This is a genomic window from Streptomyces sp. 3N207 (assembly GCF_052246355.1).
Taxonomy (GTDB): domain Bacteria; phylum Actinomycetota; class Actinomycetes; order Streptomycetales; family Streptomycetaceae; genus Streptomyces.
In genome coordinates, this window is the sequence record NZ_JBQQBV010000034.1 from 1 (window position 1) to 57671 (window position 57671).

Annotated in this window: 42 protein-coding genes and 1 pseudogene (1 of these 43 running past the window's edge); 13 read left to right on the plus strand and 30 right to left on the minus strand. The window is 68.2% G+C overall.

What is annotated here, in order from left to right:
* Positions 1 to 785: 785 nt before the first annotated feature.
* From ACTWP9_RS33665 to ACTWP9_RS33720, 12 genes and pseudogenes are all read right to left on the minus strand, one after another.
* The gene (locus ACTWP9_RS33665; protein WP_443250126.1) at positions 786 to 2039 is read right to left on the minus strand and encodes a glycosyltransferase; all 1254 of its coding nucleotides are present in this window, start codon (positions 2037 to 2039) and stop codon (positions 786 to 788) included.
* A gap of 25 nt (positions 2040 to 2064) precedes the next feature.
* Positions 2065 to 3123 (minus strand): class I SAM-dependent methyltransferase, encoded by a 1059-nt coding sequence (locus ACTWP9_RS33670; protein ID WP_443250127.1) that lies wholly within the window; start codon positions 3121 to 3123, stop codon positions 2065 to 2067.
* A 22-nt stretch (positions 3124 to 3145) separates the two neighbouring features.
* On the minus strand, positions 3146 to 4438 hold the full coding sequence (locus ACTWP9_RS33675) for an acyltransferase family protein (RefSeq protein WP_443250128.1): 1293 nt from the start codon (positions 4436 to 4438) through the stop codon (positions 3146 to 3148).
* Between the two features lie 633 nt (positions 4439 to 5071).
* Complete coding sequence (locus tag ACTWP9_RS33680) at positions 5072 to 5251, minus strand: hypothetical protein (protein WP_443250129.1); 180 nt, start codon at positions 5249 to 5251, stop codon at positions 5072 to 5074.
* Between the two features lie 499 nt (positions 5252 to 5750).
* Positions 5751 to 6176, minus strand: a complete 426-nt coding sequence (locus ACTWP9_RS33685; RefSeq protein ID WP_443250130.1) for a hypothetical protein — start codon at positions 6174 to 6176, stop codon at positions 5751 to 5753.
* A 290-nt stretch (positions 6177 to 6466) separates the two neighbouring features.
* The gene (locus ACTWP9_RS33690; RefSeq protein WP_443250131.1) at positions 6467 to 6910 is read right to left on the minus strand and encodes a hypothetical protein; all 444 of its coding nucleotides are present in this window, start codon (positions 6908 to 6910) and stop codon (positions 6467 to 6469) included.
* Positions 6911 to 7296: 386 nt separating this feature from the next.
* Entirely contained in the window at positions 7297 to 7827 is a 531-nt protein-coding gene (locus tag ACTWP9_RS33695; protein ID WP_443250132.1) for an ATP-binding protein, read from the minus strand.
* A gap of 372 nt (positions 7828 to 8199) precedes the next feature.
* Positions 8200 to 14538, minus strand: coding sequence for an SDR family NAD(P)-dependent oxidoreductase (locus ACTWP9_RS33700; protein WP_443250133.1), 6339 nt, complete (start codon positions 14536 to 14538; stop codon positions 8200 to 8202).
* A gap of 187 nt (positions 14539 to 14725) precedes the next feature.
* The gene (locus ACTWP9_RS33705) at positions 14726 to 16057 is read right to left on the minus strand and encodes a beta-ketoacyl synthase N-terminal-like domain-containing protein (protein ID WP_443250134.1); all 1332 of its coding nucleotides are present in this window, start codon (positions 16055 to 16057) and stop codon (positions 14726 to 14728) included.
* Positions 16058 to 16148: 91 nt separating this feature from the next.
* The gene (locus ACTWP9_RS33710) at positions 16149 to 16358 is read right to left on the minus strand and encodes a DUF5988 family protein (protein WP_443250135.1); all 210 of its coding nucleotides are present in this window, start codon (positions 16356 to 16358) and stop codon (positions 16149 to 16151) included.
* Positions 16359 to 18006: 1648 nt separating this feature from the next.
* Positions 18007 to 18120: pseudogene (locus ACTWP9_RS33715) on the minus strand (IS701 family transposase); the annotation flags it as partial.
* Positions 18120 to 18428 (minus strand): cold-shock protein, encoded by a 309-nt coding sequence (locus ACTWP9_RS33720; protein ID WP_443250136.1) that lies wholly within the window; start codon positions 18426 to 18428, stop codon positions 18120 to 18122. The gene ACTWP9_RS33720 and the pseudogene ACTWP9_RS33715, both read right to left, overlap by 1 nt.
* Positions 18429 to 19306: 878 nt before the next feature.
* Between ACTWP9_RS33720 and ACTWP9_RS33725 the strand changes: the two genes are divergently transcribed.
* The 6 genes from ACTWP9_RS33725 to ACTWP9_RS33750 all read left to right on the plus strand — a co-directional run bounded on the left by ACTWP9_RS33725 (position 19307) and on the right by ACTWP9_RS33750 (position 27323).
* A complete protein-coding gene (locus ACTWP9_RS33725; RefSeq protein WP_443250137.1) occupies positions 19307 to 19987 on the plus strand; it encodes a GntR family transcriptional regulator in 681 nt (226 codons plus the stop codon).
* A gap of 1059 nt (positions 19988 to 21046) precedes the next feature.
* Positions 21047 to 22327 (plus strand): hypothetical protein, encoded by a 1281-nt coding sequence (locus tag ACTWP9_RS33730; protein ID WP_443250138.1) that lies wholly within the window; start codon positions 21047 to 21049, stop codon positions 22325 to 22327.
* A gap of 552 nt (positions 22328 to 22879) precedes the next feature.
* Positions 22880 to 23734 carry an IPT/TIG domain-containing protein gene (locus tag ACTWP9_RS33735; RefSeq protein ID WP_443250170.1) on the plus strand — a complete coding sequence of 285 codons (855 nt, stop codon included), beginning with the start codon at positions 22880 to 22882 and terminating at the stop codon, positions 23732 to 23734.
* A gap of 810 nt (positions 23735 to 24544) precedes the next feature.
* Complete coding sequence (locus ACTWP9_RS33740; RefSeq protein ID WP_443250139.1) at positions 24545 to 25291, plus strand: IPT/TIG domain-containing protein; 747 nt, start codon at positions 24545 to 24547, stop codon at positions 25289 to 25291.
* A 167-nt stretch (positions 25292 to 25458) separates the two neighbouring features.
* Complete coding sequence (locus tag ACTWP9_RS33745) at positions 25459 to 26958, plus strand: IPT/TIG domain-containing protein (RefSeq protein ID WP_443250140.1); 1500 nt, start codon at positions 25459 to 25461, stop codon at positions 26956 to 26958.
* A gap of 143 nt (positions 26959 to 27101) precedes the next feature.
* Complete coding sequence (locus ACTWP9_RS33750) at positions 27102 to 27323, plus strand: hypothetical protein (protein WP_443250141.1); 222 nt, start codon at positions 27102 to 27104, stop codon at positions 27321 to 27323.
* A gap of 421 nt (positions 27324 to 27744) precedes the next feature.
* Here the strand turns inward: ACTWP9_RS33750 and ACTWP9_RS33755 are convergent, their stop codons facing one another.
* The 15 genes from ACTWP9_RS33755 to ACTWP9_RS33825 all read right to left on the minus strand — a co-directional run bounded on the left by ACTWP9_RS33755 (position 27745) and on the right by ACTWP9_RS33825 (position 47976).
* Complete coding sequence (locus ACTWP9_RS33755; RefSeq protein WP_443250142.1) at positions 27745 to 28140, minus strand: hypothetical protein; 396 nt, start codon at positions 28138 to 28140, stop codon at positions 27745 to 27747.
* Positions 28141 to 28441: 301 nt separating this feature from the next.
* Positions 28442 to 28858, minus strand: a complete 417-nt coding sequence (locus ACTWP9_RS33760) for a helicase associated domain-containing protein (RefSeq protein ID WP_443250143.1) — start codon at positions 28856 to 28858, stop codon at positions 28442 to 28444.
* Positions 28859 to 29193: 335 nt separating this feature from the next.
* A complete protein-coding gene (locus tag ACTWP9_RS33765) occupies positions 29194 to 29997 on the minus strand; it encodes a hypothetical protein (protein WP_443250144.1) in 804 nt (267 codons plus the stop codon).
* Positions 29998 to 30237: 240 nt separating this feature from the next.
* Positions 30238 to 30642 carry a DUF6009 family protein gene (locus ACTWP9_RS33770; protein WP_443250145.1) on the minus strand — a complete coding sequence of 135 codons (405 nt, stop codon included), beginning with the start codon at positions 30640 to 30642 and terminating at the stop codon, positions 30238 to 30240.
* Complete coding sequence (locus tag ACTWP9_RS33775) at positions 30639 to 32165, minus strand: DNA primase family protein (RefSeq protein ID WP_443250171.1); 1527 nt, start codon at positions 32163 to 32165, stop codon at positions 30639 to 30641. Before ACTWP9_RS33775 ends, ACTWP9_RS33770 begins: the two co-directional genes overlap by 4 nt.
* Positions 32159 to 33253, minus strand: coding sequence for a bifunctional DNA primase/polymerase (locus ACTWP9_RS33780; RefSeq protein ID WP_443250146.1), 1095 nt, complete (start codon positions 33251 to 33253; stop codon positions 32159 to 32161). The genes ACTWP9_RS33775 and ACTWP9_RS33780 overlap by 7 nt, the downstream gene beginning before the upstream one ends.
* A 1396-nt stretch (positions 33254 to 34649) precedes the next feature.
* Entirely contained in the window at positions 34650 to 35309 is a 660-nt protein-coding gene (locus ACTWP9_RS33785) for a hypothetical protein (protein WP_443250147.1), read from the minus strand.
* A gap of 79 nt (positions 35310 to 35388) precedes the next feature.
* Positions 35389 to 37980 carry a Helicase associated domain protein gene (locus ACTWP9_RS33790; protein WP_443250148.1) on the minus strand — a complete coding sequence of 864 codons (2592 nt, stop codon included), beginning with the start codon at positions 37978 to 37980 and terminating at the stop codon, positions 35389 to 35391.
* A gap of 34 nt (positions 37981 to 38014) precedes the next feature.
* Complete coding sequence (locus tag ACTWP9_RS33795) at positions 38015 to 38605, minus strand: transcriptional regulator (protein WP_443250149.1); 591 nt, start codon at positions 38603 to 38605, stop codon at positions 38015 to 38017.
* Between the two features lies 1 nt (position 38606).
* Positions 38607 to 40883 (minus strand): DnaB-like helicase C-terminal domain-containing protein, encoded by a 2277-nt coding sequence (locus tag ACTWP9_RS33800; RefSeq protein ID WP_443250150.1) that lies wholly within the window; start codon positions 40881 to 40883, stop codon positions 38607 to 38609.
* A 181-nt stretch (positions 40884 to 41064) separates the two neighbouring features.
* Entirely contained in the window at positions 41065 to 42639 is a 1575-nt protein-coding gene (locus tag ACTWP9_RS33805) for a hypothetical protein (protein WP_443250151.1), read from the minus strand.
* Positions 42640 to 43102: 463 nt separating this feature from the next.
* Positions 43103 to 43423 (minus strand): helix-turn-helix transcriptional regulator, encoded by a 321-nt coding sequence (locus ACTWP9_RS33810; protein WP_443250152.1) that lies wholly within the window; start codon positions 43421 to 43423, stop codon positions 43103 to 43105.
* 456 nt (positions 43424 to 43879) lie between these two features.
* Positions 43880 to 45433 (minus strand): DUF2637 domain-containing protein, encoded by a 1554-nt coding sequence (locus ACTWP9_RS33815; protein ID WP_443250153.1) that lies wholly within the window; start codon positions 45431 to 45433, stop codon positions 43880 to 43882.
* 213 nt (positions 45434 to 45646) lie between these two features.
* Positions 45647 to 46738: a ParB/RepB/Spo0J family partition protein gene (locus ACTWP9_RS33820; RefSeq protein ID WP_443250154.1), complete on the minus strand. Its 1092-nt coding sequence runs from the start codon at positions 46736 to 46738 to the stop codon at positions 45647 to 45649.
* Positions 46735 to 47976 carry a ParA family protein gene (locus ACTWP9_RS33825; protein ID WP_443250155.1) on the minus strand — a complete coding sequence of 414 codons (1242 nt, stop codon included), beginning with the start codon at positions 47974 to 47976 and terminating at the stop codon, positions 46735 to 46737. The genes ACTWP9_RS33820 and ACTWP9_RS33825 overlap by 4 nt, the downstream gene beginning before the upstream one ends.
* A gap of 553 nt (positions 47977 to 48529) precedes the next feature.
* On the opposite strand from ACTWP9_RS33825, the gene ACTWP9_RS33830 reads away from it, so the two are divergent.
* Positions 48530 to 49006, plus strand: a complete 477-nt coding sequence (locus ACTWP9_RS33830) for a hypothetical protein (protein ID WP_443250156.1) — start codon at positions 48530 to 48532, stop codon at positions 49004 to 49006.
* 214 nt (positions 49007 to 49220) lie between these two features.
* On the opposite strand, the gene ACTWP9_RS33835 is transcribed toward ACTWP9_RS33830, so the two are convergent.
* From ACTWP9_RS33835 to ACTWP9_RS33845, 3 genes are all read right to left on the minus strand, one after another.
* On the minus strand, positions 49221 to 49607 hold the full coding sequence (locus ACTWP9_RS33835; protein ID WP_443250157.1) for a winged helix-turn-helix domain-containing protein: 387 nt from the start codon (positions 49605 to 49607) through the stop codon (positions 49221 to 49223).
* Positions 49604 to 50149 (minus strand): helix-turn-helix domain-containing protein, encoded by a 546-nt coding sequence (locus ACTWP9_RS33840; protein WP_443250158.1) that lies wholly within the window; start codon positions 50147 to 50149, stop codon positions 49604 to 49606. Before ACTWP9_RS33840 ends, ACTWP9_RS33835 begins: the two co-directional genes overlap by 4 nt.
* 710 nt (positions 50150 to 50859) lie before the next feature.
* Entirely contained in the window at positions 50860 to 52026 is a 1167-nt protein-coding gene (locus tag ACTWP9_RS33845) for a hypothetical protein (protein WP_443250159.1), read from the minus strand.
* A 433-nt stretch (positions 52027 to 52459) separates the two neighbouring features.
* Here ACTWP9_RS33845 and ACTWP9_RS33850 point away from each other — a divergent pair, with 433 nt between their 5' ends.
* From ACTWP9_RS33850 to ACTWP9_RS33875, 6 genes are all read left to right on the plus strand, one after another.
* Positions 52460 to 52843 (plus strand): hypothetical protein, encoded by a 384-nt coding sequence (locus tag ACTWP9_RS33850; RefSeq protein ID WP_443250160.1) that lies wholly within the window; start codon positions 52460 to 52462, stop codon positions 52841 to 52843.
* Positions 52840 to 53655, plus strand: coding sequence for a relaxase/mobilization nuclease domain-containing protein (locus ACTWP9_RS33855; protein ID WP_443250161.1), 816 nt, complete (start codon positions 52840 to 52842; stop codon positions 53653 to 53655). The genes ACTWP9_RS33850 and ACTWP9_RS33855 overlap by 4 nt, the downstream gene beginning before the upstream one ends.
* A gap of 120 nt (positions 53656 to 53775) precedes the next feature.
* Entirely contained in the window at positions 53776 to 54591 is an 816-nt protein-coding gene (locus ACTWP9_RS33860) for a hypothetical protein (RefSeq protein ID WP_443250162.1), read from the plus strand.
* Positions 54592 to 55638: 1047 nt separating this feature from the next.
* Positions 55639 to 55824, plus strand: a complete 186-nt coding sequence (locus tag ACTWP9_RS33865; RefSeq protein ID WP_443250163.1) for a hypothetical protein — start codon at positions 55639 to 55641, stop codon at positions 55822 to 55824.
* 93 nt (positions 55825 to 55917) lie between these two features.
* Positions 55918 to 57114, plus strand: a complete 1197-nt coding sequence (locus ACTWP9_RS33870; protein WP_443250164.1) for a JmjC domain-containing protein — start codon at positions 55918 to 55920, stop codon at positions 57112 to 57114.
* A protein-coding gene (locus ACTWP9_RS33875; RefSeq protein WP_443250165.1) for an aldo/keto reductase crosses the window boundary here: on the plus strand, positions 57048 to 57671 show its 5' portion. The gene runs 240 nt beyond the window's last position; only the first 624 of its 864 coding nucleotides appear in the window; its start codon is at positions 57048 to 57050; its stop codon lies off the right edge, out of view. The genes ACTWP9_RS33870 and ACTWP9_RS33875 overlap by 67 nt, the downstream gene beginning before the upstream one ends.

The window sequence follows — 57671 nt, forward strand, 5'->3', positions numbered from 1 at the left end:
TCAGCGTCAACTCGGCATCTGATCTTCAGTGCGCGCAGCCGCCCATCAGCAACCCCCCAGGCCGCGCGGCCACAAGCCGCACTGAACCCCTCACGCCGAACCACTGAAAACCAAACGCCAAACATCAGCTGCATTTGAGCTGAGTGCTCGAAAATATTCAACACGCTCTCAGGAACAGTCACCTTCCCAGTCCCGCAACGGGATTCGAGAGCCGGGGCCCATACAGTGCCCGGCTACCGGACCCCAACTGGCCCACCTCCATCAGGGGCCGCGCCTTCCGCCGGCTCTTGTGCACTCCAGCCGGTGACATCGGGCAGTGGGCCGTCCAGGGAGCACCGACCAGCTCCGGGCAGACGTGGCCGGACCGAGGGCCGGAAGGCACTGCTGCCGGCCTGCCGGAGCTGCTCACTCGTGGCGCCGTCGACGGCCTACACACGCTCAGCACCTGGTCTTCAGCGCACGCAGCCGCCAAACAGCAACCCCCCAAGGGACACGCAGCCACAAGCCCCACTGAAAACCAAACACCAAACCACTGAAAACCAAACACCAAACATCAACCACCGCACCCCGTGACAGCCGATCTACTGCGCCGCAGCCACCCGGCGCCGTCCCCGCGGCCGGGGCCGGCTCGGAGGCGATCAGGCGGCTGTACTCGCGCAGGGCCTTCGCGCCTAGCAGGCCGCTCTGGTAGAGGCCCGTGAGCCCGGGTGGGCGCCCCGTGACCCTGGCGGTTGCCGAGGTCATCAGCCAGTACTCACTCCTGAATCCCCTGGGGGTTGTGTCACTCAGCCACTGTGGCCCACGAGCCGCTCCACCGCCGCCACGACGTGGCCGGCGCCGTCCTCGCGGCGGACCGCCGCCGACACCTGGCGGGCACGCCGGGCATAGCGTTCCTCCTGCACGGCCCTGCATACGGCCTCGGCGAGTGCCGGGGCCGTCAGCCGCCGGAAGGGCACCACTTCCGGACTGACTGAGAGAGCGGCCAGGCGCGACGCCCAGAACGGCTGGTCCAGCATGACTGGAATCGGCACTGCCGGGACCCCCGCGCGGAGTCCGGCCGCCGTCGTTCCGGCCCCCGCATGGTGGACCACGGCCGCCATGCGGGGAAACAGCCAGGTGTGCGGCACCTCAGTGACCGTCAGCACGTCGTCACCGTCGATGCGGAGCCCGGCCCACCCGCTGTGGACGACACCGCGAACGCCGGCCAGCTTCAGGGCGCGTGCCACGAGGTGTCCGAGTCGGTCCGGATCGCTGGGCGACATGCTGCCGAAGCCCACGTAGACGGGCGGGGGTCCGGAGGCCAGGAAGTCCCGCAGCCGCGGGGGAGGTTCCCAGCTGGGCGGTTCGGCGGGCCACCAGTACCCCACGACGTCCATGCCCCGGCGCCAGTCGGCGGGGCGGGGTACGACCGCTGGGGAGAAGCCGTGGCAGACGGGCCAGACTGATCCGCGCCGCTTGACGGCATCGCCACGTACGTCCAGCTTCCGCCGCAGGTGCCGCACTCCCGGCGCGAAGGCCGCTGCCAGCGCCCCCTGAGCGCACTGTCCGGCGATCTGGTTGCCGACCGGCCCGAACGACGGTATGCGGGCGATGACCGGTGGGAATTCCCGGGTTGGTGCCAGGGGCTGCAGGAAGACCCCGAGGCAGGGCAGTCCCAGCCCTTCTGCTGCCACGAGTCCCAAGGGGGCCAGGCTGCCGGACACCAGGACAGCCTCCGCTCCTGAGGCGCAGGCCCCGGCGACGGCGTCGGCCATCTGGGGCGCGAACTCGCGTGCCAGCCTTATTTGCTCGACGGGCGACAGGCCGGTTCGCCTGGCGCTGCCGGAGTTTTCGCCGGACCGGGTGGTGTCCGTCTTCGCTGCGGCGCAGGGGTCCAGGGGGAGCGGGTGGAAGTGCAGGTCGCTGCGGTGTACCAGGTCGGCCGAGCGTGGGTCCGCGGCGAGGGTGACGTCGTGCCCTGCGGAGCGCAGACGGGCCCCGAGGCCGGTGTAGGGGGCGACGTCCCCTCGTGAGCCCGCTGTGGCGATCAGTACGCGCATCCGTGCAGTGCTCCTCTTTGTGGTGTCAGTTCCGGCGTGCGATCACCCGGTAGGCGTTGGAGAGGCTGGTGCGTCGTGCGAACGGTGCCAGCAGGCTGTCGAGTCCGAACAGCACGAGCAGCACGGGTGCGGCGGCCGCCAGGGCCAGCGCGCGGACCGATCGGGTGAGCGGTCCTGGCCGCTGCGGTAGCCATGGGACGTCGCCGCTGGGCAGGAGGGCTGTGAGGGCGTTAGCCGCGGCCGATGTCAGATCGGTGGGTACGTGCGGCCCTCGCCGGTCGGTGGCGATCACCGTGAAGCCTTCCCGGTCCAGCGCTCGGCAGAGGTTGTCCCGGGGGATGAGGTGCAGGTGCTGCGGCTGGAGCCAGGGCCCCCACCATCTGCCGAGCATTCGGGCGGCGGACGACCGTGGATCGGGGACCTCGACCACGAGGTGACCGCCGGGCTCCAGCACAGTGTGCGCGGCCCGCAGTTCCTCCCGCGGCGCCGTGGTGTGTTCCAGGTAGTGGAACATGCTCACCACGTCGTACCGTCCGGCCAACCGTGCGGCCAGGCCGGTGAAGGAATCCTGGTGGGCTACGGTAACGCGTCCGTTGCCGAGGGCGAGTTCTACGCCCTCGCCCCGGTCGAGCCCGTGGAAGACGGTGTCGGGGTGGATCCTGCGGGCTTCGGCGCAGAAGTGGCCGTGGCCGGTGCCCACGTCCAGCCACTGGGAGGGTCGGGTGAACGGGACAAGGGCGCGGGCCCTGGAGCGGTAGAGCCGTTTGGCGGGCGGCGAGGAACCGAGTCGGGCCATGGTGGCCTCGCCGAGGCCCTCGTAGCAGTCGCGGTAGTAGAAACGCAGGCCGTCCTCGCTCAGGCGCGGGTTCTGGAAGAGGTGTCCACAGTCGAGGCACTCCTCGACGACGAACGTCCCCGGCTTGCCCTGCAGATGGTCGCGGGTGCGCAGACGTACGCTCAGATGGGGCGAAGCACACCAGGGGCAAGTGGTGCGCCTCGGCATGAAGAATGCCTCCAGCCCGCGTTCCAGCTCCTTCGCGTAGAGGGGGCGGCGCGCGGCGACCCGCTCGGCGTGAGCACGCATCGAATCGTCCCTTCCGTGCCGCCTACTCGGCCGCTGTGGTGCTCGGTGAGTCCGACGGTTGCCGGGGCGGCATGCTGTCGAGGGGCGCGTTCCCTTCGGCGGCACCGTCCCGGAAGCCCTCTGGCCGCACGGGCCCCGGGTCGGCCTCGGAGTCGGCTGGCGCCCGGCGCAGGGACCAGCGGCGTACGCACGGCTTCTCGACCCCGGCGTACAGCGCCCAGGAGGCGGCGAGCACGAGGGGCAGTGCGCACAGGATGGACACCGGCCCGCTCCAGCCCCGGTGGGTCAGGGCCGCGAACGTCGGTGCCAGCACCAGGAAGTGCACGAGGTAGGTGCCGTAGGAGATCTCGCCGAGAAAGACGATCGGGCGGGCCCGCAGCAGGGAGGGTCTCTCCCGCAGATCCAGCTGGGCAACGGCGTGAATGAGCAGGACGAGTGGCAGCACGGTGGCGGCCGCGTACATGAACCGGTGCGGCAGGGCGAAGCTGTGCATGATGAGGGTGCTCACCACGCCCAGTGCGGCAGGGAGCACACCGATGCGCGGTAGTCGGACCCCCTCCTGCGATATCCGGGCCGCCAGCATGCCGAGGACGAACTCCGGGAGGCGGCTGAGCGGCAGCATGTGCAGGAACCAGTAGCCCTGGAAGAACGAGCCGGACGGGTTGACGACGGCCCCGCAGAGCGCCGGGAGCGCCCACACGGCCGCGACGGCGGCGACGGCCCCGGCCAGCAGCCCTCGCCGCGACAACCGTTCGACGTAAGGGCGCAGTACGGGGAAGAGGAGATAGAAGAAGCCCCCGGCGGCCAGGGACCAGGAGACCGGGTTGCCGGCCGACACGAATGTGTGGCTGGGCACCCACGTGTTCACCAGGAAGAGACTCGACAGGTGGGCAGTGATCCCCGTGACGGTCCGGGTGGACGCCGCGCCGGCGCACGCGAGCGCGGCTACGACCACGGTCCAGGTGACGATGTGGTTCGGGAGGATCTTCGCGGCCCGGCGCCGCCAGAAGGCGCGTGCTGTATCGGAGGGTTGGGAGGAGTGGGTGAGCACATAGCCGCTGAGGATGAAGAAGAGCGACACCGAACACCCGCCCACCCACACCTCAGGGCCTGGGGACAGCACGAGGTAAGGGTCGAGCAACAGCATGCTGTGCGTGTAGATGACGCCACCCGCGGCGGCGAATCGGAGGCCCGTCAGGGACGGTAACCGGGCCGGACGGTCATGGTGTACCGGCGGCTCCGGTTCCAGGAGTCTGGCGAAGGCTCGGCCGAGCAGCGTGGCGGCCTTGGGCGGCAGCCCGAGGAAGGAGCCCATCTGTGGCCTCCTGGGAGAGAACTGCCCAGCCGAGGCCGCTTCCCGTGGCACACGGCCTACAGGATCGCGGGAGGTCGCCTGGAACGGATGACAGAGCTGACAGGTCTCCGTGCACAGGAATGGGCGATCTCTTGCGCGGACAGGACCATTGACTCACCGGAGTCCACCACGCGCCTAGGGCGTCGGCGCATTTTTCACCCGTTGGGCCCAGTGTCTTGAGTCGCTGATTCGGTCGGATGTCCGGTGAGGCGTTCGAGGAGCTCGCCTGCCTCTTCATCCGGGCCCAGGGCGCGGGGTCTTCCTTCCTTGGTCTTGATCCGGATGCGAATGTCTCCCCACTCCAGACCCTGGATGTGCCCTGCGGATGCCTCGCCGTATCTGTTGGTCGCCAGCGTTGTGAATCACCGCTCGATCTGGTTGAGCGGTGGAGGTGCTGATGGGGGGAGTGCACGTGGGCGCGTGGCCGGGTGGCCAACCACCGTTGAATGGCAGGGGGTCTTGTGGGTGGAGGCGTTGCCACCGATGAGATGGACATCCAGCACCGGGCACCTGATTCAGCAAGCGTCCCGTCCGGTTCATTCCAGGCGGCGGACGGGAAGCCGTGCGTGGACGAGTGACAGGCCACGGCTGTCCTTACTGCGGATCGCGTAAGACGCTGTGGAGCGGTCGCGCTCCCGGGTGTTTCTTCTGCTGGTGCAGGTGCAGCACGTTGGCGAGTACGGCTGCCAGCTCGGTCTCGTCCCGGTTCTTGGCGAGACTGATCATGTTGCGGAGCTGCTGGCAGAGTGTGCAGGGCTGTTGCTGCCGGTCCACGCGCTCGGTTCTCCTTCGGCGGAAAGGTGCAGGCGCAGGGCGCCCTGCCTTCTGGTGAGGGGTGGGTAGTCGCCGTTGGGTGTCGGCTCGGTGCTGACCGTGATGGCGGTGAACGCCGCAGAGGGCAGGGAACGCGTTCGGCCTCGGCCACTGTGCGCAGGGCGGCGGCAGCTTCGCGGTGGTGGATGGTGTGTTCTTTCATCCGGGAGCGGCCGAGGTTACGGGAGATGCGCATCGTCATGGTGTTCACAGCCACGCCCTCCGTACGACACGGAAGCGTTTGGGCACTGCAGCGTCGTAGTCGGCTCGCTCCGCGGCGGTGGCCGGCCGCAGGTTCGCCAGGCGGGCGGTCCACTCGGCACCGTGCGGTCTCACGAGCCGTACCTGATCGCTATCGAGGACCATCTCTGCACGCGGCCTACCCACGCGGGCTCAGGCGGCGTCGTCTGGACGGTCGCCTCGTCGGCCACGTAGTCACCGCGCTCGACCGTCTCCGGCTTCATGCGCAGACCTGGGCTGAGGCGGGCTTGTGGGTGATGGAGACGAATGCGTGGTGATCCGCGAGCCAGTCCTGCGCCTGCTGCCTCTCGTCAGCCAAGGACAGCCGCGTGACCCGGGTGCGGGTGACGACGCCCTGCACCATCCCTGCCGAGAGATGCCCGGCCGGCTCGGGCCAACGCCCACCCTTGCGCAGCGGCACATCGAGCAACCCTCGGTCTAAGACCGCAAGGGCCACTCTGCAGTCGCATGCCACGGCGTAGTGCCGCGGCTCGGGCAACAGCAACTCGGGCTCGGCCTCAGCAGACAGGCGCAGGTACAGGGCAACGCCGGGCGGCCACAGCGCGCACTCGCAATGGTGCGGTGTCGAAGGGGGGAACTTGGTGACCGGGCCATACAGCACTACTGCCGCTACACGACGTGACATTGAAGGACTGTAGGCGACATTTTCGTGACCCAGCGCAGCGCACGCCGGGCCGTTGAGGGGCGCAGCGGGGTTCGACGGGTCGGCGCAGAGCCAGGCAGCCGTCGGCTGGGCTGCGCTGGAGGTGGAGCGGCAGGGCCTTCCCGTGCCGCTGGTGCCCATGTGGCGCTGGCAGCCCCGCCCGTGCGCAACTCTTGGCAACTCGCGGTTTGCTGCTTCGTCAGTCCATCCGAGTGGCTGTCCCGTGCCTTGTAAGGAGGTTCTCCGGCGGATGCGTCGCAGCCCGCCTGGTGTCACTCCGGCACACCCGCTGCGTAGGCGGCGCGGAACTCCTGCGTTGCTGCGTAGACACAATTCGGTACTGGCTGCTGCTTCCCGCCCTGGAGTTCCTGCGATACCACCTCGGCCGAAGCCAGCATTCGCGCCATCCGGTATTCGTCGATGACGGCAGCGAACTCTTCCGGAATCCTTCGCTGATCCACCACACCGGCGACAACCAGTTGGGGGTAAGTGCCCCCGAACGTCTGCAGCCTTGACCAGCCCAGAGACCGGGCAGCCTGGCGCATTGCGGAGCGGATCAGGCCCACTCCTCCCAGGTCCTCGGCTTCATCGACATCCAGCCGCAGCTCGTACCATCCGCCGAATCCGCCCCCGCCTGGCGGACAGGACTTTTTCAATAACGGCACAAGGACAGCAGCAAGGTGCTGATGACGAGGATCCCGAGTAAACAACGGCATGTGCTGACCCTAGGCAGATACTTCGGTGGAACGCCGTACTTTTCGGGGCCTGCCACCCGCATAAGTGACATTCCTCAATGTGCCGCTGCGGCAGCGGAATTCACGAGTCGCTAACGACACTTGCATCACTGAAACACCATGGCTGTGCAGGCATCAGCAGTGGCCCCCTGATGCCCGTAAAGGGCATGCTCAGTCAGGATCACGAGTTTGCCTACTTCAGGAAATATCACGGTGGCAGGGGCTGGTTGTGAGCTTCTCGTGCGGGCGGATGTGGGGCGGTTGCCGGCTGGTTCCCCAGGAGGAGTGGGGAACCAGCTCCCGCGGAGTACCGGTTGCCGGCAAGCCTCATGGCCCCGGTGCGAACTGGTCTGTCGCCTCTGCCTGCGTTATGCGGCCTGGGTATCCTCTGCTTGTGTGTCCGAGTACGGGATGACCGCCCAGACTGTGCAGCTGTTCTCGGTGGAGTCCAGACGGAAGCCCCATCCGCGGACGATTTCGGCAACGAGCGCGAGCCCCCGGCCGTGGTCGAGAACGGCATCAGGGGGTTTCAGCCGGGGCACGGAAGGTGTCCCTCCCTGGTCCTGTACCTCCACCAGCACGTTGGTGCCGTCTTTATGGAGGCGGCTGGTGATGACCATGCTGTTTGTGTGTTCGACGGCGTTTGTTGTGAGTTCTGAAAGCGCCAGTTGCACCCCATATCGTGCGCCCTCATCCGGGATGTTCTGGGAGTCCATCCACAATCGGGCCAGGTGCCGGATGACGGGGACCGAGCGTTTGATTCCTGGTACGGCGAACGCAGCGGTTGGGCCGCTGAGCTGCAGGCTCTTGGCTACGTCGGGGCTGGGGATGCCACGCCATTCGTTGACCTCCCGTAGGGTGAAAGAAATGGTGGGTTCCTGGGAGACGGTCGGGTTCACGGGAGTTGCTCACTTTCTCCGGCGATAGCCGGCGCGGATTTGATCTCGCCCTATGGCTTAGGGATGCACGGCATTGACAACGGCTGAACGGGCCGAAGCAGCACGGGCGGGTCGGTTCTGAGGCGTGCGCCCGCGCCCGGAGTGCTCAAGGTGCGACGGGAGTGGGCACAGACGGGACCCAGGTCAGCTGGCGCCCCTCTGGGCTCACGGCCACCCATGCGCCTTTTCCTGCGGGCCAACACCGAGGGCCCGGGGAGCAGTCCAATGTGAAGGTTTGCGGCCGGTTCAACGGACAGTGGGCAGCTGCTGGGCACCGCTGCCCGAGGGGCGATCCGGCTTATGGGACCGGTGATCGCGGTCGGACCCGGTCGGTTACAAATCCAGGCCCATGCGCTCGGCCAGACCATCGGCCAGTGCCGAGAGCGTTGGGTGCTGCCATACGAAATTGTTTGCCAGTTTCACTCCTAGTTCGGTTTCCAGGCGCACCCGCAGCTCCATGGAGAGCAGGGAGTCGAAGCCGAGGACCTTGAAGGGGGTCTGCGGGTCAAGGGCACTGCTTCCCAGGCGCAGGACAGCGCGGACGTGGTCGGCCAGGTAGGTCTCCAGAATCGTGCGCCGTGGAAGGCCTGGTTCGGCGCTCTGGAGGCGACTGGTGATGTCGGAGTCGGCCAAGGGTGCTTGCTGTGCTGTTTCCTCCCGCGGTGCGAGGAGACTGAAGAAGGAGGACTGGCGTACGGCGGGCAGCACCCAGCTGTCCGGCTCACCGGGGATGACGCCGGTGTGCACACGGCCGTGGGTCAAAAGGGTGCCGAGGGCCTTGAGTCCTTTGTCGGTGGGGATCGTCTGGTAGCCACGGTCGGCGAAGTCGGTGGCGACGCCGGTTTCTCCCCACGGTCCCCAGTTGACCGAGAGGGTGGGCAAGCCGTGGCTGGACCGCCAGGCCGCGAAGGTATCGAGCCAGGAGTTGGCCGCCGCATACGCCCCCTGCCCGGGGTTGCCCAGTAGTGAGGCCATGGAGGAGAAGACCACGAACCAGTCCGGGGGCGAATCGGCTGTGGCGTGGTGCAGGTTCCAGGCGCCGTCTGTCTTGGGCGCCCAGACGCGGTGCAGCTGCTCTTCCTGGATGTTGAGGACCGTCGCGTCGTCGAGGACCATCGCGCAGTGCACGATTCCGCGCAGGCGGGTGTTGCTCTCTGCCACGGCGTCGACCAGGCGTTCGGCGGTCTCGAGGTCGGAGATATCACCCAGAACGACTCGGACCTCAACTCCCTGACTGGCCATCTCGTCGATCGCCTGCGTTGCTTCGGGGCTGGGCGGTGTGCGTCCGTTGAGGATGAGGTGGCCCGCTCCCTGTTCAGCGAGCCAGCGGGCAGTGGCCAGGCCGAGTCCCCGCAGCCCGCCGGTGATGACGTACGCCCCGTCCGGATGCACTGTGCGCTGCTCGGTGGGCAGCACGGCTGTGGTCTCGCCGTGGTCGGGGACGGTCAGGACGAGTTTCCCGATGTGGTCGGCACCCGCCATCGTGCGGAAGGTGTCGGTGGCCTCGTCCAGGGGGGAGGTGGTGCAGTGGAACGGTTTCAGGTGGCCCGCGGCGAACTCCTCCAGAACCTCGCCGAAGACCGCCGTGAAGACGTCCGGGCGCTGCTGCTGGAGTTCGATGAGGTCGACAGTGCTCATCGTGATGTTGTGCCGGAAGGGGGCCAGCCCGACCGGGGCGTCGGAGAGGATGTCCCGCATGCCCAGCTCGACGAAGCGGCCGAATGGGCGAAGGGCTTCCAATCCTGCCCGGATCGCTGCTCCGGACAGCGAGTTGAGGACCACGTCGACGCCCTGGCCATCGGTGGCTGCGAGGGTCTGCTCGGTGAAATCCAGTGTGCGGGAATCCATCACTGTCTCGATGCCCATGCCATGCAGGTAGCGGCGTTTTTCCTCGCTGCCTGCGGTGGCGAGTACCTGCGCTCCCAGCTGCCGTGCCACCGCGATGGCCGCGAGTCCGGTGCCGCCGCTGGCCGAATGGATCAGAACGCGTTCGCCCTTCGCCAGCCGGGCCACGTGGCGCAGGGCGTACCAGGCGGTGAGGAAGGCTACGGGCAGCCCGGCGGCCTGATGCGGCTCCAGGTCTGCCGGTACGGGCGCCACCACGGTTGCGGGGACGGTGACGTAGGAGGCGAAGGCGCCGCCGTTCAGCGTGGCGGCAAGGACGTGGTCACCGGCGTGCAGGTGGTCGACCCCTGGGCCGACCGCGGTTACCTTGCCGGCGCACTCGTAGCCGATGCGGTAGTGCACGTCATCACCGCCCGGCAGCAGGCCCATGGCGGTGAGGACGTCGCGGAAGTTGACGCCGGCCGCCTGCACCTGCACCTGCACCTCACCGGGTCCTGGTTCACGGCGGTCGGTCACGGCAAGCTCCAGGCTCGACAGGTCGCCGGGGCGTGCGATCCGGAGGCGGAATCCGTCCCGGCCGTAGCTGACGGCGCGGGTGAGGGCCGGGGAGCGTTCTGCCTGGCCGGGCGGAGCGTAATCGAGGCGGGCGACCAGTCGCTCGGGCCCGCGCAGCGCGACTTCGTCCTCCGGCGCGTCCGACAGCAGCTCGCGAGCGGTCCGGGACGCATCCGGTGCTCCTGGCCCGGCGTGGGCGTCCAGCAGGACGGTCCGGATCTCCGGGTGCTCCATCGCCAGGACACGTACGAGTCCCCGCAGGGAGCCTTGCCCGAGGTTCACGGTGTCGGTGGGTGTGGCTTTGCAGGAGTGGTGCGTGATGACGTACAGGCGGGGCGGCTCGGCCCGGTTCGCGAGCGTCTGGGCGATGTGCAGCAGCCGTTGGGTGCGTTTGAGTGCTTCGCTCGGAGGCTCGGCCGTGGTGGGTGAGGGGCTGCAGAGCATCGCCACGGCTTGGCGCGGAGCGGGGTCCGCAGCCAGGCGTTCGTCCAACGACGCACCGAGCAGCTCCAGCCGGTCGTCCCCCAAAGGCACGTCCCATACTTCCGTTCGGGCACCGGCCGTTCGCAATGCGGTTGCGAGGCCCTCGGCGGTGTCGTCTCCCTCTCCGATGATCAGCCAGTCCCCTGGCGGGGTCGACGGGGCGTTCGGGGAGCTCGGGGTACGGTGCCAGGTGGGTTCCAGCAGCCACCGGTCGGACTCGTCCTGTTGTCGTGCGGTGCGGCGGGAGAATTGGACACCGTCCAGGGCCAGCACGGGTACCCCGGACTCGTCCAGCAGGCGGGCGTGGCCGACGGTGCGGTCGGGGGTGGTTTCGGAGATCCGGGTGTGGCAGTACACCGCGGTCGCCGGGTCGCCCAGGATCCGGGCCGCGCGGATCTGCACCGGCAGGACCAGTCCGCCATCGGTGTCCTCCATCAGTCCGGCCACCACCATCTGCAGGCACAGGTCGACCGTGACCGGGTCGATGCGCAGGTCCTCGGCCCCGGTGCGGGTGGATGACGGCGCCGCGATGCGGGCCCAGAAGCTTGTGCGGTCCTGGGTGGTGTGCAACTCGGTGATGCCGTTGAAGGCCGGCCCGTGTTCGAGTCCTCGGCCGCGCAGTCCGGCATACAGGGATTCCGGGGCGAGTTTGACGGGGTGCCGGAGCGCCAGTGAGGTGATGGAAGCGGGCCTTGGCCGGGCGGGCAGCATGAGCGGGCGCAGTACGGCGCTGGCGTGCGGGATCCACTGTTCATCCGGGCTGCGTCCGAAGACGTCGCATGCGGCGCGGTCGGGAGCAACCATGGTGACGGTCGCGGTCAAGCCGGTGTGTTCGCCGAGGCGAAGCAGGTCGTGAAAGGCCATGTCGGTGACCTCGACCTCGTCGGCCGCCGTACCGAAGGTTTCGCAGGCGGCGTTCAGCGCGATGGCGTATGACAGGGCGCCGGGCATGACCGGGGTGCCGAACACCCGGTGGTCGCTCAGCCATGGGAGCACCGCAGTGCCGCAGTCCCCCTGCCAGGAATGGCGCACCGGGTCACCGGGCAGTTCTCGGTGCTGGCCGAGCAGGGCACGGCCGGCGGCGGCTTCGTCGTCCGGTTCTGCCGGCGGGCCCTGGGCTGCCTGGACCCAGTGGTGTTGGCGGTCGAAGGTCATCATGGGGACGTCGGCCAGGTCGGCGCCGGTGTGCATTGAGCTCCAGTCCACGCTCACGCCTGCGCAGTGCAGCGCCACCAGCTGGGTCCGGAAGGTCAGATCCTCCTCCTCGTCCCGCCGCAGGGTCGGCAGCACGACCGGGTCGTTGACGAGGGGGGCGAGGTTCTGGCTGAGGGCGTAGGTGACGACGGGATGCGGAGAGATCTCCGTGTACACCAGGTTGCGGTCGGCGGCGGCTGCCGTCACTGCGGAGCTGAACCGGACTGGCCGGCGCAGGTTGGCGCACCAGTAGTCGGCGTCGAAAGTGGGCTCCTCGCGTGGATCTTCCAGCACGGTGGAGTAGAACGGGATCTGCGGCTGACGTGGTGTCAGTTCGGTGAGGAGATCGCGGAGCTCCGGCAGGAGCGGGTCGACGTGCGAGCAGTGGGAGGCAACGTCCACCGCAACCGGCATCGTCGGCACCCCCCGCTGTTCCCAGGTGGCCATCAGCCCCGACACCTGTGCGGCGTCGCCGGCCACCACGGTGGAGCCGGGTGCGGCCAGGACCGCCACTGACACCGCTTCACCGCTGTGGGCGGTGATGTCGGCCTGTACCTGTGCGGGGTCCAGGCCCACGGTGGCCATTGCGCCTTGGCCGGCGATACGGCTCAGCAGGCGGGAGCGGCGGCAGATGACACGCACGCCGTCCTCGATCGTCAGCGCGCCGGCGACGACGGCGGCGGCGACCTCTCCCATGGAGTGGCCGATGACTCCGGCTGGTTCGATTCCATAGGAGCGCCAGGCTGCGGCCAAAGCGACCTGGAGGGCGAACAGGGTGGGCTGTACGTGGCCGCAGCCGCTTACCGGCTCCTTGTCGCGTACCAGTTGGAGGACGGAGAAGCCGGCTTCGTCGGCGATCAGAGGGTCGACCTCGGCCAGCGCGGCGGCGAAGACCGGTTCGCGCTCCAGAAGGGTGCTGCCCATGCCGGGCCATTGGGAGCCCTGGCCGGAGAAGACCCACACCGGCTGGCGGGACACCGATGCGCCGACCTCGCCGGAGACGGCGGCCGGATGTGCCTGGCCGGCTGCGAAGGCCGTGAGTGCCTCGGTTACGTCTGCCCGCGTTCGGCCGACGACTCCCAGCCGTCCGCGGCCGGCGTTGCGGCGCAGGGCCAGGGTGTGGCAGACGTCCTGAAGCGGCACGGTGGCACCTTCGCCGTCCAGCCAGTCCGCGAGGCGCCGGGCGGCGGCGGGCAGCACATTCCGAGAGCCCGCGGGGACGAGGACCACGGAAGGCGCGGTGGTGTCACCTTGTCTCAGCCGGGCGACGGGGTCCCGGCGTCGGCTGGGCGGGGCCTGCTGCAGGATCACGTGGGCGTTGGTTCCGGAGAAACCGAAGGAGGACACAGCCGCCAGCCGGACGTTGGTGTCAACCGGCCAGCGGGTCATCTCGGTGGGCACGAACAGCCGGGTGTCCGCCGCGTCGATGGCCGGGTTCCATCGGTCGAAGTGCAGGTTGGGCGGGATTTGTCCGTAGCGGAGGCACAGCACGGCTTTGATCAGGCCGGTTACTCCGGCGGCGGGCTCGAGGTGTCCCAGGTTCGTCTTGACCGATCCGAGGGCGCAACGGCCCTTGCCGGCTCCGTAGACCTCGGCGAGGCTGGCGAACTCAATGGGGTCGCCGACCGGTGTGCCCGTGCCGTGGGTTTCGACGAGGCCGACGTCGCCGGGGTCGGTACCGGAGCGGTCAAGGGCCAGGCGGAGCAGGTCGCGCTGGGCAGCGGGTGAGGGTGCGGCGAGCCCATCGGACCGGCCGTCCTGGTTGAGCGCGGAGCCACGGACGATGGCCAGCACCCGGTCGTTGTCCCGTACAGCGTCGCTCAGGCGTTTGAGGACCACGGCGCCGCAGCCCTCGCCCCGCACAAAACCGTCCGCCGCGGCGTCGAAGGTGTGGCAGCGGCCGGTGGGAGAGAGCATGCCCATCCGGACGAACGACTGGCTGATCCTGGGCTGGAGCATCAACGTGACCCCGCCGGCGAGGGCCAGGTCGCACTCGCCTTGCTGGAGTGACTGGCAAGCCAGATGCACGGCGACCAGCGAGGAGGAGCATGCCGTGTCCAGGGCCACACAGGGGCCACGCAGTCCGAGGAGGTAGGAGATCCGGCCGGCTGCCACGCAGTGGCCGTTGGTGAGGATGGAACCCTCGAGCTCCTGGGGGTGGCCCGCGAGGCCGTCCATGTAGTCGTTGTAGCTGAGCCCGGCAAAGACACCGGTTGCGGATTCAGCGAGCCGGTCGTGCGGCATTCCGGCATGTTCCAGAGCCTCCCAGGCCACCTCGAGGAGCAGCCGGTGCTGGGGGTCCAGCACGTCGGCCTCACGGCCCGATACGCCGAAGAAGTCCGCGTCGAAGCCGGATACGTCCTTGAGGTAGCCACCGACCAGGGGCGTGCCGTTTGCTCCGTGACCGCTGGCGAAGGCGCTCGGGTCCAGCAGGGCCTTGCGTTCTGCTGGGGGTTCGCTGATTGCGTCCCGCCCCTCGGTGAGCAGTTGCCACAGGGCTGCGGGGGAGTCGACGTCGCCCGGCAGGCGGCAGCCCATGCCGATCACAGCGATGGGCCCTGTTTCGTTACTGGGTGTGTGCGCGTCGCGAGCCATCGGATTCCTCTCGTCTGCAAGCGGGAGTCACCCACAAGGGCGGCGGTCCCTGCCTGCTGCAGGAGGGCGAACACGGACGTGCCTGGCGCGGGCGGGCCCGCTGCAGGCAGCAGGGCAAGGCCCGGGGCGGGTGGAGGCAGGGCGCGGTAGGCGGCCGGTCATCTCGTCCGTGCTACGCCGGAGATGTTCAGGAAGCTTCAGGGCTGCCCAGGAGGATCGCGCTCTTCACGCCGCCGACCTGGTAGTTGAAGCTCAAGGCGTAGTCGAAGTCCAGTGGGCGGGTCTGCGTTCCGGGGACGGGATCGAACGGCACGTTCTCGGCCGGCTGCTCACAGTTGGTCGTGGGGCACACTTCCCCTGTCTGCAGCATCAGCAGGGTCAGGGCTACCCCGAGGCACCCGGCCGGGGCCCCGTTGTGGCCGAAGCAGCCTTCCTGCGAGGTCATCAGGAGATCTTGGACAGCGGCCGGCCCGTACAACTCCGTGACGGCGTTCACCTCGAACGCGGTGACTACGACATTGCCGTCGCTGCCGCCGTGCACATATGGCACCTGTTCGATCTGCCAACGGTCATCGAGACAGCTCCGGACGGCGGTCACCAACTGGCTTCCCGTGTCGTCGCATGCGAGAGGATTCGCCAGTCCGTCGCGGGTCGTTGCCTGGGCGAGTACCTGACCGTAGGGATGGCCGCCTCGCCTGTCGGCGTGCTCGCGGCTCTCCAAGATGACGGTCGCGGAGCCTTCACCGTGGTTGATGCAGTCGGCGCGCTGGTCGTAGGGACGCATGAGGGCGTCGAAGGACGGAAGGAGTGTCGGCATTCCATCTGAGCGAATGGCGTCGTAGGTGCTTTGTGCGCCGCGCAGCAGGCGTTGGATGTTCCGGATCAGATGAACGTTGAAGATGTCGACCCCGGTCACTACGGCGATGTCAACTTGTCCTTCGGCGATCATCCGCCGGGCGATGCCAAGCTGCACTGCAGATGATGCACATCCGCAAGAAACCGTGAAACACGGTCCGCTGGAACGAGTCAGAGCGCCCTGGACCAGGGCCACGTCGGAGGGGGATACGGCTTGTTCCGCAGCGACGAACATTTCCATGGCGTCCATCGGGGACGTCGACTGCGCGTCGGCGCGGAGGATCGACAGGTAGCTGTCGATATTGGCGTCCACCCCTCCGCGGCCAACAAGCAATGCCGCCTTGGTGAGATCTCCGGCCCGGAAGTCCAGATCGGCGTCATTGCATGCCTCCACCATCGACAGCAGCCCGAATTTGTGCGCATTCGTATAGTGGGCGGAGAAGAACGGCGGGACGTCTGGAACACGCTCATTGAACATCTGGTCGGTCAGCTGTACCGATCCGTAGTAGACGTCGTCCTGCGCGAGGCAAGTGACGCCCTGGGACGCGACGCGCCACAGATCTTCAGCGGTGAAGACCGGGCGGACAGGTCCCGGCAGGCAGAAGCCCATGCCGGTTACTACGGCATCCTGCGAGTGGGGACCGCGGTTGGCCGTGCCGTTCATGAGGTACCTGCGTATGCCGTCACGTTCGTGATCGTCTTTGCCATAAGAGATTTCTCTTCCTTGTCGTTCGTCGTTGGATCCGGGCGGTCTGCTACTCGGCGATGAAGGTCCGGTAACACCATTGGTATACGGGCAAAAGTTGCCCGTCGTACTCTTCGTAGCCCTGGGTGAGTTGATAGTGCTCGTAGCCGTTTCCACGCAGTACTTTTACTTGTGGGATGTCATTTCCACGTGGGACTTCCCTGATCCTGGGAATGTCGTCCGGCCCGCCCTCGAGAATGACCTGTACGTACGTTTCCATGAATATTCCGCCTATCCTGGAAAGTCTCGGAGTGGAGAGCGGATCGCTCCGGTCCCTTCATGTGTCCCGGCCGCGGCGGGCTGGCAGCCCCAGGAGGGCACAACAGGGCGGTGAGCCAGGGGAGGTGCCGACTTCTGCGCCGGGGGCCAGAACCTACGGAGTGGAGATCTCGTTGCCCTGTGAAGAGGGGCGGGCGCATCGGGGCCCTGACGGGACGTCCACCGGTCGGCGAAGCGGGGGCTCCGAGGAAGCGTCTTCGTCAGGGACTCCGGGGCCCAGGCCTGGGGCGGTAGCTTTTCGAGAAGTGGTGACTGTGCCAGCGATGGCGGACGTCGGCTGGGCTGCCGAAGAGGCATGCTGGGCCTGCGAGGGGCTGGGCCGGCCTGCAGCGCGCACAAGAGATGCCGTCAGGCGTGATCGGGGACCGAACCGCCGGCGCCATGAGCGTGAGAGCGCTCGTGCAATGTGGACGGACTGCACCGGTAGCCGTGGCGTGGGGCCATCGCTGGGCGCTGGGCGCGGAGGGGGGGAGGGGCCGGGCGGGGGCTGGACCGACGGGATCGGACTTAGAGCCCTGGCGGTTCTCTCCAGCTTCGGAGGAGGGTGCGGCCAAGGGGCTCGCCCGGCATTCGATGACGGCCGAGGTAGGGCCAGGTCTCGGCTACCGCACCGCCCACACGATCGACTTCGAAGGTTGGACATGCGATGCGCTGACTCGGCGATGTTCGCCCTTGGCGGGAGAACTCGGGCATACGTCCCGACCGGAACAATCCCAGTGCGCGCGCGGTGTCGATCGTCAGCTACGCCGAACACTGGCCCCGGCATGTCGCTTACCTGCCAAGCACCCGCAAAGATGGTAAGAGCACTCACTGGCGCCCCCCAAAGCTGGAGAGGAGAGGGGGTCGCCGCCCCGGCCGATGCTGGTAAGCAACACCGGCCGGGGGGATCCAAGTCCTCGCCCGGGGGCGCCCATTATGGCAACCTCTCACCGTCGACCGGCAATTCGGCATCGAGGCCGACATGAGATGAGGTGCCACTCCCCCGGAGAGGATGGGCAACCCACCGGTTGGACGTGCACAACTATCGAGGGGCTCGCATGTCCTAACAACCCGTCTCAGTGATATTCACTCAAATGGCCCAAACGCCGAGATTATGATCGTTGCTCTGGCTCCACAACGGTTTTCCGAGTGCAGAATCGCTTGAGATCGCAGGCGGGCATGGTTTCTGCATCCTGCATGCTCAGCCCTCATTTCTTCAATCCCAATGAGTCTGTCCTGAGCGTGGGTACGCCGTCGGTCAACACGGGCGGCAGATCCAAGTAGGCTGCGTCACCAAGTGCTTTCTCGGCACCTTCGGTTCTCCCGCTGACCTGTGGATCCGGCACCCAATCCGGGGTGGCAGGGGCACCTGCCAAAGGCTCCACATCGATCGGGTTCCACTGAGTGGTGTAGCAGCGATCTACGCGCAGCCCCCGAGCTGGACGCGGTGGCAGAGAAGAGACGGCCCTGTCGGCCGCTGCAGAGGAAGTGTCGCTTCCGTATATGGGCGGCGAAGCCGCCACGGCATTGTCATCAACACTCCCATCCGCTACGCATGTGGCCATTGATGTTGGAGACGTTGCCGCGTGGGCGGGGGTCGACAGCCGGAGTTGCGGCAAGTACAGGTCCCGGTCTACCAAGGTCCTGCCCCGGCTGGATGTATAAGCAGCGAACACCACGACCTGGCAATTCTCGATGTGTCCTGCGGCCCCGGAGTACTGCCTCAACGACATGCCCCGACCCGCCGGACGTTATCGGCACGGGTCCCCCGTGAGTCCTCGGTGACGTCGAAGATCACCTTGTCACCGGCCCGTAGGCCACGTATGCAACAGCACCCCAGGATGGCCGATGAATGCACGATGACGTCCGGTTCTCCCTCCCCATTCTGTGCAATGACACCCCACCTTCTCCGCCGGCTGAACCACTTCACAGCGCCACTGGACACTCCCCGGCACCTCCTTTCCAGAGCAGAGTCTGGAGCACGACTCGTATCGGAGTCCCGCGGTTCTCGCAGTGCTCGTCGTTCACCCATTCGAGTGGCCCAATCCGGAGCAAGCTGGCGGCTTGGCCCCCAGCGATACCGTCACGGCGCGCCTGCGGTAGCCCGGCCTCCTCCCTGGGCGAAAGGGGCCGGGGAACCTGTTCGCTTGCATGTCCACATGCCGCGTCGCGTGAGGAAAGCATGGTGGGACCGGCACAACAGGGAGCTTCACCGCCGGTTGTTGGGGTCAGCCTCCGGCTGTCCTGCTGGCAGTGGCGTATCCGCGCAGGAAGACGACCCCTGTGAACTGGTCGCTACGCGTGCATATTTCACGCACCACCCCGCGGATTGGGATCGGGGAATCGGCGCTTGTGTAGATGCGGTGGCCGGTCATTCCCTTGCAGCAGCAGAACGTACCGGCGGTTGGAACCGGTCACGCCGACCGAACCGATCCGTCAGCGTCTGAACTGGGTGGGCGTGGTGCACCGATGAGGGCCCAAGGTCATGTATGCGACGCCGAGAAGCCTGGTGACCAGGCGGGGTCGGACATTAGTTGGTTTCGCGACGGGAAGATGGGCAGGGACCACGTCTGCGGCAGGACGTCCTGAATTCCGCGTCCTCGGACGATTCAAGATGTGACAGTCAGTCGCCATAGCAGCACGGCGCGCTTATTGTACGTTCCTGCCTCCCGTTTGGTGGCAGGAACGGCTGCATGGCCGCGATTCCCTCTGGACGAGGAGTACGCGTGCCATCATTTGAGGTCAAGGCGGTCGGAATCACCGCCCGAAGAGCAGACAGTTTCAGAGGTGCTGCACGTGTGCCGCCGGTCTCTGGGCGTCCGCGCACTCGTGTCCGTAGCGGCACCGACGCTCCAGGGACACGCCATACCCGTACGTTGATCAAGAGCGAGGAAAGCTGTGCCTAGGGCTATGACGGCATACCGGCGTGTCGCCGACACATTGAGGGAACAGATCCATGCCGGCACGCTCAAGCCCGGGGACCGTATCCCCAGCCTGTCGGAGCTGCAGGAGCACTTCGGCGTCTCCGACACAGTGATCCTGGAGGCGCGCAAGATCCTCGTAGCCGAAGGGCTGCTCCAGGCACGTGCAGGGGACGGTACCTACGTACGGGAGCGGACGGCGCCGAAGCGGCTGGTACGTGTCGAGGCTCGCCCCGGGGAGGCGCCTTTCCGGGTTGAGGAAGATGAGGCGGCGCTGTTATCGGAAGTTGTGGAGAAGACAGGAAAGAGGGCGGTGTCGGGCGAGGTTGCTCGACGGCTGGGCATCAAGCCCGGTCAGAAGGTGTTGAGGCTGCGGCAGGTGTTTTGCCATGGGGATTCCCCGACGCAGCTGGTGACCACCTATGCGGCCAAAGCTGCTGACGTCATGGCGGATGCACTGTTGTGGGAGGACGAGCTGTCGGTCCGTCCGGCCGCAGATGCCGAAGGGCGGTCCCTGCAGGGTGCCGCCGGGCACCCTGCCACTGTTGTGACACGGACCGACTTCGCTCAGAGCGGCCGGGCTCTACGAGTGGTGGAGACGGTGATGCTGGCTGAGCGGTTCACGGTTGTCTACCGCGCCGACCGCCTGCGCCGAATGTGTGTCGAATAGACACAGCGCTGGGTGACGGATCGTTTTCCCCAGTCCCTTTACCGGAGCTCTCGGTCCTACGACGCCGGTCTGCCGGTTCTCAAGCTTCCCCAAACTGACAGAGCGATTGTGCAAATGCAAGTGCAAGTGCAGAGCGCTTCCGCAGATGCAGGTGCAGACGGCGTTACCGATGCAATTGCAGACAGTGACACGACGGAGTGAAGATGGCCGCTGGATAACTTTCCCAGTCTCAGCGGAGGTAGGCTCACCTCTGGCCATATTTGAGATCACGAACGTCACGGCTACTCACAACCTAAATAGCCGGTGCTCCTTGTTCCTCAGGGGATCAAGCCTTCCGGGGAACAATGTCCGGACGCCGAGACCGTGGAAGAGGAGGGTCGAGGCATCGTGATCGGTAGTGCCTGCGTGACCGCTGAACGGCACAGGAGGATTCGCCTGGGTAGCGCGCGAGCATACCTGCCGCCGATGGTGGGTCGTTTCATGTCTTCAATTGTCCCAGCCTCTTGCTGGCCAATTTCAGATCGGCCTCGTCCGCCACCGCTTTGCAAGTGGATGAAAAGGGCTGACACCTCGTCGGAGGAGCGCTTAATGACGTGATTTTTTCGCGGACAGTGACTGCATAGCAGTCACGAGGTTGTCCGCAGGCCGCTGCACCCGAAACTGAGTGTTTCGCCGACACCTAGTTTCAAGTGCGCGGCCTCCTGCTACGGCTAGTCAGCCGGGTGAGTTCGCAGCTCAACCGGTCCTACTCGCCAGGGCCCTTCCGGTCCGGTCGCTACTCGAACCGGCCCATGGGACTTCATCACCTTGTCGGGTGTGGAGACGTCTTCTTCACCAACACGCCTTTCAAGTCAGGGGAGAAGGCTGTCAACTCTTTGGTAAGCCTCGCCCCATTTTTGCGTGAGAGGCCGACGAGCAGATTTTCGGCTTCCCATGTTGCTGTCTTCCGGAGAGGTCGACGATTCCATCATGCAGCATAGCGCTGTCCTTTGCCAGGTCAACGCGCATCGGAAGAGAAGTGATGTATCATCCAGCGCCCCGGCGGAGAGCATGCCCGTCATGCCGCGTACGGACCTCGGGTCCGGCATCTCGGCTTTGCATTTCGAGAAGGTCCGCAGGCGCGACCAGGAGGTTGTCCGCACCTGCTCCCGCCACGCTGAACCACGGGCCTGGCTACGCGCAATCACCTGGCTTGTCGACGCCGGACTGCATCCGAAACACCTGCACCCCCAGGCCCGGTCCTCCGCGATGCGCATTGCCCGGGAGTTGGCCCGGCGCATGGACTACAGCCGCGGCATTGTGCTTTACGACCTCAAGGGCACTGCCGCACGCCTGAACATGTCGGTGTCCAACGTCAAGCGCCACGTCTCCTACTTCAGGGAGCTCGGCGCGCTGGTCTGGCTCGAACACGGCAGCAGGCGAAACCTCCGCTTGCCAGGTCGGAAATACGCTGCCACGGCTACCATCTACGCGGCGACCATCCCGCCGGTCTATGACATGGCAAAAGGGCATCGGCTGCGCGGCCAGGGCTACGAATCGAGCGTCGTCGGTGTCACGGAGGCCGGCCGCGAACTGGCCGTGAACCAGGCTGCAAAGAACGCTGCCCAGAAGTCCGGAAGGAGACGTCTTGCGCCCCCTTCTCGTGGGACTTACCCCAACGCACCTGTCTTTGGGATGAGTGGGAAGAATAACCCTAGGCGCGGGGCGCGTGCCGAACGGAGTAAGCCGCCGAGGAAGAGCATCCTGGGCCGCCGGGTGACCTCATCCATCTACCAGGCCGCCGACAGGCTGGCCAGGCGGCTGCGTGCGGTGCATGGCTGGACCCGGCGAGCCCGGATCAGCGAGCTGTCATGGGTCCTGGTCGACAAGATCGCTGAGGGGTGCGGCGAGCAGCAGCTGCACCAGTGGCTGCTTGAGATTTCCCCCTCGGTCCTTGTGGATCTCGACTGGCGACCGCGGCGGCCCCACCTGTACATCGCCAGCCGACTACGCCGCGAGTTTGAGCAGCGGCAGTGGGAGGCCACGCTGCAGGCGGACTGGGAGCAGGCCACCGCGCCGAACGACGTCTTCGCCGATGCGCTGGCCCAGAGCCGGTCGGCGAACGCCGACGACGTGCTGCCGGCCTTCGACAGCCTCTCCGACATGGATACCAAGACGCGGGCGCTTCTGGTGTCCGAGGCGTGGTCGGCCTACAAGCAGGACGGTGACCCGTCCCTGGTGACTGCAGCCTATGAGATCCTCGGCTCGGCCATGGCCACGGAGCTGTACGGCGCCGAACTGGTCAGCAAGTGTCTTGCGCTCAGCTCGAATTCCGGGAATCCCCGGATGCGTCTGCACTGATCGTTCTCACAGGTAGCTTGTGCGATCGAGCAGCTCATGGGCGGGCCGGAGCGGCTGGCAGTCGGGGGATCTGCCGGGACGGGCTCACGTGGTGGTTCGCCACCCAATCCGCAGGTGTACGCCGATCGGGTGACGGTGCGTCACCGTTCTTGTCACCGTGTTGACCCTATGGGTTACTGAATGCGTCCGAACCGGTGGGTTGCCCATCCCTTTCCGGGGAGCTCGGCAGCGACCCGCCCGTTCTCGCTCTACGTGCAGAGCGGCCGCAGTCGCCCCCAGTTGGACCGCGGCGAGTTCTCCTTCTACGGCCAGGCCACCACATGAGGTCTGTCCCCGGTATCGGCAGATACACCCCGCGCCATCCCCGGGACGCTCACTGCTCGAGCCTCCCACCCAGGCCAACAGCCGGCGCCAAGGGCCTTGCCCTGAGCGTCAGGCTGCCGCGAGCACTCCATGGCCTTCGACAACGGACCGCGGCCGATGGCCCACGGCACGACTTGGGCCCGGCACTGGTGGAATCACTTCAACAGGAGGGCATTCATGTCCACACCCATGCTCCCGAACATCGGCTCCCATCCTGTACTCAACGCGGCTGGCCAGAACCCTTTTTGGCCGTTTCCCCCTCTTCCGCCCCAGCCGCCCGTGCTGCTCGCGGCTGTCCCGACCAGCGGACCCACGACCGGTGGCAACACTGTTCTCCTCATCGGCATGGGTCTGAACAACATCACCAGCGTCTCATTCGGCGGTAACCCGGCCATCGTGCTGTCGCAGGACTTCCTCGGCCTCCTGGCGGCGGTCTCGGCTCCGGCGCATGCTGCGGGCACGGTTCCTGTCACCGTCACCACCGCCGCCGGCACCAGCAACGTGGTGAACTACACCTACCAGGGCCCGGTCCTTCCGCCGACCGTCTCGGCGATCAGCCCGACGTCCGGTCCGGTCGCCGGGGGCACGCCCTTCACGATTACCGGCGCCAACCTGGCCGGCGCCACCGTCCTGTTCGGCGGTGTGCCGGCCGTCGGCGTGACCGTCGACCCGACCGGAAACTCCCTGACCGGCGTGACTCCCCCCGGACTCGGCGCGGGTAACGTCACGGTCACCGTCATCAGCCCCGCCGGCACCGCCAACGTCCCGGGTGGGTTCACATACGATGCCGTGGCCCCGACCGCGGCCACCATCACTCCCAACTCCGGCCCCGCCGCGGGGGGTACTCCGTTCGTGATTGCCGGCACCGGTCTGCAGGGCGGCAGCGTGACCATCGGCGGAAGCCCGGCCACCGGCGTGACCGTCGATCCGACGGGCACTCTGCTGTTCGGTACGACCCCCGCAGGCGCCGTCGGCAACCAGCCCGTCGTCGTCACCACCTCGGGCGGCAGTGCCACCGTCCCCGGCGGCTTCAACTACGCGTAAGCCGCCGGTCAGCCGCCGCAGCGACAGTGGTCATGCGCCGATCCCCGGCGAGCGCGCGGCGGTAGCGCCGGCCTCCGGATCCCACTTCCCGGAGGCCGGCGCCTTCTCCCTCACGGGCGTGGTCCACCCGGCTCCCCTGCCGGAGGGCCGTCATCACCCCCACAACTCAACGTGGTCCGACAGCGCCGTTGGGAGCGCCGGAGGCACATCGGCTCACAGCCGGCACCGGTGGCCTGTGGTGAGCTGCGTTTCCCCCGGCAGGGGAACGAGGCTCGCTCCAGAGGACTTGGAGGAGTACGAGGAGCATGGCCACGGGCCGGAACCTGGCTCCGCCCGCAGTGGCCATATGGCCCGGGTGCGCGCGGTCGTTGATTGAGCGGGGTTTTTACCAGCGTGGGCTCGGCTATTCGGGATCACAAACGTCTCTTCCCGCTCACCTGAGCGCTGTGTCGTATTCGCAGTCAGCACACCGGCGGGAGGCCAACCCTCTTGCCGGGAACTTGCAGTATGGAACTCCTGTACCGGTCCGTCTTGTGAGGCGAGGATCAACGGCTCTCGCCATCCTTCGCTGTCCGTGGGACAAGCGCCTGCCCATGCGCCCCGTGCCGGCGCGTGGCATGACGGCGCCCGGAGCAGGAGTCACCGAACGGGGACTGGCCTGGCCGTCCGTATACGTGGAGCCCACCTCGTGCACGGCCAACGCCGCTGATGAGCCTATGCCATGCCCGAGCGGATTCCGCCCGGCGCTGCGGGAGGCACCGCCCCACCCCATCCGCCATGCCCCTTTGGGGCGCACAAGGAGGTACTCGCATGCCTATTTCTCCGAATCAGGGTTCCACCGGTGGTGGAACCCTGGTAACGATCACCGGGACCAACCTGAGCAGCACCAGTGCGGTGACTTTCGGCAGCAAGCCGGCGACGAGCGTCACCAATGTCTCGCCGACGCAGGTCACGGCGGTATCCCCGTCCGGGACCGGGACGGTCGGGGTCACTGTGACCACGCCGGGCGGCACCAGCAACCCGGTGTCGTTCTTCTACGTGGGGGCTCCGTTCAAGTCTTCCCTGAGCACCAGTTCCGGGCCGCTGGCCGGTGGCAACACCATCACCATCAACGGCACCGGCCTGTCCACCGCCACCAGCGTCTCCTTCGGCGGCGTCGCCGCGACCCCCACGGTGGTCTCCGACAGCCAGGTCAGCGTCACGGTGCCGGCCGGCGCGGCGGCCGGGCCGGTGGGGGTGAGCGTGACCACTGCGGGAGGTACCAACAACGGCCTCTCGTACACCTACGTCGACACCCCGACCATCGCCACCCTCTCCCCCACTTCGGGCCCGGCGTCCGGCGGCACCGCGGTGACCATCACCGGGACCAACCTCGACAGCACGGACTCGGTGACCTTCGGTGGTACCGCAGCGCCCTTCGCGGTGATCAACTCCACCACGCTGTCTGCTGTCACCCCGCCCGGGGCTGCCGGGGCTGTCGACGTGGTGGTCACCAACCCCGCCGGATCCGCGACCGCGATCGCGGCGTTCACCTACGTCGCCGGTCCCGGTATCTGATCCGCGCCCTCCTGGTGTGTGGGGCCTGACGTCAATCAGGCCCCACACACCCCTCGTCTCCCCCTGGGTGGTCACGGAATCTCCGCCCAGGCGGTTCACCCTTCACCCCTTCCGCTGTCGAACTTCGGTGTCACTCCCTCTCTCGATTGAGGAGGAAAATGCTTCCCGTGGCCACAAGGGCCGGCTCCCCCGGGGAACCGTTGTCAGGTGCTGCCTCCAAGGCAGCGCCCGGCAGCCACTCCAACGACGACGCCACCGCCACACCGCCCGGCCGCACGCCCGTCCCCCTTGGCAGGGGCAAGTCCGCCCCTCCGCCGTCGGCCGCTCCTCACGACGGCCAGCTGACCGCCTGCATGTACGACGGTCCGGACAGCCCGTCGGCCCCCACCCCTGCTGCTGCGGGGCCGGCGCTGACCAGTGTGTCGCCCAGCGGTGGGCCCGTCTCCGGTGGGACCACCGTCACGCTCACCGGTACCGGCCTGACCGGTGCGACGTCGGTGAAGTTCGGTGCCACACCCGCCGCTTCGTTCACCGTGAGCTCCCCCACCCAGATCACCGCCGTCAGCCCCGCCGGCACCATCGGGGTAGTGCCGGTGACGGTCACCACCCCCACAGGCACCAGCAACCCCCTGGCCTTCACCTATGCTGCTGCGGGGCCGGCGCTGGCCAGCGTGTCGCCCAGCGGTGGGCCCGTCTCCGGTGGGACCACCGTCACGCTCACCGGTACCGGCCTGACCGGTACGACGTCGGTGAAGTTCGGTGCCACACCCGCCGCTTCCTTCACCATCAACTCCCCCACCCAGATCACCGCCGTCACCCCCGCCGGCACCGCCGGGGTAGTGCCGGTGACGGTCACCACCCCCACAGGCACCAGCAACCCCCTGGCCTTCACCTACCTGAACAGCCCATTGGTGACGGCTCTCGCACCCAGTAACGGGCCGACATCCGGTGGGACCACCGTCACCGTCACCGGTACTGACCTTGCTGGTGCGACGTCGGTGAAGTTCGGTGCGACACCCGCCGCTTCGTTCACCGTGAGCTCCCCCACCCAGATCACCGCCGTCAGCCCCGCCGGCATTCCAGGAGGTGTTCCTGTCACGGTCACCACCGCCGCAGGCACCAGCAGCAGCTCCCCCGGCACGCACTTCTTCTACGCGAGCCCACCCAGGCTGGGCGAGGTCACCCCGCCCGCGGGGCCCACTGCCGGGGGAACGCTCGTCAGTCTCACGGGAGCAGACCTGCTCAACGCGACAGCGGTCCAGTTCGGGAGCGTTCCGTCCCCATCCTTCACCGTGGTGTCATCCACCCACATCACCGCCACCGCCCCGCCAGGGTCCGGGAACGCCCAGGTCACTGTCCTCACCCCAGGAGGAACCAGCAATCCAGTGCCCTACGCATACGTTCCTGCGCCCACGGTCACCGGAATCACACCCACATCGGCGACCACCGACGCCGGAACCCTGGTGACTCTCTCCGGGAGCAACCTCTCCCGTACCACGAAGGTGTCCTTCGGTGCCCTTCTCGCCAGTTACACGATCATTTCCGAGACCACGATTACCGCCGTCGTTCCCGCAGGCGCTGCCGGCACCGTTCCCGTGACAGTCACCACCCCCGGCGGAGTCAGCAGCAGCGTTACTTTCACCCGGACAGACCCACCCAGCATCTGAGCGAACCCAGGCACTGCCCTGTTCTGAATTCCTCACCGCCGTGGCGGTTTTCCCATCAAACGGCCTCCCGGCTCGTTCGGTATTGCCGGTCTGTGAGAGGAACCAAAACATATCGGGGGCTTGGCCGCATTGGAGGAGACTGCATGGGAATCGACATGACACCCCTGGTCAACAAGTTCCAGGACGACTACCCCGGCGTCAGCACAGAAACCGCCCGGATCTGCGTCGACCACCTGCTGGAACTGTGCATCCGCTACGGACGGACGAGGGGCCCAAGAGCCTTCAAGCGAGTCGTTGACACCGCGGCTCGCGAATGCCACCCCTGGGCGATCGAGCTCACGGATCACCACGCCTGGAAGAAATGAAACGCCCGCTCCCACCCGGCAGGTGACAGCCAGCTCCTTACCCGCGGATCCGTAGCCGCCTCGTGGGGCGGCGACGCTGGTCGCATCCACCTTCCAACTCCTCCAGAGGGGTGCTGGCCACGATCACGTGCAGCGGCGACTTCACTGCGGCGGGGCGGCGGAACGGCGGCGGTGTATTTGTACGGCCACCAGCCGCCGACCAGGCACAAGGGACGCCCTCAACGGGGGTGCGGCAGGTGTTCACTGCCGTCGGCCATCTCGTCCACAGGCCGTCGGTTTGACGGGGGTTGGCCGGCCTCGAGGTACTGCCCCGTCCACCGCGGCCGCCTGCGCTGAGCGCCCTGCGCCGACCGGTGCTCCGGCCCGGCGGGTCAGCTGCAAGTGGATGCCTGATGACAGGACGCATCCGGCCGGCCGGCGATCAGGCCGTCTGATGGTCTTCTTCCCGGGCTTGCCATTCCCGGCGCGCGTAGGCGCGCACCGCGTCGCGTTCCGCCTCGGTGCAGCCGTCCCGAAGCGGCGATGGAATTGTGCCGGTCCGGCTCGTGCCGTGCCTCAGGTCGTGCAGCACCACCCCGTCCGCGACGTCGGAGGCGTCGGTGCGCAGCTCGACTGCCTTGTCGAAACCGCCGGCCGATGCCCCTTCACAAGGGCGGGGCAGATAGCCGCCCGGTCGATGACACAGGGCGAGCACGTCCAGGACGACCGCCGTCTCCAGCAGCTCGTCGCGGCATTCCATCGCCTGGATGCCCGCCTCTTCCAGCACCCAGTCCTGGTCTTTACGCGCGTGCGCGTCGGCCAGGACCTGGCGTTCCATGGAACGGCTGTAGAGGAGGGCTGGAATGAGTTGCCCGATGCGGACCAAGTGCTCGCCGTACGCAGCCTGTGCGGCCCGGCTGGTCGCCCAGCCCGGCCACGGCTCAGCCGCAGTCGCTCGGTGCGGGATCATTCTCGCTACGGTAGTGCCCGTCTGGGACAACACGACCGCACTCGGACAACTTGCCCTGAAAACGCCCTGGCGTGATGCCTGTGTGCCGAGGCCGGTAGTGGCCGCGGTTCGACCCACCACGTGTCACCAGCGGAGGAACCGGCCGAACCCTGCCAGTGGCCCCGCGACGTCAGGTGCTGCAGCGAGTCGTCATGCACGCCGACGCTTGGGCCTCGGGGGCGGCCCATAGGCCAACACGAGAGCATTGCGTACTGCAACTCGTCCGGCCGCTTGGAAGGATCCGGGGCGCGAATCGACTTCGTGGACGCGCATGCTGCGCAGCACAACCGCTACCGCCGCAAAGCCACGGGTCAAGCAAGAAGCCCGACCTCAAGGGCTTCGCGGCCTGGTCGGACGTGAGCTTGTGCTGTTTGTGGTGGCTGCGGGTGTTGCTGCGGAAGACGCGCAGCCGGATGGGGTGCTGGCGGCCTTCGGCGTCGGTGACAGTGTCAGTGTGGGGTCGAGGCACAGGCAGGTGCCCCTCGCGGGCCTTGAACTGGCGGGCGGCGGCGAGGTTGATCTCCCACTCCGACGCCCCGGCCGGCACAGCAGGCGAGGTGAGCTCCGCATCGGCTGCATGCCGGATCCCCAGTGGTCAGGCGCTTCTGCTGGCCCACACACGACGCAGCCGCAGATCGCCGGGCCCCGCGCCCCGGACGGGGCACCTGCCCCGGAAGCTGCGGCGCTCATTGATCACGACCCGATACGCGCCCGGCGTCGAGCAGCTCTGCCGCTCACATGGGGCCTGGACCGCCTGCCCAGTTGAAGCGCGTTCCAGCAGCGGGGGACGTGGAAGACGGCATCGGCTGACCGGACCGGGGATGCGACAGCCGGAGTGACCGGAGTCCGTACCGAGAGGCTCGGGATCGGTGTTCCGTGGCATCAGGGCAGGGATTGCGTGATCAACGCACTGACGTGGCCTGGATGGGCGTAGGCGTCCGGGATCCCGAGTTCGGTCCACTCCCGCAGAATGCCGTCTTCGTCGATGTCCGTGGTGCGCCACAGGTTCCACGAAGAGTCACCACGCTGGAATTGCCATTCGGATCCGTCGCTGTCCTGCAGTTCGATGTAGCAGCCGCATCCGAAGCCGCAGGCATAGTTCTTCTCCAGTTCCGCTGGGTCGTGGCAGTGGTGGTCTGCAACGAGTCGTGCCGAGTCGCCGAGGAGGCCGGCTACGGCTGCAACGGTCTGGTGCGCATCTGCCGTCTGCGGGCCCAGGTAGGGCGTAGCAGCCAGGACGCCTACGGCGTCTTCGCAGCCGTGCACGGCCGCGCGCGCTTCCTCGCCGGCGCAGGTGAGCATCATTTCGGCGTCGTTGAGGTTCAGTTCCTCGTGGCCGTTGTACTCCGGCATCTCTGTGTCTCCCCGCGCGTCCATGACGTGCAGGTACTCGGCCAGGTGTTCCAGGGCCTTTCCGGCTGCGTCGATCTGTGCCAGCAGCGCCGAGGCGACGACGGCTGCTTGGTGGGGGGTGTAGAGCGCCCATTCGGTTTGCAGGCCGGCTTCAGCTGCCTTCGCTGCCCGTGCTCCTGCGATCGACAAGGCGATCACTTCTTCCGGGTCGTCCGGCCCGCCGGTGTCCGTCACGAGGTTGATGCCCTCGCAGACGTCGCCGATCAGTCTCCGAGAGCGCTGGGCATCGGCTTCTTCGGCACTTTGCCACAGGTACGCAGGGGTTGTCGTCATCGCTCATCTGCCTTTCGGCCTTCCGACTGCGGCTTTCGCCAGCTGCGGGTGCGCACGATAGAGCTGGACCACACTGCGCCGCTCGCCGACACGGTCACCCTCCAGGGGGTCGTTACCAGGACATCTACCGGTGCCGAACGGCCCGGCGTGCGGCCTGCCGACGTGACGTTCATGAACACCGGAGGGCCGTCAGCGACTGAAGCGACTCAATTTCGGAGTGAGAACGTCGTCGCACCCAGTTCAGACTTTGGGGAGCTCTATGCCCATTTCGCGCATGGCGTCGGAGGCGGGGCCGCCTTCGGAGCGTTCGGTTTTGTAGCCCTTGACGGTGGGGGCCAGGGTGCGGGGGTCGACGGCTTCGGAGGGGGCGCCGGTGGCGTAGAGGCCGTCGGGGTCCTGGTCGCGGTCGTGGGGGGCGAGCCAGAAGACGCGGCGTAGCCAGGTGCCGGAGGCGCGGGAGGGTTTGGCGTCGCGGGTGAGGGTGGCGTAGCCGATGAGGCGGCCGTCGCGGTGGTAGGGGGGTTGGCGGCGGCGGGAGGAGACGCGGTCGAGGGTCTGGCGGACGTAGTCGAGGTCTTCGGTGTTCTCGAGCCATACGAGTTCTTCCTCGTGCGCGAGGTCTTTGGGGTCGATCAGCGCGCTCACGGGGTCTCCTCGTCGGTGAGGTCGGCGACAAGTCCGATGCCGGGGTAGTACTTCTTCTGGTTCGAGGTGGCCATCTCCTTGGGTGAACGCATACCCAGTGTGTCGCGGACCCGTGCGGCGAACGCCCGGCTGGAGACGGGAGTTGCGCCCTCGCTTTCGCACCAGCGGCAGTAGGCCAGGTAGAGGTGTTTTTGTTCGGCCCGCAGCCCGGTGTCGATTTTGCAGGTTTCGGTGAGGAAGCGGCCCATGTGGTCTTCGGTCTCCGCGTAGGCGGTCGTCGCGACGCGGACGCGTTCGGGGCCGGTGAGGTCTTTCTCGCCGGCGAGGTAGCGGCGGGCGCCGTCGATGAGCCAGGCCAGGATGCCGGGGCCCTCTTCTCGCACCAGGATGTCGGCGAGATTGTCGATCTTGCGTTCGTCGGGGATGATCCGCTCGAAGGGGATCAGGCGCATACGCCGCCAGAACGCGTAGCCGCCGGTGCCGACTTCGGGGCGGTGGTTGCCCAGCAGGAAGAGTTTGTGGGTGGGAGTGAAGGAGAAGAAGTCCTGCCGCATACGGCGAGCTTTGAGCTGGTCGCCACCGGTCAGCAGCTTGACTCTGGATTCGTCGAAGCGGTCGCCGGATTTCAGCTCGCTGCACACGATGACCCGCCGTCCGTGGAGTTCGGCGAGGTCGGTGGGGTGGCTCTCGAACGGTTTGGCCATCAGGAAGCCGGGCGGGGCCGCGTCGGCGTAGTCGCCCAGGAGTTTCACGATGACGTCCAGGAGAACGGACTTGCCGTTCTTGCCCTGTCCGTAGAGGAAGGCGAGGACCTGGGCGCCGACGTCGCCGGTGATCGAGTAGCCCAGCAGCAGGTGCAGGTAGCGGATCATCTGGCGGCCATCGGCATCGTCGCCGAAGGTGTCGGCCAGGAACAGGTCCCAGCGCGGGGTGGGCATCTGCTCGGGGGCGGTCAGGGCGCTGCGGGAGTGGAAGTCGTGTTCGGGGTCGGGTGGCTGGAGGGCGCCGGTGGCCAGGTCGACGATGCCGCGGGGGGTGCAGAGTTTGTAGGGGTCGGCGTCCAGGAGGGAGGCGTCCAGGAGCATGCCGCGGGCGGCGCGGGCCTGCTGGAGGACGGCTTTGATGCCGGAGGTGGACATGGCGCGGCGGCGCTCGCGGCGCATTTCGGCGTCGGTGTGGGTGCCGGTGGGGTCGTGGGTGGCCAGGGTCTCGGCCATGTCGCCGACGGCCCATACGACGGTGTCGTGTTCGTCGGGCTCCCATCGGGAGCCGGACCAGCGGTACCAGCCCAGTCCGTTGACGTGGCGGAAGTCCCGTGCGTACAGGTGGGCGAAGGCTTTGGCCAGGCCGCGGTCGGTCATCGAGTCGGGCAGCAGCCCCTCTTCGGTGACCTCGAACGGCGGCCGCTCCTTCCGGGGGCTCGGTGCGGGGCCTGGGGCTGTGGTCTGGGCGGGGAGGGGCGCGGGAGGCTGGTTGAGGATCTGGCGTGCCACGGCGGCCGGGTCGAATGCTGCGGTCACGATCGGGCTCCCGGGTACATGGGGCGCTGGGCACCGGCAGCGAGTCCGGCGCGGATGATCTGCAGGGCACGGGCGTGCTGGCGCGGCCGCGCGTAGTCGGCTGCCGCCAGGAGGGCTTCTTCGGCGGCCTGCTGGTCGAGGTGGCCGGCGGCGACGAGGCCTCCGGCGGTGTAGGCGGCGCGGTTGAGCTTTTCGGAGAAGCCCATGTTCTCCGCAGCGGCTGCGCATCCTGCGACTTCGGTCAGGACGGTCTCCATGGCTTTGGCAGCTGCGGTGTGGCCGCCTCCGGCGCGGGCGACCGCTTCCCGGGCGCGGGAGGGTACGGAACGGCGCGCCAGGCTCTGGGGGGAGCGGGTCGGCGGCTCGTCGGCCAGGGTGGTGTGTCCGGTGCGGACCAACTCCTGGGCGAGCCACCCGGGGAGTGGAGCGGGAGCCGCTGAAGGGGGGAGGGGGGTGTAGGCGCCGTCGGTGGTGCGGGTTCCGGGAGCGACGATGTAGCCGCCGTGGGCCCGTACATCGACCTGCCAGCACAGGGCCCGGCCGGTGCTGGATCCGCTGGAGCAGTGGAAGGCGTGTGCGGGGTCGGCCTGGTACCACACGTGCAGGCCCCCGGAGGGAGTGCGCACACGCAGCGTGGATTCGTCCTGGGCGGGGTCAGGGGCGCCGCGCAGGGCGGCGAGCACGGCCAGGGTGTGGAAGCCGTTTTCCAAACCGGTCAGGTCGACGTGGTCGTGGAGGGGGATGCCCGGCCACAAACGGTCTCTGCCCGGGAGGGGTTGGGGGTGGGCGTCGATGTCGATGACGACCAGGTGCGCGGGCCCGCACGAGACGCCGACTCCTGCAGCGGGCAGCGCGGCCCACCATGCCCGGATGCGGTCCGGGTCGGTGGTGGCGGCGTGGAAGCCGTGGCACCAGCCCCCGTCTGTGATGCAGGGACAGTTGTCGGGCTGGTGTGATCGGTCCTGGCACTGCCCGCAGTTGCGGGCAGGGATCTTTCTGCCGGGGGTCAGAGGGTGAACAGGCCAGCCGGCCGCCGCGCACTCGTGGGCGACAGCGAGCATGTCTCGCCTACCGGTGGTGGAGATGGCCATTCCTCGTAGCTCAAGCGGTTCCCGGTCGTCTTACGGGTTTCAGTCGCTGCCAGGAAAAAGCAGGTCAGAGTGCACATACACGTCGGACAGCGACTGAAGCGACTGAAGTTCGGAACAAGGTGAAGACACCTTAGCGAAAATCGTCGAGCCGGTTGGAGGGCGGGGCCGGATTGGGCGTGGCGGCCGGGCAGGAAACGCCTGGTGGCCGGGCAGGGACACGTGCCTCGGGCTCGAGGCAGCGGGGCGCCGCGGGTCGGATCCAGCAAAGCTCTGCTGCCAGCTGGCATCGGCATCGGAGAGCAGGGAGCGACGGGTGACTGTCTCGACCTGGTTGAGTCGCTGCTTCGGTCGCTGCACAAAAGCCCTGGTGAGAGGCGTTCTCCGAGCTGGAGAGCGACTGAAGCGACTCTAGTTCGGGATTATGGCGACATTCGCGTGTGCGCGTGCGTGTCATAGATACCGGGCTTCAGTCGCTTTCAGTCGCTGTCTACAGAAAGCCCGCAGGTCAGAGAGCCCTTCTTCCTCGGTCGCCCCCAGCGACTGAGGAAGAGTTCAGTCGCTGAGAACCGCGCTCTTCAGTCGCTCCCCCCAGGAAGCAGGAGCGCTCCTTCTCCCCGCAGGATGCCCGGTCGCTGGTGCAGCCTTTGGAGGAAGGTGCTGGCCAGCCGCCACTTTCGAGAACACGGAGCGACTGAAGCGACTATGGGCTCGGGTTACGGACAACAGCCGCGTGCGCACGGGGTCCCAGGTCTTGGCCTTCAGTCGCTTCACCTCCTTCCGGCGAGCGCCGGTTTCGGAATGCTGTATCGGCTGGACCTCACCAAGGCGGCCTTGGACCTCCTGAGCGCCCTCATCGAGCGGGTCAGGGGCCCGGTGGTGAGGCGAAGTGAACGTCTCCCAGGTCGAGCTGGGGAGCCCGCCTGGGCCTCTCCCGCAACTTTGCGAACACCGCGATGGCACTGCTGGAGAGCCGGGGCCTGGTGCTGCGGCCACAGGACCGGAAGTGCCGGACGTATTACCTCTACCCCTACGTCGCCTCCCCTGCCTCGCAGGAGGAGTTGGAGTAGGCCATCCGCGATGGGGTTGTGGGCGGCGAGGGGCGGCCGTCGGCTGAGGGGATGGTCGGGGTGCTGCGCAGGGCGAGGTGGGCGACGGCCTGCTGTCGGTGGTGTCCGTGTGTGCGTGAAGCCTCGCTACTGCCTCGCGCGCGTGCGTCTTGAGGAAAAGAGGGCCCGTGGGAGAAAGCGTTTCTGACCTGGTGCTTTGTAAGAGGATATGTGTTGGTGCTGACACATTGACCTGCAGCATGTACAAATCTGCCAACCCGGGTTGGCGAACTGTTAGGGCCCATGGCAGTTCCCGAGATCGAGCGTCGAAAAGGCCGGCGGGTGCTCGCTCACCAGAAGCCCTTCATCTTCCGCTGTTGGTAGCAGAGTGCCGGTTCCGCTCTTGGGCCCTCGCTTGAGTGTTCCGAGCCGGCCAGCGCGGTGATCAGCTTGTGAGCTGCCGCTTTCGTCAGCCGCCTTACGGCCGCCTGCGTTGTCTCGTCCGGGCCCCGCGGCGCCACGCCTGTGTCCATGACCGCCTTGTTGAACTCTGCGTCGAACCGGTCACGCCTCACCTTGGACGCCAGCGTGATGAGGTACCTGATCTGCTTGTCAGCGGCCGACTCTGCCCTGGGCTTCGCCGCCCGCTCGCGTCGGGCGCCGTAAACGCGGTCGTTGGCGGCCTTGCGCTTGTCCTCAGTCTTCTCGCTGCGGTCGACGATACGGATCTGTTCGGTCCGGCCTTTGCCCGGCTTGCCCGTCACCGCCTCCCACAGGGCGTCCACGGTCAGCGCGGACTCGTCCACGCCTTTGGTCAGGCCGGGGCCGGTGAGAGCGACGAAACCGCGCCCGGACCGCACCACGGTGAACCCCGCCGACTCGGCGTGCGCACTCACCCAGTCGCGCCCACACCCGCAATGAGTGCTGTGATAGCGGCCCCATTTCGAGCCGAGCGCTTCGTACACCAGCTGATCGCCGTAATACTTCGTGTCCCGCGTGAAACCCGACATGAGCAGCAGCTTCTCACCCTGTCCTGGTGTGGCGACGGCCCAGGAGCCAGCAAGGGTTCGGACCGTGCCTAGCGGCAGGTCATGTGAGCAGTCCGATGTCATGGGCTTCTCGTACCTGCTCGGGGCTGAGTTTGTGCTGTTTGTGGTGGGTGCGGGTGTTGCTGCGGAAGACGCCCAGCCGGATGTGGTGCTCGCTGCCTTCGGTGTCGGTGACGGTCTCGGTGTGGGAGCGGGGTACGCGCAAGTGGCCCTCGCGTGCCTTGTACTGGCGGGCTGCGGCGAGGTTGATCTCCCAGCGGGACGCCCCCGCGGCCACGGCTGGGCTGGTGAGCTGCTCCTGGGGGGCGGGCCGTACGCCGATGGCGCTCAGACGCTTCTGCTGTCCCGGTTGGAGGGTGTGCCAGGTGGCGGGCTGCTCGGCGAGCCAGGAGCCGACGTCGTCACCGCCTACGCTCACTCCGGGCTGTAGCTCGGGGAGGGTGGCGCCTTCCGTGAGCAGCCGGCGCACTTTCGCGTAGTGGCGCTGCCAGGCCAGGGGCCAGCGGGGGTTCCAGTCCGGGTCGATGGCCTCCAGCTGTCGGCGGCGGGCCTTGGCACGCTCGGGTTTCTTGCCCAGGCCGCCGGGCTTGCGGGCCTGGTGCAGCCGCTCGCCGATCCGCACTCCGGCGATCGCGGCGTCGCGGGGTGCGGCGAGGGTGTGGTGCTCGGCGTGGTAGAGGGCGCACAGGTCCAGGAACTCGGTGAACGCCTGGTCCCGCGGGTCGAAGACGAAGCCTTCCTGTGCCAGGAGTTCGATGCGCCAGTCGTCCAGGTGACCGCTCCGCCAGGCACGCCGCTGCTCTGCGGCCCACTGGCCGACCGGATAGGTGACGTTGTGGTCGCCGAGGTCGACGGTGGCGGTGTAGGGGATGTTGGCGTGCCCGTGCTCGGCGGCGAAGGTGCGGACGGCTTCCAGTCCGGTGAGCCACGCGGTCGACTCGGGTCGCAGGATGCGGGTGCGGACCAGGCGGGCGATCTGTTCGGCGTCGTGGCCGCGGCGGGAGAAGCGCAGCAGCGCGGGCTCTGCCGCCTCCCCCTGCTGCCGTTTGTCGTGATCTGCGGTGGGCGCCTCGGCCTCGGACGTCCCGGCCGCCGCTGCCTTGCGGGGGTCTCCGGCGGGGTCGGTGGCAAGGGTGTCTTCGGCGCCGCCGCGGCGGCCGGCCGGGCGCCGCGCCAGGCGCTCGACGACGCGGGGGTCGAACGCGCGCAGCGCGCGCAGGACGGTCACCAGCGGTTCGAAGGCGACGGTGGCGGCCATGTCCCGTCCCTCGTCCTCCGGGCCGAGGAGGACGGGTACGACGAGGCGGGCGACCTTGCCCTCGTGGGGCTTCTGGCGCAGGGCGCGGCCGACGGCCTGGACGATGTCGACGGGTGAGCTGCGTACGTCGGCGAACAGGACGCCGTCCAGGCCGCACCGTCCGGTGATGTCGGTGCCCTCGCCCAGCAGGCGGCAGGTGGACAGGATGCGGAACTCCGTCTTGCGGCCTCCGGCGTTGATGCCGTTGGCGAACTGGTCGAGTGTGGCGCGCTGGTGGGAGGCCGGGTGGAGGCCGCACAGCCACTCCCCCCATACCTCGCCCGGGAACCGCCCGGCCGTGCGCAGTTCGTCGGCGGCGTCCGGGAGGCCGCGGGCGAAGGAGAGGGCTTCCTGGGTGCGGGAGTGGAAGGAGAGCAGGCTGACGACGCCTGCGGTTTCCATGTGGGCGAGGGTGGCGGCGCGGATCGCTCCCAGCCGCATTCCGCGCCGCTCCTCCAGGCTCGCGTCGGTTCCGGGCGGTGCGGGGTCGCGGATCTCGAGGACGTCGATCTCGAAAGAGGCGAGGACGCCTTCCTCGATGGCCTGGCCGAGGGGGTAGGTGAAGGCGGGCTTGCCGTAGAGGGATTCGTCGTCCATGGAGGCGACCAGGCGGTCGCCGGCCTCACTGCCGGTGCCGTCCGCTTCCCAGATGCGGGGCGTGGCGGTCATGTACAGGCGTCGGTCGGCCGGGATGCGGGTGTTGTCGTGGATGACCGCCCACGGCTTGGAGGCGAGGCCCGCGGTGCGGTGGGCCTCGTCCACGATCGCCAGGCCGAAGCCGTCCAGCTTCTGCCCGAACGCCCCGGCCAGGGCCCGCTCCAGGGCACCGGCGACCGCACGCTCCTCGGCGGCCTCCGCCTCATCGTCGTCTTCGTCGTCTTCGTCGTCTTCGTGGGCGCTGCGGCGGCCGGGGTTGCCGACGAGGGAGGCGTAGGTGGCGAAGACGACCACGGGCCCGGTGCCGGCCCACATGGCCAGCCGGATGGGGTTTGTCGTACACCGCACCCCGAGCTCGTCGGCGAGGTAGGAGCGGACTTCGGGGTCGCGGTCCAGGGAGCACACGGCGACCGCGTTGCCGCGCATGCCGTACTGGCGCCACCTCTCCACCGTCTGGGTCAGCAGGTTGAGTGTGGGCACCAGCACCAGCACCCGCCCGCGGGGCTCCAGGCGGCGGGCGGCCTCGTAGGCGATGAGGGTCTTGCCCGAGCCCGGAGCGGCGACCACCTGCGTGCGCAGGCCCTCTGCCGGGACGCCGCCGGGCGGGGTCTCCAGCGCGAAGACCGCCGCGTCGACGGCTTCCCGCTGCCGGGCCCTCAGCGTCATCGGCTCGCGCACGCCGCTCTCCTCCATTCCTTCAGCCCCGGAGTGGTCAGGCGGAGAAGCCGACGGAGGTGGCGTACTCGTACTGGCCCCACTGCGACCCCAGGTCGGTCAGCCAGTCGTCCCACGCGTCCGCGAGCGCCTCGTCGTCCTGAGCGACCCAGGCGTCAACGATCCGGTCCCAGTTGCGGATCCGCAGCCTGCGGAACCCGGTCACGTCCGTGGTGATGACCCGTCTGCGGGGCTCGGCCACCCCGCTCTGGTCCAGCGGCTGGATCTCCACCCGTGTCCCGCCCCGCGCATTCAGACGCTGCAGCAGGTGACGGGCGACGTTGCGGCGGCGGTAGGCGCGGTAGGCCGCGTCGATACGGGCCATGTTGTCGCGGGTGGGGGTCTGTTTGTGCTGGAGCCAGCGGCGCAGGGTGCCGCGGGCCACCGTGATTCCCGCGTCCCTTATCGCCTGGTATCCGGCGGGTGAGTTGGTGAGGTAGTTCAGCCGTGCGTGCAGCCCCCGGCGGGTGGTGACCGGGGAGCGGATGCCGCCCTCCAGCGCGAGGCGGTCGAGGACCTCCGCGGCGAGCTGGGCACTCTTTTGTCCTTGGGCGCCGTAGAGGCCGAAGTTCAGTGTTCTGTCCGGCACTTCAGTTCACCTCCCGCTCGCGGTAGCTGCCTTCGGCCACCTTCTCAAGCCGGTAGGTCTGCTTGGGCTTGACCTCGGTGACCTCACGTCCTTCGGGGAACAGCGGCGTATCCTTCCCCGCTGTCCGGGCGCTGCGCCAGTCGCCCGCGAGGTGGAGTTCGTCGGTGCCCATCATCCGCACGATCGTCAGTCCCGCCTGGTGAGCCTGCCATGCCTTGTTCCACAGGTTGGCGAACGCCTGGGAGCGGATGATGTGCATCCAGTCCTGCCGGTAGAGGTCGCGGTTGTAGTTGGACTCCCCCATCGTGGAGACCAGCTTGGAGTACATCGCCTTCACGTACTCGTACGCCGCCTCCCTCTCGGCGGAGTCTGTCTCGAGGGCGTTGGTGCGGGCCTGGACCAGGGCCCGGCGCAGATGCTCCAGCAGTTGCTCGGTCGAGCCCGAGGTCCACGACTCATGGATCAAAGGCCGCTCACACAGCCCGTACTTGGGGCCGGAGAGGCGCAGCAGGAGGCGGAGGGTCGACTCGGTGATCCAGATGCGGCCGGGTTCTTCACGGTCGCCGATCGGGTTGGGCAGATGCGGGTGCTGCCAGTCGGGCGGGGTGACCAGGTGGACGCCGGAGCGCTTGGTGTCGTGTGCGGGGCCGCCTTCGTCGGGGCCGAGGTGGTGTTCGAGCTGCCCGATGGGCAGGTGGGCCTTCAGGGCGCTGAGGTAGGCACCGTTGATGTCCAGCGCCGTCACTGTCGCCGCCTGGTCGGCGAGCGGGTCGAGGACCTCGGGCGGGGCGGTCCAACGGGGCCGGGCCTCCCAGATGGCGTCGGCGTCCTGGCGCCCGCGCTTGTGGAGAATATCCGGAAGATCGGGGTAGTTACGGAAGTCGTAGCGTCCCCCCGCGCGGCTCTGCTCCAGCAGGTCCATCACGTCCGGGATGGCGGTCTTCTGCAGCTGGGCGACAGCCGCCTGGACCTCTCCCCCGGTCTCGGCGAGCACGCTGCGGACCCTGCCCTCGATCCGCTCCACCAGCTCGGCCACCGTCCCGCTGGACTTCGCCACCGTCGCCGGCGTGCCGCCCGCAGCGCGCGGGGCAGCTGCCGGCGCCCCCGCCGGGCGGGCCGGGTGGCGCGCCGGGCGCGGTACAGCCGCCCCGTCCGCGTTCGGGGCAACGGCCACCGCTTGCGGCGGCGCTGAGGCAGGGGCTGGGGCTGGGGCTGGGGCAGGCCGGTCGAGAAGGCGCAGGTGCGTCATGTCCAACGCCACCTCTGCGGCTGCGAGCGTGCCCAGGTCGCGGTCCGTGACCGTGATACGGGCGGTGTTGCCGCCGCCGGGGCGGGTGAGATGGAAGACGCGGTCAACACTCAGCTGCTCCACCAGATGGGCGTCGTCGGTATCGAGCAGTGCCACCACCGCAACGTGCCGGTCGGCGGCCAGACGGGCCAGGGTCTTCACCGCTGCCGGCAGGGATCGGCCGGAAAGTGGAGTGCTGTCGGCGCGGGTGTGCTGGAGCCGGTCGACCACCACCACACCCAGCCCCTCGATACGGGACGCCTCCTCGGCAATCGCCTGTGCTGTCGGCTCAGGACGTGTGAAAGCCAGCGGTGCAGCCCGCAGGCGGCTGTCGGCGTCGAAGACGGCCTGCCGCTGCTCGGGCGTGAGGGTACCGGCGGCGAACTGGGCATACGGCACGAGGGCCTCGGCAGCGATCAGACGCCGGGCGGCCACTTGCAACGGCACCCCGGACAGGGCGTAGAGCACCGAAGCCGGCTGCTCGGGAGCGAACGCCGCTGCGCGTGCGGCCTGGAGGGGCAGCAGGCTCCCGCCGGCGTTGGGCGGGGCAGCCACCAGCGTCACACTCCCTCGCACCAAACCCCCGCTGACCCGGTCCAGCGCCGCCACACCCGTCGACAGACCCGCCGTCTGCGGGGCCGTATCCAGCAGCCCGTCGAGGACATCCCCGAGTCCGGTGACCCCGGGGGTGGAGGTCTGCTGCTGCCGGTTCATGGGTGGGGTGTGCTTGTGCCGGGTGACGGTCGCGCCGGGCCGGCCGCTCACAGTCAAAACTTGTGGCTCTTCCTGGGCGGCGGCCACCAGGTTGCCCAGCTCCTGCCGGGCCTGCGTACTCGACCAGGCACGGCAGGACGGTTCGGGCCCCTCCAGGCGGCGCATCACAGCGGCCTGCCGGTTCTTGGAGTTGACCAGCACGATGTCCTCGCCCTGCTGGAGGCGCTCGACCACCTCGCTCCACTGTTCGCGAGCCTGCGAGAGCGTCATCTCCATTCAGGGGCCTCCTCATGTCTCCGTTTCCGTGATCCTACCAACGCAGATGCAATGCAGGTCCTTGTCTGATACAGATCAGCTCCCCTGGTGGCGGGGCCGTGGAACTGCTGGAAACAACGGGCACTTTGGCGGCGGGCGGCGGGGAGGCCGCCGGCCGCTCTTTCCTCTCCGCACTGTTCCGTCAGGACGCAACAGCCGCCTCCCCCTTGCCGCGAGAGGTGTTCCTCAGAAGCCGTAGCGCGAGCTTCTCGCCCCTGCCCCCCTGGTCGAGTCCGGTCATCAGCTCAGGCACCAGCTCGCGGGCCTCCTGCGTACACCGGGGGCAGAACTGGGAGTCGGCATCGACGTCGTCGCCGGTGCCGCAGCCTGTGCAGCGTACGGACCCGTCGTGCCTGTCGGCTTCAGCGACCGGGAGCTGCGGCAGGGCGCCCTCGGTCAGGCACTTGGAACACACTCCCCCGGTCGCCGGGTTGGCCCGGCGCGGGCTCGGGCCTGTGCACGCGGAGCACTCCGGCCAGTCCAGGCACGTCGGACACAGCTCCGCCCCCGGTGCGCGTCCTGCACGCCCGCACCCTGTGCACTCGGCCATCGCGCGATGGCCCACCGCCTCGATGACCGACCGCGCGGCCGGAGTGCCGGAGGCGCCGTCGCTCTGGTCGGGGGGCGGTGCGGTCTGGGCCGGAATCGGTGGTGCGGCAGCGGGAGGCCCGGTGCGCGCTGCGGCCCTCAGCCGGGCCGAAATGATCGCGCCGACCGACGTCTCGATCACCTCCGGCAGCGGACGCCCGCACACCACATGCCGCACCTGCTGCCGCGTCCACCCCTCTTCCAGCATCCCGTCCACCACCAGGCTCTGGTGGAGCAGCGGCAGCCCCCAGAGCAGATACCGCTCGTTCTCCGCACCGATGGCCAGCAGCAACTGCATGCCCGGCGTACGGGAGATCAGGCGCTGGGGATCCCTCGGCGCCGGGACGGTCTTGTCCGGCTGCTCGTCCTCAGCGCCCGGTGCCGTACCGCCGTCCGTTCCGTCCTCGCGCGTACGCGCGTCACCTACAGGAAGGGACGGACGGACGGAGAGGGGGTGCTGTGAGCGGGAAGACTGAGTGGGAAGTCTGAACGGAGGGTCGCGTTCTTCCTGTTCAGCGCCCAGATCCGGGTCAGAATTCTGACCCCGCGGGTCAGAATCTTGACCCGGTGGGTCAGAATTCTGACCCGCAGTCTCGTCGGCGCTGCTTCGCCGCCGCTCGGCCTTCTTCTGCTGCTCCCGCGCGGCCTCCTTCGCCGCCGCCTCGCGCGAAGCCTGCGCTGCCTTCTCCCGGACCGCATCGAGCGCATCGAACGCGTTGCGCGGGCCCGGGTACCCGCGGTCCGGGAACTGGTTGATGCGGATCCGCAGCGCCCCCGCCGCGGCGGCCTTCGCCCGCGAGGAGGTCTTCAGCGGCCGTCCCTCGGGTGTCGTGACCAGCCGTACGTCCGTCAGCTCGCGCAATAGGCCGCGGATGCGGCTCATGCTGGAGGGCAGCGCCTTCTCCCCCCGCTTGTGCTTCCGCTTCGGCAGCATGTACGCCAGCTCCATCAACGTCAGCTTCCGCACAGGCCCGCGCTTCTCGATGACGAGCGCGCGCAAGATCCAGTACAGCCGGACAGCGGCGTCGCTCAGCTCCGGGCACAGCGGGATCCAGTCGGCGGTCTGTGAGGTGTACCAGCCTTCGTCATCCGGCCCGTACAGCTCGAGGTCCTGGTCGTTGTCCGCCATCACGGCCTCCCCGGGCCGGACGCGAACATCGTCGCCAGCCGGAACGCCCGGCAGTGGGCGGGCTCGCTGCTAATGATCGTCACACCCCAAGAACGGGGCGAAAAACGGCCGGATGTGACACCGGCGGCAAAGTTTCTGGGCTCCGCTCCTGAGAGGCGGCGGAGGTGCTGCGTGAGCATGTGGTGCTCTCCCCTGATCGGGGAGTCGTGAAGGCACGGAGACCGGTGACCTACCAGCAAGAATGCGACAAAGTCGAGGGGCTATTGGGCACCCCGGCGAAGTGCGCTTATCCTTGAGGGAGGTGACCTGGGCCTGTGGCCCCGGTCCCTGCGGTCACCGACTTCACGACTCGGTCTGTAGAAGTGCAGTCACCGCGCCGCTTCACGACTCGGACTGTGAGAGGTTGGCGAGTCGTTCGCAGTGGGAGCCGCCTCTGGTCATACGGAGGCGGCTTCTGCTTTTTCTAGGTCACCACGGGACGTCCTTCCTGGCCGTGGGAAGCGAACTCGAACTCGGCCACAACCGAGGGGTGCTTCTCCGCCAGCCCTCTGAGGAGACGGGCGTACACGGCACGGTGCGGAGGACGGGGCTCCACGTTCATCCCGGGGTGCTCCCAGCGGTAGACCTGAAGACGCTGTACACCGACCAGTTTCGCGACCTCGTTCTTGTTCAGGCCCCCAGCCTCTCGCAGTGCGGCACGCAGAGCCGGAGATGGCAGGTTCCGAGACCCGGCCAGCAGCGCCTCGACTTCACTGAGGCGCTGCTCAATCGTCGCAGCAGTCATCGAGTCCTTCCCCCCCAAATGAGAGCCGGTGAAAGATATACGCCCTTTACAGCCGCGTGGTCTGGCTGTACGCCGGGTGACGGCATGTCGGAATAGTAACGTGTCATATTCACCGGGTAGTTGGCGAACTCGGTGAAGTGCGCTGGCAGTTGATGCTAGTTGGCGTGTCCGGGGCCGTAGATGTCGCGGCGGTAGCCGATGGACTCAGTCTCAGCGCTCTTCAGGGGCTCAGAGACTGCCGCCGGTACGGCGACCAGCCTTTGCGCACCCGCTGTCCGCTCGGCCGCGGAAGCTGCGCAGTTGTTCCGCGACAGTGCGCACCCCGGCGGCTCTTGCGCGGTGCGCAGTCTCGGCGGTGCGCAGTTGGGGCGGTGCGCAGTCTCGGCAGTGCGCACCCGGCGGCCCTTGCGCAGTCCCGGCACTGCGCAGTCCAAGTCGGCACTGCGCACGTGCGCATCAGGAAGGCTGCGCACTGGTGGCGGCGTAGCGGCGGCGGAACTCGTCGAGGTATCCCACGAGCGCGCTCTCGTCCAGGCGGTCACCGCGGTTGCCCTTGGCCTTGATGCCGTGCTTGGCGCACAGCGCCTCGAGTTCGCTCGGGGAGGGTTCGCTGCCCTGGGCCTCCAGGTGTTCTTCCCATACTCGGTAGATGCGCCAGCTGAGCCGGTACCGGCGCAGAGTGCTCGGGCTGATCGAACCGCCCCCTCGGCCTGCCATGCCGTTTATCCAGAGGTGATCGGACAGTTCCTGGAGGCTGGGCTCATTGCCGAGCCGATCCGTGAGGTCGGCCCACGCCCGGTAGTACCGGTCGACGAGGGTCAATGCCTTCTCCCCCGACGGCGGTATCGGCGGGACCCGTGCGTTCTCGCCGGTCTGCCTGTCGTCCTTCTGCCTGTCGTCCTCGTGGTTGTCGCCGTCGTCGTCTTCCAGCGGAGGAACCATCGCCTCAGCCTCCGTGGCTGGAGGAGACGACGTGCGGAAGCTGTCGGCTGGGCCACGCGCAGGCTGGTGAGGAACGGCTTCCTGGCCATCTGCGGCATCGGGCTCTGCAGGTATCTTCTCCGCTGTCGGCTGATCCTGCTCGCCGTCGTCCGGATCCTCTGCCCTGTCAGTACGGGCATCCGGCGCCGACTCGAGGTCCGGGTGGTTGTCGCTGTCACCGGATGTGGGAACGGTCCGCTGTTCGTAGCGGCCGGCGAACGTCTCCTCTTCGACCTCCTCTTCAATCTCCTCTTCGACGTGGCCGCTCGCACCCGGACGGGGACGGTCATCCGGCTCGCTGAGACCGGTGAGATTCGGGAGCCTGTGGTGCTGCTGGGTGCTGCTCGGCCGGGGGAGTACCGCGAGGGAGTCCGCAGGCAGTCCTGCGGCGGCCAGGCCAGGGGGTGCGGTCTCGGTGAGCGGCTTCCCGTAGCGGGCGAGTTTGAGGGGCATGAGTGCTTCGACGGGGGCTTTGCGGCGCCAGGAGCGGCCGTACTGGGCGCGGAGTTTGGTTTCGTAGACGAGGCGGTCCTGTTCCATGCGGATGACTTCGTCGTAGTTGCGCAGTTCCCACAGCTTCATGCGTCGCCAGAGGCGGAAGGTGGAGGGGAAGGCGAGCAGCCAGCGGGAGAGGCGTACGCCTTCCATGTGCTTGTCGGCGGTGATGTCCGCGACCCGTCCGGCGGCGTGCCGGGCGGCTTCGACGGTGACGACGAAGAGGACGGGGATGACCGCGTGCATGCCGACTCCGAGTGGGTCGGGCCAGGCGGCGGCGCCGTTGAAGGCGATGGTGGCGGCCGTCAGGAGCCAGGCGGTCTGGCGCAGCAGCGGGAAGGGGATGCGGATCCAGGTCAGCAGCAGGTCGAGGGCGAGCAGTACGACGATGCCCGCGTCCACGCCGATGGGGAAGAACGGGGCGAAGTCGCCGAAGCCCTTCCGTTCGGCCAGCTCGCGGACCGCCGCGTAGGAACCCGCAAAGCCGATCGCCGCGATCACCATCGCGCCGGTGACCACGACAGCGATGAGCATGCGGTGCACGCGACTAATGCGCACCCCCTGCACCAGCGCCCCCGTTGTCTCTTTGCTCTCGCCCTTGATGGGCGGTCAGTGTCTCACTCATGTGAGTGATGAGAGATGCCTCTGAGGGGGAGGGGGACTCCAGGCCGGATACAGCATGCGCTCCCGGGCCCTGCCTCTGCTCACCAGGTCCCGGGGGAGCGCTGCTGCACCAGTGGCGTCCCATCAGGAGGCAGCCGCCTCCCTGTCAGCGGCTGCGTGCGCCTGGTGCTGGTTCAGCACGGCAAGCATGGTCTCCATCTGGGCAGGGTCGAGGCGCTCGATCAGGTGTTGGGCCAGTGCCTCGCCATCGTGGTACGGCATCCCCCTCGAGGCAGCAGCCTTCTTCTTGCCCTGGGCGGCGGGGGAGTGGTTCGCCCGCGGCTCGGGCACCCCCTCGCCTCCGCGCCCGGAGGACTGGGGGACGGGCTCCGCTGCAGAGGATGCCGCCGCTTTCCCCTGGCGCTCTATTACGTCGTAATAGGCATCCGCGGAGGAGGTGGAGTCCTCACCCGCGGTTTCGTCCTGTTGGGCGGGCTCGGGCTTGCGGCGGCGCTCCTGCTTTTCGGCTTCCTTCCGGGCCCGCTGCTGCTTGAGCTCTTCAAGAGCGGCTTGCTGCTGATCGGCCGGCTTGTTCCCGACCGCACGCAGAAGGTCGATGGGTTCCTGCCCGATCCGCTGTTGCAGTTCGGGGGTGAGGTTGAGCAGCGCGAGCCGTTGGGAGATCCAGCCCTGGGAGCGGTGGAGCCGCTTGGCCAGCGCGGTCTGGCTTCCATGGATGGCCAGGAGCCGGTCCAGGGCGCGGGCCTCGTCGAGTTCCTCGAGGTCCTGGCGGTGGATGTTGGCCACCAGCGCGGATTCGAGAAGCTCCTCGGCGTTGTTTCCCTGGGCGTCGCTGACCATCACCTTCAGGGCGGTCAGACCGGCCTCGCGGGCCGCGGCCAGGCGGCTGTTGCCGTCGACGGCGACGTGGGTGGCGTCGGGTTCCAGGTCTGCCTCGTGGTCCGGGTTGGCCTTGATGTAGGCGTCCCGGTTCATGACGGTGATGGCCTGCTTCTGGCCGTGGTCCCTGAGGCTGCCGGCGAGGTCGGTCAGGTCACCGAGGCTGGAGCGGGGGTTGTCCGGGTTCAGGCTGATGCGGTCGAGGGGGAGTTCGGTGGGGTCGGCGATGCCTTCAGTGGGGACGCCGGTGGCGGAGGCCACCGCGCGGCGTCGGGCGCTGACCGGTTGGGCCTGGCGGCCGAACCGGCCTGCACCGAGCTTGTCCGCCTTGCTCATGAGATCTCCCGTGCCAGTGCGCGCATGCCGATGGCCTGCTGGGAGCGGGGGGCATAGGAGAGGAGGGGCTCCTTCATGCGGACGGCTTCCTTCTGTTCCTTCAGGTCACCGATGAGGCCGACGACGCGGGGATCCTTTATGTCGACCCAGCCTTGAAGGGAAGAGGTGGCGATGTAGCCGCGGCGGCCGTCGTAGAGATTGACGACGATGCCGAGGTAATCGATGTCGATCTGCAGGTCGTTGCGCAGGTCGTCGATCTGGTGGACGAGCAGGTCGTAGGCGTCGGCGGAGCTGTCCTCGGCCTGGACCACGATCAGCGTTCCGGACTGTCCCGGCGCTTCGCCCTCGCGTCGGCGCCCGTAGTAGGCGGCGGCGTCCATGCTGAGGCCCAGACTGGGCGGGCAGTCGATGAGGATTACGTCGTAATCGCTCTCCAAGGGGGCCAGCGCGCGCTCGAGAGCGGCTTCCCTGGCGCGTACGGCGGAGAGGCGTACGTCGAGGAGAAAGGCGTCGTTGCAGGCCGGCAGGAGGTGGAGCCGGCCGCCGAAGGTGTCGTCATCGACGGAGACGATGAGGTCGCGCAGGTCGCCCTTGGGGTCTCCGGCCATGTGATTGGTGAGGCTGTCACCGTCCATGGTCAGGGGAGTGGCGCCCAGTTGGTTGGTGAGGTGGCACTGGGGGTCGAAGTCGACGAGGAGCACTCGGAGCCCGAGGCCGGGAAGGTTCTCCACGTCGAGTGCGGCCGGGTCGCTGTGGTCCGAGGTGGCAGCCGCGAGCTGCTTGGCGACCCGGACGGGATGGAGGTTCTCGGGGCTTTCGGCGAGGGCTTCGCCGGCGCCTGCGGTGATGGCGGTTTTGCCGACGCCGCCCTTCTGGTTGCACACCACGATGCGCCGCGTGATGGCGGGCCGCTCGATGTCGGGTGCGGGATGGGTCTCGAGCCACAGTTGCACCGACTGGGCAAGCCCTTGGATGAGGGACACTTTCCGCTCGCCGGCAACGCGGCGGAAGTGCTCCCACTGCCCTTCGGGCAGAAAAGTGGAGAAGGAGTCGGCACCCGCCGTCTCGACGCTCTCAGGGGTCGCGGCAAGGGCACACCACGAGGCGATGCCTTCCTCGACCGCGAGCTGGATATCGGTGCCCCGCTGCGCAGCCCGGATCTTCAGGGCCTGACGCAGCTGAGCAGGAAGCTTGGAGACGACCTTCTCCCGGTCACTGGGCGGTGGTGAGGTAGCCATGGAGGCCACCTTACTAACGAACGCCGCGAACGTGAGTACCTACACGTTAGCTTGTCATTCTGACGGCCCAAGGCTTGAGAAGGCACCAGCAGACCGCTGGGCGACGGCTATTACGACGTAATAGCGCGGAGGTCCCTCAGGGACGCACCAACCTCAGGCGCTGGCACGGCTGTTGCAGCGGCAGTCCCACGGGCCCGCGAAGTCTGCAGAGGGCTGATCGATACGGACGACGCGTCTCCCGGTCGGTCCGGGTGAGCAACGGCACACGCGTTGCGCCCCCATGCCGGCTACGGACAGGCAATCGGCCCGGGGCCCACTGCACTCCACGGGTTGCCGGCTATTACGACGTAATAGGGCCGACCGAACGGGCTGAGCGGGTCCAGCCGCTTGGCGTCCAGAGACCTTGGACTTCAGTCATGGCGGCAGCGACGCCCCGAAGGACAGGACCCACCCCGGGGGGCAGGCGATGAACGTGCGGCCGTGTGCAAGCGGACGGGGTCCCCTGAGGATGGGCCGGCAACGAGAAAAGCACGGAGTGAATGGGAACGCTGACATGCCGAACACCGGCCCGGAGTGGGAGCCCTTCTCTGCTGCTCTTGCGGCAGCCGACGCCCTGGACCGTTCGTTGGTCCCGCTGCGGCAGGACAGGGAGTCCACCAGCCGGGCGCTGGGAGAAGCGCTGAAACGCCTCGATACGCGGGACGACGCCTTGCTGCTTCTGGCGACCCTGGACACTGACATCACGGAAGCTCTTCTCGTCCCCTTGCTCAGGGCGGCACTGCGAGTGCGGGACACACTCACAGTCCGGCATCTGCTCGGTCGGCTGCCCCGTTCCACCGCCGAGGCCGCTGTGCCGTCGGCAGTGTGGGCACTGCTGGACGAGACAGAGGATGGTGACGACTACCGGCGCATGGCGGAAATGCTCGACCATCTCGGTCTGGACACTGCCCTGCGAGATCTGACCGTCCGAGCGCACGAAAGCACCGACGAGGAGGTCCGTGAGGTGGCAGCGGACTTCGGGAGCGAGTGACGGGGCGCATGGTTGCGCGCGGACTGAAGCAGCTGTGGCAGCCCCGGTGAAGATTCCCTCTTGCCGCCCCGTATCGGGTCCGCGCTAACTGCGACGGCCCGCGCTCCCAGTGGCCGATGTCCGGCCGGAGTGGTGACGGCCCCTGCGACAACGCCGTCGATCACAGGGGCCGCATGCCTGCTCGGAGGCTGAAGGATGGGCTCGGGCGCCGGTGCTACTCCGGGGCTTCGTAGGCGCTCCGCAGGTAGCTGACGGTGGCAACAGCCGGTCGGAGGTCTTTCGCGGGGGACTGGGTGGCCAGGGTCATGACGCGGGGGCCGACGCGGTAGAACGTCACCCGGCCGATCCGGTAGGAGACCTCCAGCCAGCCGGCCTCGACCAGCCGGCGGATGCTCTTGCCGGTGTTGGGCGGGCTGAGCTGGACCGCATGCGCGATCTCCTTGGCGGTCTTGCGCACCGTCTCGCCGAGCGGCACGGCTGTCGCGTAGTAGCTCAGCACCCGGAAGTCTGCGCCGGGGGCGTCGGCCGTGCCCAGCAGGAGTTCGTGCATGAGCTCCGGAGTGAAGGGCAGCTCGGGCTGCCGCGCTGCGGGAAATGTCATGAAGCCTCCTTCTTCCTGGGTGCCGGTGAGGGCTTCGGGGCCGGGACCACCGGGAAGCGGGCGTCCTGGACGGCCCGCATCTGCTCGGATGCCGAACCGTCGAAGGCTGCCCGCGGATTGATCCGGTAGAACTTCATCCGCCCCACCTTCTCGGCCTCCAGCAACAGCCCGCCAGCATGGAGCCTGCCCACCGACCGCGCCACCGTATCGGGCCGGATACCCAAGGTCTCCGCGATCTCCTTGAAGGTCATCCGCAAGGGTTCGGCGCGCTCGGGCGAGTGAGCCACGTAGAACCCGAAGATGTCCCGGTCGTTCTGCCGGTACCCGCTGTCCTTGTGCCAGACCTTCCTCATCAGTGCCTTGGCGACGTTCACATGGCGGCCCGGATGGGGCTGCCAGTCGTATCTGGCAGCCGGCAGTACCGGGTTCTCCTCGGTGCCCGTCTGCTGGAACGATTCCCTGCCCAGCAGCTCGAGCTGCACAATCTCCCCCGTCCCACGGTCCACCGCAGGCAGCCGCCGGGTCGTGCTTCTCCGCCTCATATCCCCCCTCTCACCTGGGGTGTTGCCCATAGGCAACACGAAACACGGGGAGACTACACAGGAGATGCCCCTAGGCACGTCACTGCCGTGTCACAGTCTCCACGGCAACGAACATGAATCGAACAGCAGTTGCCTATAGGCAACTGCAACTTCCGAAAGCGTAATTGGAAACACGGATTGGAGCTATTCAGAAACGCTCTGACCTGCGGAAACGCAAACCGCCTCTAAATACAGAGACAGACGCCGCGGACGACCTGCGGGTGGACCCCCGCGGACGGAGGGCGGCCCTGCGCGGGCCGACTTCGCTGCGGTCGCAGGCGGCTTCGCCGCGAACCCCCGCAACAGCCACGTACACATCTGCTACCCGGTGGGCCCCCCGCGCGATGGCGGCTTCGCCGCGACCGGAAAACCCACCCTCCTCAACCTCGATCCACCCATGCCTGCCGTTGCCCCTCCCAGGCTCGGCAGGCCGCTGGGAAGGCGCGCACCAGCTGCCAGCAGGGAAGGCCACTGCAGCACCGTGAAAGCCACACGAACGCTGCTGGAGGGCTCCGCGCCTCACAGGCGCCTCCGCCGTACGCCACAGCAACGCACGCACAGGGCGTACGTCCCAACCACCACCTGCCGCTCAGGACAGCCACAGCCCATACCGTCCATGCCCAGGCACCGGTCCAGCCCCGGGGGGCTTGCGAGGGTTCCCCTGGCAACGCCTAGTGGCCCGGGCGATCGGCGATCGCAGGCAGACCAGCTCGATCTCCGGCGCCGATTTCGTTCCGCGCCGTCCAAGCGCGTCGGCCTTCCTCGAGGGCCGCCAGCCGCGCGGCCAGCGCCTGACCCGTGAGGGCGGCTCCGGCCTCGGCAGCGTCCATGCGGGCCCGCGCAACCGCATGCTCCACCTCGGCACGCGCCTCGGCGGCCGAGACACCGGGCACCGCCGCCCAGTCCCGGACAGCCGCGTCGACCAGCCCGGCGATCTCCTCGCGGACCGCCTCCGCAGACCGCGCGCACGCCCCGCAGAGCTCCCCGTCCGCGCCCGGTTGTCCGCCACAGTGCGGACACGACTGCGGCCCGGCCGCCCCCTGCCGCGATTCGGGGCGCCGACGGGCCTGTCCGGCGCGCCGGTCCTTCTCCCGCTCCCCGCAGGCCCGGCACGCCGCACCGTCCTCCAGCCGGCCGTCCTCACACCGCGGGTCGGGGCACGGCCCTGCCTTGACCAAGGCCACAGCCGCACCCACCGGCCTCTTGAGGGTCCCCTCCGCCAGCAGACGGGCGTACCCGTGCGTGACCCACCGCCGCCGCACCCGCTCGGCCAGCCGATGCCGCCCCACAGCGCGCAACTCCCGCTCGACGGCGACGACCAGAGCCCGGGGCCGGTCCGTGCGCGCCACTGCCCGTATCGCCTCCCGGAAGTCCCCGGGGAACGCCAGCAGCACCTCCTGCACCTGGTCGCTGACGAGGAACGGCCCGCGAGAAGCCGACGTCTGCCGCTGCGCCGCCTCCGTGCCCCCGGCCGGTGCGGAGTGGTCCGCGCTCCGGGCCGGCGAATGACCGTCGCCCCCCGGCGCTGACCTGGCGAATTCCGAGACGGCGTACGAGACATCGCCCAGCGAGCCCTCGGAGCGAGCAGACCGCTCCCGCACCAGGTAGCCGAACTCCTCCAACTCCCGCAGGGCTGCCCGTACCGCCGAGACACCGTCCGTGGAGCACTCCGCGAGCAGTTCCGCCGTGACACCGTGGCCGTCCCCGTTCGTGCAGAGCAGCCCGAAGACGCCCTTCGCCCGGAAGCTCAGCCGCTCGTCCCTGAACAGGGCGCCATACGCCTGCCCGACGATGTCGGCGGACCGGACTGCCCCGCTCGGGGCGGACGAAGCGGCCATGGTCTGTTCTCCTCTGCGCCGAACTGCATCCGCCCAAGGTGACTGAGAGCGTATGTGGCACACCCGCAAGTCCCGGAAGCAGGCCGCCTCTTCCCGTAGGTACGGAGCGTGCGTCCGTCACACGCACCACCCTGCGCGTCACAGCTGCTTCTGTCGCACCGTGCCTCAGCCTGGTTCGGGCCGCGGGGGCAGCCAAGCACCTCCGACCAGAGCGACGACCCCGCGCTTCCCCCCCCGGGGCCCGTAAGACCGACACCTATTACGCCGTAATAGCCACCGAGTCCCACCCCGGCCCCCGGCACCCACCCCCTCAGCCCCGCGCACCCTCCCCCCACCTGCGCAACCGCGTCTCCAAGGGCGGCAATTACCGTTGGTGCCCGCATCACACCTGTGATGCTGTGGTGGCTGATCCGAGAGGCAGGGGGAGACCGGCATGGTGCGGGGGAATCCGGAAAACAAGCGCACGCACTGCGTGAGCGTGCGCCTCAACGCCGAGGAACTGGAGCGCTGGCAGAAAGCCCGCCAGGGAACCGAGCGCAAAGAACTCGGCGCCTGGGTCCGGGCAGTCGTCGAAGAATCCCTCAACGGCCACCCCGGTGTCCCCGGCGACATCCCCCGGGTCCCCGAGGTCAACGAGACCGCCTACGCACACCTCGTACAGGCGGCAGAAGACCTGCGCGACCTGCTGCGCCTCGCCCAGGAAAACGGCAGTCTCCCCCCGGACACCGACGCCACGCTCGCCCAACTCGGCAACGCCGCCCTCCAGATGCGCGGACTTCCTGTAGCGCCCGAGCGGACCACCGGGCAGCCACGATGATCGCCAAAATCACCAAGGGCCGACGCGCGGACCGCGCCCTCCGCTACGACTTCGGCCCCGGCCGCGACGAGGAACACGTCAACCCCCGCCTGATAACCGGCAACGTCCCCGGCACCGTCGACCAGCTGGCACACCTCATCGACACCCACACCGCCCGCCGCGGCGACATAGCCCGCCCCATCTGGCGCTGCGCCCTGCGCACCGCCCCCGACGACCCGATCCTCCCCGACGCCTCCTGGGCCCGGATCGCCGAGCGCTACGTCACCCGCATGGGATACGGCAACTGCCCCTGGGTCGCCGTCCGGCACGGTGAGGACCACATCCACCTCACCATCAGCCGCGTCGACTGGACCGGCTGGCTGGTGCGGGATGCCTTCGACTACCACCGCTCCTGGCCCGTCGTCCGCGACATCGAGCGCATCTGGAAGCTCGTCAACGCGGAAGAACGCAGCAACCGCATCGCCCCCCAGGTCACCCGCCCCGAACGCGCCGCAAGCCAGAACAGGGGAGCGCCCCGCCCCGAGCGGGAGGAACTACGTGTCCGCATACGCGCCGCCCGCGACGCGACCCGCGGCCAGGGCCAGAACGCCTTCGAACGCGCCCTCACCGAAGCAGGGGTGGACTGGCGCGCTCACAGCTCCCCCTCCACCGGCCGGGTGCGGGGCTACTCCTTCAGCATCCCGTCCTGGCGGGACCAGGACGGCACCCAGATCTGGGTCACCGCCTCCAAGGTCGCCAAGGACCTGAGCTGGCCCCAACTCCACACTGCCCTGACCTCTACCCCCGACCAGCCGCCGGGACCCCAGAGCTGAAGACCGGACCTGAAGAGTTGTCCCAGACCACTGTCAGTGCCGCACGAGACACTGGAGGAAGGGGCCCGAGACGCAGCCCGCCGCCACTTCGTACAAACGTGTCAAGCGGAGGGAAGCACCATGAGTCAGAACCGCGCCGACTTCGGCCCCGTGCAACTCGCCCGCTGGCTGGGCATCGAAGAACCACAGCTACGCCGCGCCCAGAACAGGGGACTCATCCCCCCACCGGACATCGACGACAAACGCTGGTCCTACACCCTGGCGAAGACACTCCCGGAACGTGTCGAGGCCATCTTGGCCGCACTCGAACTGAAGCAGGATCCCGCCCCGCCCGTATCCACCCCCTCTGACGCCGGCAACCGACCCGCCGCCCCCCGGGCGAGCGCAGCGCAACGACGCGAGACGTTCGGACCAGTCCAACTCAGCCGCTATCTGGGCCTGAAGACCTGGCAGCTACAGCGCGCCCGGGAACGCGGCCTGGTCCCAGAACCCGACACCGAACAGAAGCGCTGGTCGAAGGAGCTGGCACAAACCCTCCCCGACCGCGTCGAGGAGATCCTGACCATCGTCGGCGACCACCCCGGCCTCGGCTCGGAGAAGGCCGCAGAGCACCTCGCACAGCGCACCGGCCTGGAGGTGGAACGGGCCGACGTCCAGCTGCTGGCCGAGCGCGGCGTGCTGCGCCCGGTCGGCGACTTCCGCGGATGGCCGCTGTACGCCCTCAAGGACCTGGACGCCCTCACCCCCGCGGACATCACCGCCTCCATATCCGACCGTCACGCCTGGATCGAGGCGAGCCTCAGCAGCGAAGAGGCCGCGCAACTGCTGGGTTGGGCCGTCGGAAAGTTCGAAGTCACCGCCGAACGCCACGGACTGACCCCCGGCCGCTTCGGCCGCTACGCCCGTGCGGATGTAGAGAGCTTGTCCGCGCTGTAGCACTCCCTGGACAGAGCCCCGACAGAGCGGGGGAAGGCAGCCAGCCTTCCCCCGCTCTCGCTGTTCCAGCTCGCTCTCTTCCCTCTGCGCCAACTCCTGGGAGAAGTATCGGTGGTGGTGAGAGAGAGGAGAGCGAGCTATGCAATAGGGCTTCGGTTATCGTGGGTGCGGGTGGCGATGGGCTTGTGTGGCTGGGGGTGGTGGTCGCTTGGCGGTGTCGAGGGTGGGGGCGGGGTCGCACTCCGGCTAAGCGGCACACAGTCGAACGACGCATTGGCGCGCTTCGCGCGCCGGCTCCCCCCCCCCCACCCTTCCCTCGGGGCTCCGCGCTCGGCGGATTGAGCCGCTCCGCGGCTGTCGTGCGCTCAGTGCCCTACTACCTGGCGCTCCGCGCCGCCCACCACTGAACGCCGCAGGGGCTGTGGTCAAGCCTGCGCTGTCTGTCAGTTGCGGCGCTGACGCGCTGCTTTCTGGTGCTCGTAACCGCCGTTGATCCGGCGGTGACCAGTTCCGGCGTCCGTCGCACTGCGGCGGGCGCCGGAACTATTTGGTGTCTGTGACGCGCTCGCCAGGACCTGGCGGGTACGGGGGCTTTCCCGGCGCCGCCTTCGCGGGCGGCGCAGGTGGGCGCCGAGCCCCCCCTTCCTCGTGATATGTCCGCGGCTTCGCAGGGACGGCTTGCTCGTCAGGCTGCACGTGATGTCGGGCCCATGGGTTCTGCCCCAGGGCGAGGGCCGGTGGGTCCCCCGGGCAAGAGCCCGAGGGACCCACCGCGTAATGGGGTCATTTGGGGACGGAGGTGTCCAGCCGGTTCCTTTCCGGCACTTGGAGCCTGGCAGACCCCCGGGGTGTGGGCAATTTACAAGCGCCTTGCCACCACCCAGGGGGCCCGCCGTCCGGCTCGTGCCGGAAAGGACCCGGCTGGACACCTCTTCGCGCCTTTCGCGGCGCGTGAGGAGGAGGTGTTCATGTGCGGTTCTCTCCCGAGTGGAGGGTGTCGCTCTTCTGCCCCAGAGCGGGGCGGGAGTTCAGCGGAAGGAGCACGACGTGAGTGCACAGGTGAAGGCGAAGCCCGCCAAGGCGGAGCCCGGTGTCTCGGGGCTTCTGGTCGCGGTGCAGCAGCTGACCGTCGTCCAGGACCGGTACGACAACAACCGGTCGGCGGACAACCAGGGCAACGGCGGCGACGCCCCTTGGCCGGGCGGTGACGGCAACCTGAGCGACGACCACTGACGGTCCCGGTTTCGGCGGGGGTCGGCGCGATTCGTCGCGTCGGCCCCCGCCGGCTTTTCCGCACAACACGAGCGAACTTCCAAGGAGGAAGAAGTGGAACACCAGCTGATCAACGCGATCGAGACCGCGCTCGGATGGAGCGGCCCGGACGAGATCGGGAAGAGCTTCGCACGGGGGAACATCGGTGATCGGGCGCTCCTCTCCCGGGTCCTGACGCCGAACCGGCTGCTGGACGTCGCGATGCGCAGGAGCCTCAACCGTCCGCAGTTCCGGCTCTTCCAGAACGGCGAGGAGGTGCACCCGGCGGTGTACTTCACCGACACGGTCAGCCCTCGGGGCCAGAGCATCCCGATGGTGAACATGCAGCGGCTGGGCGGGCTGCTGCGGGAGGGTGCGACGCTGATCATGGATCAGCTCAACACCTTCGACCCGACGATGGAGGCCGCTTGCCGGGCTCTCCAGTGGTGGTCTCACGAGCGGGTGCAGGTGAACGTGTACCTGACCACGAACGAGGCCTCGGGCTTCCCGCTGCACTGGGACGACCACGACGTGGTGATCGTGCAGCTGGCGGGCGAGAAGGAGTGGGAGGTGCGGAACACCTCCCGGCCGGCGCCGATGTACCGGGACGCCGATCCCAACACCACTCCGAGCGAGAAGATGGTGTGGGAGGGGGTCATGAAGCCGGGCGACGTCATGCACATCCCCCGGGGGTTCTGGCACCAGGCGACGCGTAACGGCAGCGGCTCCGGCTACAGCCTGCACGCGACGTTCGGCATCACGAAGCGCACGGGCGCGAGCTACCTCACGTGGCTGGCGGACTGGTGCAGGCAGCAGGAGATCTTCCGGCACGACCTGGACCGGAGCCCGTGGGCGGACACGACGGCGCTTCAGAAGGCGGCTGCGGATCTCGTCCGTGAGAACCCTCCGGCCGACTACCTGGCCGCGTACGAGCAGCAGCCGTTCTCGACCCGGTATGTGCCTTTCGTGGACGTCTTCGGGTCGCTCGAAGGGGTCGTGTGCATCAGCCAGTTCCCGCCCCGGATCGAGCCGGAGGGCACGACGGTGAGCGTGATCTCAGCGGGCCGGAAGTTCCTCTTCGCGGAGCGGGCGCTGCCCGCTCTGCGGCTGCTGCTCAGCGGCAGGCCGGTCAGCCTGAGTGCCGTCGAGGCGGCCGTGGGCTACGACGTGACCGAGATCGCCGAGAGCCTGGTGGAGGAGGGACTGTGTGCGCCGCTGACTCCCGAGTTGTCCTCGGGTTACACCGGTCTCGTCACGAGCCCGCTGTCCTGAGGGAGGCGCTCGACCTGGGAGTTGGGGCTCTTGATACGAGCTCCAACTACCTGGGTTTCCGTTCGCACGAGACGTTGGCGCGGGTCGCTGGTGATCTGCTGCCGCGGTTCAGGGTGTCGACGAAGGTCGGGTACTTTCCGGTGCCCGGCCGGGCGTCGGAGCACTCTCTGGATCCGGAGCGTCTGCGTGCGGCGGTTGAGCGCGCGGCCCAGGATCTGGGGCGGGAGCCGGATGTGGTGCTTCTGCACAATCCGGAGCACAGCCTGTCCGCAGGTCCTGAGGCGGCGCGCCGCGAGCGGCTGGCGGCTGCCTGCCATGTTCTGGAGGATGCCGCGTTGAGCGGCGTGTGCGGGTCCTGGGGCATCTCGTCCTGGGACCCGCGCCCTCTGGGCGCCCTCACCGGGGACGGGTTGCCGCGTCCTGACGTTCTGATGGTCCGTTCCGGTCTGCTGGTCAGGGCCGGGATCCTCGAAGCCGCCGAGCTGCTCACCGCCCGTCTGCGTCCGTCGCAGGTGTGGGGGATGAGCCCCTTCGGCGGCAGTACAGCGGAGGACGTG

Excerpts from the sequence above, each read along its gene's own strand:
- ACTWP9_RS33665 (WP_443250126.1), bottom strand. The coding sequence starts at position 2,039 with ATGCGCGTACTGATCGCCACAGCGGGCTCACGAGGGGACGTCGCCCCC.
- ACTWP9_RS33670 (WP_443250127.1), bottom strand. The coding sequence starts at position 3,123 with ATGCGTGCTCACGCCGAGCGGGTCGCCGCGCGCCGCCCCCTCTACGCG.
- ACTWP9_RS33675 (WP_443250128.1), bottom strand. The coding sequence starts at position 4,438 with ATGGGCTCCTTCCTCGGGCTGCCGCCCAAGGCCGCCACGCTGCTCGGC.
- ACTWP9_RS33685 (WP_443250130.1), bottom strand. The coding sequence starts at position 6,176 with ATGTCACGTCGTGTAGCGGCAGTAGTGCTGTATGGCCCGGTCACCAAG.
- ACTWP9_RS33690 (WP_443250131.1), bottom strand. The coding sequence starts at position 6,910 with ATGCCGTTGTTTACTCGGGATCCTCGTCATCAGCACCTTGCTGCTGTC.
- ACTWP9_RS33700 (WP_443250133.1), bottom strand. The coding sequence starts at position 14,538 with ATGGCTCGCGACGCGCACACACCCAGTAACGAAACAGGGCCCATCGCT.
- ACTWP9_RS33705 (WP_443250134.1), bottom strand. The coding sequence starts at position 16,057 with ATGAACGGCACGGCCAACCGCGGTCCCCACTCGCAGGATGCCGTAGTA.
- ACTWP9_RS33710 (WP_443250135.1), bottom strand. The coding sequence starts at position 16,358 with ATGGAAACGTACGTACAGGTCATTCTCGAGGGCGGGCCGGACGACATT.
- ACTWP9_RS33720 (WP_443250136.1), bottom strand. The coding sequence starts at position 18,428 with ATGGGTGAACGACGAGCACTGCGAGAACCGCGGGACTCCGATACGAGT.
- ACTWP9_RS33725 (WP_443250137.1), top strand. The coding sequence starts at position 19,307 with ATGACGGCATACCGGCGTGTCGCCGACACATTGAGGGAACAGATCCAT.
- ACTWP9_RS33730 (WP_443250138.1), top strand. The coding sequence starts at position 21,047 with ATGCCGCGTACGGACCTCGGGTCCGGCATCTCGGCTTTGCATTTCGAG.
- ACTWP9_RS33735 (WP_443250170.1), top strand. The coding sequence starts at position 22,880 with ATGCTCCCGAACATCGGCTCCCATCCTGTACTCAACGCGGCTGGCCAG.
- ACTWP9_RS33740 (WP_443250139.1), top strand. The coding sequence starts at position 24,545 with ATGCCTATTTCTCCGAATCAGGGTTCCACCGGTGGTGGAACCCTGGTA.
- ACTWP9_RS33750 (WP_443250141.1), top strand. The coding sequence starts at position 27,102 with ATGGGAATCGACATGACACCCCTGGTCAACAAGTTCCAGGACGACTAC.
- ACTWP9_RS33755 (WP_443250142.1), bottom strand. The coding sequence starts at position 28,140 with ATGGAACGCCAGGTCCTGGCCGACGCGCACGCGCGTAAAGACCAGGAC.
- ACTWP9_RS33765 (WP_443250144.1), bottom strand. The coding sequence starts at position 29,997 with ATGACGACAACCCCTGCGTACCTGTGGCAAAGTGCCGAAGAAGCCGAT.
- ACTWP9_RS33780 (WP_443250146.1), bottom strand. The coding sequence starts at position 33,253 with ATGGCCATCTCCACCACCGGTAGGCGAGACATGCTCGCTGTCGCCCAC.
- ACTWP9_RS33785 (WP_443250147.1), bottom strand. The coding sequence starts at position 35,309 with ATGTCGGGTTTCACGCGGGACACGAAGTATTACGGCGATCAGCTGGTG.
- ACTWP9_RS33800 (WP_443250150.1), bottom strand. The coding sequence starts at position 40,883 with ATGGAGATGACGCTCTCGCAGGCTCGCGAACAGTGGAGCGAGGTGGTC.
- ACTWP9_RS33805 (WP_443250151.1), bottom strand. The coding sequence starts at position 42,639 with ATGGCGGACAACGACCAGGACCTCGAGCTGTACGGGCCGGATGACGAA.
- ACTWP9_RS33810 (WP_443250152.1), bottom strand. The coding sequence starts at position 43,423 with ATGACTGCTGCGACGATTGAGCAGCGCCTCAGTGAAGTCGAGGCGCTG.
- ACTWP9_RS33815 (WP_443250153.1), bottom strand. The coding sequence starts at position 45,433 with ATGCTCATCGCTGTCGTGGTCACCGGCGCGATGGTGATCGCGGCGATC.
- ACTWP9_RS33820 (WP_443250154.1), bottom strand. The coding sequence starts at position 46,738 with ATGAGCAAGGCGGACAAGCTCGGTGCAGGCCGGTTCGGCCGCCAGGCC.
- ACTWP9_RS33825 (WP_443250155.1), bottom strand. The coding sequence starts at position 47,976 with ATGGCTACCTCACCACCGCCCAGTGACCGGGAGAAGGTCGTCTCCAAG.
- ACTWP9_RS33830 (WP_443250156.1), top strand. The coding sequence starts at position 48,530 with ATGCCGAACACCGGCCCGGAGTGGGAGCCCTTCTCTGCTGCTCTTGCG.
- ACTWP9_RS33835 (WP_443250157.1), bottom strand. The coding sequence starts at position 49,607 with ATGACATTTCCCGCAGCGCGGCAGCCCGAGCTGCCCTTCACTCCGGAG.
- ACTWP9_RS33840 (WP_443250158.1), bottom strand. The coding sequence starts at position 50,149 with ATGAGGCGGAGAAGCACGACCCGGCGGCTGCCTGCGGTGGACCGTGGG.
- ACTWP9_RS33845 (WP_443250159.1), bottom strand. The coding sequence starts at position 52,026 with ATGGCCGCTTCGTCCGCCCCGAGCGGGGCAGTCCGGTCCGCCGACATC.
- ACTWP9_RS33850 (WP_443250160.1), top strand. The coding sequence starts at position 52,460 with ATGGTGCGGGGGAATCCGGAAAACAAGCGCACGCACTGCGTGAGCGTG.
- ACTWP9_RS33855 (WP_443250161.1), top strand. The coding sequence starts at position 52,840 with ATGATCGCCAAAATCACCAAGGGCCGACGCGCGGACCGCGCCCTCCGC.
- ACTWP9_RS33860 (WP_443250162.1), top strand. The coding sequence starts at position 53,776 with ATGAGTCAGAACCGCGCCGACTTCGGCCCCGTGCAACTCGCCCGCTGG.